The 50,787-nt window shown below is 60.8% G+C and carries 47 protein-coding genes; 27 read left to right on the top strand and 20 right to left on the bottom strand.

What is annotated here, in order from left to right:
• The first annotated feature begins 376 nt into the window (after positions 1-376).
• The 3 genes from ABD842_RS15690 (at position 377) to ABD842_RS15700 (ending at position 5,171) form a co-directional block, all read left to right on the top strand.
• Positions 377-2,872, top strand: coding sequence for a bifunctional UDP-N-acetylmuramoyl-tripeptide:D-alanyl-D-alanine ligase/alanine racemase (locus ABD842_RS15690; RefSeq protein ID WP_345115956.1), 2,496 nt, complete (start codon positions 377-379; stop codon positions 2,870-2,872).
• Between the two features lie 241 nt (positions 2,873-3,113).
• On the top strand, positions 3,114-4,493 hold the full coding sequence (locus ABD842_RS15695; protein ID WP_345115959.1) for an alpha/beta hydrolase family protein: 1,380 nt from the start codon (positions 3,114-3,116) through the stop codon (positions 4,491-4,493).
• Between the two features lie 78 nt (positions 4,494-4,571).
• Positions 4,572-5,171 (top strand): OmpA family protein, encoded by a 600-nt coding sequence (locus ABD842_RS15700; protein ID WP_345115961.1) that lies wholly within the window; start codon positions 4,572-4,574, stop codon positions 5,169-5,171.
• Between the two features lie 75 nt (positions 5,172-5,246).
• Here ABD842_RS15700 and ABD842_RS15705 read toward each other — a convergent pair whose 3' ends face one another.
• Positions 5,247-5,693, bottom strand: a complete 447-nt coding sequence (locus tag ABD842_RS15705; RefSeq protein ID WP_345115964.1) for a CHRD domain-containing protein — start codon at positions 5,691-5,693, stop codon at positions 5,247-5,249.
• Between the two features lie 508 nt (positions 5,694-6,201).
• Here ABD842_RS15705 and ABD842_RS15710 point away from each other — a divergent pair.
• Both ABD842_RS15710 and ABD842_RS15715 read left to right on the top strand, forming a co-directional pair.
• On the top strand, positions 6,202-8,964 hold the full coding sequence (locus ABD842_RS15710) for a TonB-dependent receptor (protein WP_345115966.1): 2,763 nt from the start codon (positions 6,202-6,204) through the stop codon (positions 8,962-8,964).
• A gap of 212 nt (positions 8,965-9,176) precedes the next feature.
• Positions 9,177-10,571: an alpha/beta hydrolase family protein gene (locus ABD842_RS15715; protein WP_345115969.1), complete on the top strand. Its 1,395-nt coding sequence runs from the start codon at positions 9,177-9,179 to the stop codon at positions 10,569-10,571.
• Between the two features lie 327 nt (positions 10,572-10,898).
• Here the strand turns inward: ABD842_RS15715 and ABD842_RS15720 are convergent, their stop codons facing one another.
• Positions 10,899-11,801 carry a carboxypeptidase-like regulatory domain-containing protein gene (locus tag ABD842_RS15720; RefSeq protein ID WP_345115972.1) on the bottom strand — a complete coding sequence of 301 codons (903 nt, stop codon included), beginning with the start codon at positions 11,799-11,801 and terminating at the stop codon, positions 10,899-10,901.
• A gap of 217 nt (positions 11,802-12,018) precedes the next feature.
• Between ABD842_RS15720 and ABD842_RS15725 the strand changes: the two genes are divergently transcribed.
• Together ABD842_RS15725 and feoB are read left to right on the top strand one after the other, a co-directional pair.
• On the top strand, positions 12,019-12,282 hold the full coding sequence (locus ABD842_RS15725; RefSeq protein WP_345115975.1) for a FeoA family protein: 264 nt from the start codon (positions 12,019-12,021) through the stop codon (positions 12,280-12,282).
• 13 nt (positions 12,283-12,295) lie between these two features.
• Positions 12,296-14,488, top strand: coding sequence for a ferrous iron transport protein B (gene feoB, locus ABD842_RS15730; RefSeq protein ID WP_345115978.1), 2,193 nt, complete (start codon positions 12,296-12,298; stop codon positions 14,486-14,488).
• Between the two features lie 90 nt (positions 14,489-14,578).
• Here the strand turns inward: feoB and ABD842_RS15735 are convergent, their stop codons facing one another.
• The 6 genes from ABD842_RS15735 to ABD842_RS15760 all read right to left on the bottom strand — a co-directional run bounded on the left by ABD842_RS15735 (position 14,579) and on the right by ABD842_RS15760 (position 20,586).
• Complete coding sequence (locus ABD842_RS15735; protein ID WP_345115981.1) at positions 14,579-15,283, bottom strand: SAM-dependent methyltransferase; 705 nt, start codon at positions 15,281-15,283, stop codon at positions 14,579-14,581.
• A gap of 82 nt (positions 15,284-15,365) precedes the next feature.
• Complete coding sequence (locus tag ABD842_RS15740; RefSeq protein WP_345115983.1) at positions 15,366-16,139, bottom strand: alpha/beta fold hydrolase; 774 nt, start codon at positions 16,137-16,139, stop codon at positions 15,366-15,368.
• A gap of 101 nt (positions 16,140-16,240) precedes the next feature.
• Entirely contained in the window at positions 16,241-18,127 is a 1,887-nt protein-coding gene (locus ABD842_RS15745) for a tetratricopeptide repeat-containing sensor histidine kinase (RefSeq protein ID WP_345115986.1), read from the bottom strand.
• A gap of 156 nt (positions 18,128-18,283) precedes the next feature.
• A complete protein-coding gene (locus ABD842_RS15750) occupies positions 18,284-18,877 on the bottom strand; it encodes a PH domain-containing protein (RefSeq protein ID WP_345115989.1) in 594 nt (197 codons plus the stop codon).
• Positions 18,878-19,942 (bottom strand): selenide, water dikinase SelD, encoded by a 1,065-nt coding sequence (gene selD / locus ABD842_RS15755; protein WP_345115992.1) that lies wholly within the window; start codon positions 19,940-19,942, stop codon positions 18,878-18,880.
• Positions 19,943-20,214: 272 nt separating this feature from the next.
• The gene (locus ABD842_RS15760; protein WP_345115994.1) at positions 20,215-20,586 is read right to left on the bottom strand and encodes a hypothetical protein; all 372 of its coding nucleotides are present in this window, start codon (positions 20,584-20,586) and stop codon (positions 20,215-20,217) included.
• A 162-nt stretch (positions 20,587-20,748) separates the two neighbouring features.
• Here ABD842_RS15760 and ABD842_RS15765 point away from each other — a divergent pair, with 162 nt between their 5' ends.
• Positions 20,749-21,135, top strand: a complete 387-nt coding sequence (locus tag ABD842_RS15765) for a hypothetical protein (protein WP_345115996.1) — start codon at positions 20,749-20,751, stop codon at positions 21,133-21,135.
• 81 nt (positions 21,136-21,216) lie between these two features.
• On the opposite strand, the gene ABD842_RS15770 is transcribed toward ABD842_RS15765, so the two are convergent.
• From ABD842_RS15770 to ABD842_RS15780, 3 genes are all read right to left on the bottom strand, one after another.
• Positions 21,217-21,609, bottom strand: coding sequence for a VOC family protein (locus ABD842_RS15770; RefSeq protein ID WP_345115999.1), 393 nt, complete (start codon positions 21,607-21,609; stop codon positions 21,217-21,219).
• A complete protein-coding gene (gene mnmH / locus ABD842_RS15775; protein WP_345116002.1) occupies positions 21,596-22,663 on the bottom strand; it encodes a tRNA 2-selenouridine(34) synthase MnmH in 1,068 nt (355 codons plus the stop codon). Before mnmH ends, ABD842_RS15770 begins: the two co-directional genes overlap by 14 nt.
• A 111-nt stretch (positions 22,664-22,774) precedes the next feature.
• Complete coding sequence (locus ABD842_RS15780; protein WP_345116004.1) at positions 22,775-23,488, bottom strand: pyridoxine 5'-phosphate synthase; 714 nt, start codon at positions 23,486-23,488, stop codon at positions 22,775-22,777.
• 129 nt (positions 23,489-23,617) lie between these two features.
• Here ABD842_RS15780 and ABD842_RS15785 point away from each other — a divergent pair, with 129 nt between their 5' ends.
• From ABD842_RS15785 to ABD842_RS15850, 14 genes are all read left to right on the top strand, one after another.
• Complete coding sequence (locus tag ABD842_RS15785; RefSeq protein ID WP_345116007.1) at positions 23,618-24,082, top strand: GatB/YqeY domain-containing protein; 465 nt, start codon at positions 23,618-23,620, stop codon at positions 24,080-24,082.
• A gap of 115 nt (positions 24,083-24,197) precedes the next feature.
• On the top strand, positions 24,198-24,719 hold the full coding sequence (locus tag ABD842_RS15790; RefSeq protein ID WP_345116010.1) for a CvpA family protein: 522 nt from the start codon (positions 24,198-24,200) through the stop codon (positions 24,717-24,719).
• A 79-nt stretch (positions 24,720-24,798) separates the two neighbouring features.
• Entirely contained in the window at positions 24,799-25,401 is a 603-nt protein-coding gene (locus ABD842_RS15795; RefSeq protein ID WP_345116013.1) for an anthranilate synthase component II, read from the top strand.
• Between the two features lie 18 nt (positions 25,402-25,419).
• Entirely contained in the window at positions 25,420-26,205 is a 786-nt protein-coding gene (locus tag ABD842_RS15800; protein ID WP_345116016.1) for an alpha/beta fold hydrolase, read from the top strand.
• A gap of 98 nt (positions 26,206-26,303) precedes the next feature.
• The gene (locus tag ABD842_RS15805) at positions 26,304-26,981 is read left to right on the top strand and encodes a CBS domain-containing protein (RefSeq protein ID WP_345116017.1); all 678 of its coding nucleotides are present in this window, start codon (positions 26,304-26,306) and stop codon (positions 26,979-26,981) included.
• Positions 26,982-27,101: 120 nt separating this feature from the next.
• Positions 27,102-28,541, top strand: coding sequence for a POTRA domain-containing protein (locus ABD842_RS15810; protein WP_345116018.1), 1,440 nt, complete (start codon positions 27,102-27,104; stop codon positions 28,539-28,541).
• 34 nt (positions 28,542-28,575) lie between these two features.
• Positions 28,576-29,469, top strand: a complete 894-nt coding sequence (locus tag ABD842_RS15815; protein ID WP_345116021.1) for an NAD kinase — start codon at positions 28,576-28,578, stop codon at positions 29,467-29,469.
• Between the two features lie 128 nt (positions 29,470-29,597).
• Complete coding sequence (locus ABD842_RS15820) at positions 29,598-30,509, top strand: DUF6089 family protein (protein ID WP_345116024.1); 912 nt, start codon at positions 29,598-29,600, stop codon at positions 30,507-30,509.
• 45 nt (positions 30,510-30,554) lie between these two features.
• On the top strand, positions 30,555-31,310 hold the full coding sequence (gene porG / locus ABD842_RS15825; RefSeq protein WP_345116027.1) for a type IX secretion system protein PorG: 756 nt from the start codon (positions 30,555-30,557) through the stop codon (positions 31,308-31,310).
• A gap of 70 nt (positions 31,311-31,380) precedes the next feature.
• Positions 31,381-32,127 (top strand): undecaprenyl pyrophosphate synthase, encoded by a 747-nt coding sequence (gene uppS, locus ABD842_RS15830; protein ID WP_345116030.1) that lies wholly within the window; start codon positions 31,381-31,383, stop codon positions 32,125-32,127.
• 7 nt (positions 32,128-32,134) lie between these two features.
• Complete coding sequence (gene bamA, locus ABD842_RS15835; RefSeq protein ID WP_345116033.1) at positions 32,135-34,654, top strand: outer membrane protein assembly factor BamA; 2,520 nt, start codon at positions 32,135-32,137, stop codon at positions 34,652-34,654.
• A 45-nt stretch (positions 34,655-34,699) separates the two neighbouring features.
• The gene (locus ABD842_RS15840; RefSeq protein WP_345116036.1) at positions 34,700-35,377 is read left to right on the top strand and encodes an OmpH/Skp family outer membrane protein; all 678 of its coding nucleotides are present in this window, start codon (positions 34,700-34,702) and stop codon (positions 35,375-35,377) included.
• 50 nt (positions 35,378-35,427) lie between these two features.
• Positions 35,428-36,048, top strand: coding sequence for an OmpH/Skp family outer membrane protein (locus ABD842_RS15845; RefSeq protein ID WP_345116038.1), 621 nt, complete (start codon positions 35,428-35,430; stop codon positions 36,046-36,048).
• Between the two features lie 85 nt (positions 36,049-36,133).
• Positions 36,134-37,204 (top strand): RluA family pseudouridine synthase, encoded by a 1,071-nt coding sequence (locus ABD842_RS15850; RefSeq protein ID WP_425553198.1) that lies wholly within the window; start codon positions 36,134-36,136, stop codon positions 37,202-37,204.
• Between the two features lie 72 nt (positions 37,205-37,276).
• Here ABD842_RS15850 and ABD842_RS15855 read toward each other — a convergent pair whose 3' ends face one another.
• From ABD842_RS15855 to mazG, 9 genes are all read right to left on the bottom strand, one after another.
• The gene (locus ABD842_RS15855) at positions 37,277-38,806 is read right to left on the bottom strand and encodes a tetratricopeptide repeat protein (RefSeq protein WP_345116041.1); all 1,530 of its coding nucleotides are present in this window, start codon (positions 38,804-38,806) and stop codon (positions 37,277-37,279) included.
• Positions 38,807-38,957: 151 nt separating this feature from the next.
• Positions 38,958-39,920 (bottom strand): PstS family phosphate ABC transporter substrate-binding protein, encoded by a 963-nt coding sequence (locus ABD842_RS15860; protein WP_345116044.1) that lies wholly within the window; start codon positions 39,918-39,920, stop codon positions 38,958-38,960.
• The gene (locus tag ABD842_RS15865; RefSeq protein ID WP_345116046.1) at positions 39,910-40,164 is read right to left on the bottom strand and encodes a hypothetical protein; all 255 of its coding nucleotides are present in this window, start codon (positions 40,162-40,164) and stop codon (positions 39,910-39,912) included. The genes ABD842_RS15860 and ABD842_RS15865 overlap by 11 nt, the downstream gene beginning before the upstream one ends.
• A gap of 216 nt (positions 40,165-40,380) precedes the next feature.
• Positions 40,381-41,196: an energy transducer TonB gene (locus tag ABD842_RS15870; protein WP_345116049.1), complete on the bottom strand. Its 816-nt coding sequence runs from the start codon at positions 41,194-41,196 to the stop codon at positions 40,381-40,383.
• A 243-nt stretch (positions 41,197-41,439) separates the two neighbouring features.
• Positions 41,440-42,267, bottom strand: a complete 828-nt coding sequence (locus ABD842_RS15875) for an energy transducer TonB (protein WP_345116052.1) — start codon at positions 42,265-42,267, stop codon at positions 41,440-41,442.
• Positions 42,264-42,791, bottom strand: coding sequence for an ExbD/TolR family protein (locus ABD842_RS15880; RefSeq protein WP_345116055.1), 528 nt, complete (start codon positions 42,789-42,791; stop codon positions 42,264-42,266). The genes ABD842_RS15875 and ABD842_RS15880 overlap by 4 nt, the downstream gene beginning before the upstream one ends.
• Positions 42,792-42,803: 12 nt before the next feature.
• Entirely contained in the window at positions 42,804-43,427 is a 624-nt protein-coding gene (locus ABD842_RS15885; protein ID WP_345116058.1) for an ExbD/TolR family protein, read from the bottom strand.
• Positions 43,428-43,496: 69 nt separating this feature from the next.
• Positions 43,497-44,351: a MotA/TolQ/ExbB proton channel family protein gene (locus tag ABD842_RS15890; RefSeq protein ID WP_425553199.1), complete on the bottom strand. Its 855-nt coding sequence runs from the start codon at positions 44,349-44,351 to the stop codon at positions 43,497-43,499.
• A gap of 283 nt (positions 44,352-44,634) precedes the next feature.
• Positions 44,635-45,474, bottom strand: coding sequence for a nucleoside triphosphate pyrophosphohydrolase (mazG, locus tag ABD842_RS15895; protein ID WP_345116062.1), 840 nt, complete (start codon positions 45,472-45,474; stop codon positions 44,635-44,637).
• Positions 45,475-45,640: 166 nt separating this feature from the next.
• On the opposite strand from mazG, the gene glmM reads away from it, so the two are divergent.
• The 5 genes from glmM (at position 45,641) to ABD842_RS15920 (ending at position 50,689) form a co-directional block, all read left to right on the top strand.
• On the top strand, positions 45,641-47,029 hold the full coding sequence (glmM, locus tag ABD842_RS15900) for a phosphoglucosamine mutase (protein WP_345116065.1): 1,389 nt from the start codon (positions 45,641-45,643) through the stop codon (positions 47,027-47,029).
• Positions 47,030-47,192: 163 nt separating this feature from the next.
• Complete coding sequence (locus ABD842_RS15905; RefSeq protein WP_345116068.1) at positions 47,193-48,377, top strand: cysteine desulfurase family protein; 1,185 nt, start codon at positions 47,193-47,195, stop codon at positions 48,375-48,377.
• A gap of 173 nt (positions 48,378-48,550) precedes the next feature.
• Complete coding sequence (locus tag ABD842_RS15910) at positions 48,551-49,219, top strand: hypothetical protein (RefSeq protein ID WP_345116070.1); 669 nt, start codon at positions 48,551-48,553, stop codon at positions 49,217-49,219.
• Positions 49,220-49,256: 37 nt separating this feature from the next.
• Complete coding sequence (locus tag ABD842_RS15915) at positions 49,257-49,790, top strand: PRC-barrel domain-containing protein (RefSeq protein ID WP_345116073.1); 534 nt, start codon at positions 49,257-49,259, stop codon at positions 49,788-49,790.
• Positions 49,791-50,005: 215 nt separating this feature from the next.
• Positions 50,006-50,689 carry a hypothetical protein gene (locus tag ABD842_RS15920; protein WP_345116076.1) on the top strand — a complete coding sequence of 228 codons (684 nt, stop codon included), beginning with the start codon at positions 50,006-50,008 and terminating at the stop codon, positions 50,687-50,689.
• Positions 50,690-50,787: the final 98 nt, after the last annotated feature.

The following is a 50,787-nucleotide window of genomic DNA, read 5'->3' on the forward strand; positions in this document are numbered from 1 at the left end:
AAAACGCTTCCAAATCCAAGCCCGTCAACGCCCGCATTTGGCGGTCGTCTGTAATCGTATTCACATCTAGCATGCCCAAAAATACTATTTGGGAACAACTCTACCAGCTTCGCTAGTTAAAAAAGCCGGTCCGATTGCCAACAGCAGCGGAAATTTTCGGACAGTTTTTATTCGGGAACAAGTCTATTTCCTACACAGTGCTTCTACACTGCCTCTACACTGCCTCTAGACTTTACCTGCTGAAGCGCCGCAGGAGCCCCGGCATCCGGATTGGATGAAACCAAGGCCGCCCCGGCAATAGCCCCGGGCCGCCGGGCGGCGGGAGCCGGCTTCGAACCTAAAGCCGAGTACCTTTACCCTGGTTATCCTCCTTGCCATGCTGCTCTTCCCCGACCTGCCCGCTCTGCTCGGCGGCACCCTGCTTCAGCTGCCCGCCGCCCCGGCCCCCGTGCACCACCTGCTGCTCGACAGCCGCCGGGTGGGGCAGCCCGCCGGCTCGCTGTTTTTTGCCCTGCGCGGCCCCCAACACAACGGCCACCGCTACCTGCCCGAGCTGTATGCCAAGGGCGTGCGGCTGTTCGTAGTGGAAGCCGAGGCGGAAATACCCGGCGGTGTGGTGGCCTTTCCTGACGCGGGCTTCCTGCTCGTCGATAACAGCCTGGCCGCCCTGCAGGCCCTGGCCGCCCAGCACCGCCGGCAGTTCCGTATCCCGGTGTTCGGCATCACCGGATCGAATGGCAAAACCATCGTCAAGGAGTGGCTGGCCCAGCTGCTGAGTCCCGATGAGTTGGTGTGCAAAAGTCCGCGCAGCTTCAACTCCCAGGTGGGCGTGCCGCTGAGCGTGTGGGAGCTGAACGCGACCCACACGCTGGGCATCTTCGAGGCCGGCATTTCGGAGCGGGGTGAAATGGCCCGGCTGGCCCGCGTGATTCAGCCCACGCTGGGCCTCTTCACCACGCTGGGCACCGCCCACGACGCGGGCTTTGCCTCGCCCGAAGAGAAAGTAGGCGAGAAGCTGCAGCTGTTTGCCGACGTCGACACGCTCTTCTACTGCCTCGACCAGCCCGCCGTGCACGCCGCGGCCGAAAAGCTGCTGCCCGCCCACCGCCGCTTTACCTGGAGCCGGCAGCACCCGCCCGCCGCCAACGTGGCCGTGACGGTGCTCGAAGCCCTGGCCGACCGCACCCTGGTGCGCATCGGGCTCGACAAGCCCTTGCCGCAGGAGCATACCTTCACCATTCCTTTCGCCGATGAGCCCTCGGTGGAAAATGCCCTGCACTGCCTCACGGTGCTGCTGTGGCGGCAGGTGGCGGCCCCCGAAATCCAGCGCCGCCTCGACCGGCTCCAGCCCGTGGCCATGCGCCTGGAAATGAAGCAGGCCCTCAACGACTGCTACGTGCTCGACGACACCTACAACAACGACCTGGCCGGCCTCACCCTGGCCCTCGACGCCCTGGCCCGCCAGCCCCGCCGCGGCCGCCGCACCCTTATTTTGTCCGACGTGCTCGAATCCGGGCTGCCCGCCGCCGAGCTGTACGCCCGGGTGGCGGCGCTGCTGCCCGCCCACGGCGTGGAGCGCCTCGTCGGCATCGGCCCCGAAATCAGCCAGTTTGAAACAGCGTTTGGCGGGGCTGCCAAGGCGTTCTTCCCTACCACCGAAGCGTTCCTGGGCGAGTTCCGGGCCGACCAGTATCAGCACGAGACCATCCTGGTGAAAGGCGCCCGCCGCTACGGCTTCGAGCGAATCGTGACGGCCTTCCAGCAGAAAATCCACGGCACGGTGCTGGAGGTAAACCTCGACGCGCTGGTCCACAACCTGAACTACTACCGCGCCCGCCTCCAGCCCGGCACCCGGCTGATGGTGATGGTGAAGGCTTTTGCCTACGGCAGCGGCTCCTACGAAGTGGCCAACCTGCTTCAGTTTCACCGCGCCGACTACCTCGCCGTGGCCTACGCCGACGAGGGCGTGGACCTGCGCCAGCACGGCATCAGCCTGCCCATTATGGTCATGAACCCGTCGCCGGACTCCTTTCAGAAGCTGCGGCAGTACCACCTGGAGCCCGAAATCTACTCCTTCGAGCGGCTGCGCGACTACCTGCGCGCCGCCGGGGAGCAGCCCCTGCCCGCCATCCACCTCAAGCTCGACACCGGCATGCGCCGCCTGGGCTTTACCGAGGAAGACCTGCCCGAGCTCTGCGCGCTGCTGCGCGAAAACGCCGCCCACCTGCGCGTGGCCAGCGCTCTGACCCACCTGGCCGGCGCCGACGAAGCGCAGCACAACGACTTCAGCCGCCGCCAGCTGGCCGCTTTCCGGCGCATGACGCCGCTGCTGGAAGAAACCCTGGGCTACTCCATTCTCAAGCATGCGCTCAACTCGGCCGGTATCGTGCGCTTTCCCGAGGCGCACTACGATATGGTTCGTCTGGGCATTGGGCTCTACGGCGTGGAGGCCAGCGGCCAGCACCCCGCCGCGCTCCGGCCCGTGAGCAGCCTGCACACCACTATTTCCCAGGTCAAGACTCTGGCTCCCGGCGAAACCGTGGGCTACGGTCGCCGCGGCGTGGCCACAGACTACGAGCGGCGTATTGCCACGCTGGCCATTGGCTACGCCGACGGCTACGACCGGCGCTTCGGCAACGGCGGCGGCGAAGTCGTCATTCGCGGGCAGCGGGCTCCCATCGTCGGCAACGTGTGCATGGACATGTGCATGGCCGACGTAACCCACCTGCCCGCCGCCCGGGCCGGCGACCCGGTGGTAGTGTTCGGCGAAGCCGTGCCGCTGGTCGAGCTGGCGGGCCGCATCGGCACCATTCCCTACGAGCTGCTGACCAACGTGAGCGAGCGGGTGAAGCGGGTGTTTTTTGCGGAATAAGTAACGCCGCCGGCCGCCGCCGCCGGCTGGGGCAAGTTGCTGATGGCAAGGACGGTGAGTGATAAATGGGGCGATGAAACGGCCGGAGGCGGTAATATTATAATAAGAAATTATACTGTTCAGCTACCCGTGGGCGAAACGACGGAATAGGCGTATCTTTCGACAAAAGCAGCGGCGGCTTTCCGGTGGCTAGCCGCTTTTTGGCTGCTTTCTGCTCTGGTTACTTCCCGCTCATTGCAATATGAAAACGAAATTTCACGCCCTTATTCTACCGCTGCTGCTGGTGTTGCTGCTGCCTCTGGGCGCCACGGCGGCCAAGCTTGACGGCATCTGGAAAGGCCCGCTGAAAATGCCCGGCGGCGAGCTGGAAGTCATTTTCCGCCTGGTCAGCCTCGCCGACGGCTCCTACTTTGCCATGATGGACGTGCCCCTGCAGAAGGTGAGCCGCATGGCCGTAAAAGCGGAGCAGCGCGGCGACACAGTGACGCTGGCCGCCGCCGAAGCCGGCAGCCGCTTTACGGGGCAGCTGAGCGCTGATGGCAAGCAGATCATCGGCACCTGGCACCAGCCCGGCCTCGATGCTCCCCTCACGCTCACCTTCACCCCGGTGCCGGTAGCGCCGGCCAACGCCAAGGTGCGGCTCACCCCGCCCTACCGCGAAGAGGAAGTCAACTACACCAACGTGGCCGTAAACCAGCGCCTGAGCGGCATGCTGACCATTCCGGCCGGGCCGGGCCCCTTCCCGGCAGTGGTGCTGGTATCGGATGCCGGGGCGCACGACCGCGAAGGAACCGTGGGCGACTACCGCCTGCTGGGCAACCTGGCCGACTACCTGACCCGCCGCGGCATTGCCGTGCTGCGCTTTGATGACCGGGGTATTGCCGGCTCCGCCGGCGACTTCAGCCAGACCAAGATCGAAGATCTGATAACCGACGTGCAGGCCGGGATTAACTTCCTGCGGGCCCGCCCCGAAATTGATTTCTCCCACATTGGCCTGATCGGGCACGGCGAAGGCGGCAACGTAGCGTTGCTGACCGCAGCGCAGCCTTTGCCCCCCGCCTTCGTCGTGGCGCTGGCCGCGGCCGGGCAGCCCGGGACGGTAATGGCCATGCAGCAGCAGGCGGCCGTGCTCAAGGCGGCGGGTAGCACTCCGGCTCAGGTGGAAGCCGCCATCAAGCAGCAGACCGCGCTGCTCGAAGTTATTCGACAAACGCCGGATGTGGCCCAGGCCCGGGCTATTGTGGCTAATATGCTCCAGCAGAACAACCCGACCCTGGAAGCGGCCGCGGCCCAGGCCAAAGCCATTGAAATGACTTCGGCCCGATACCGCCTTTCCTTGCAGAGCAACCCCCTGGAACGCCTGGGAGAGGTGAAATGCCCCGTGCTGCTGCTCAATGGTACGGCCGACCTGGATGTGCAGGCGGACCCCAATCTGGCTTCGCTCACCAAGGCGCTGCGCAACTCCCGCGACGTGACCAGCAAGAAGCTGCCGGGGGTGAATCACCTGTTTCAGCCCGCTCCGGCCGAGTGGCCCCTGGTGGGCGGGGAGCCCCGGCCGACGTTTTCGCCGGCTGCTGAGGAAGCTATCCGGGCCTGGGTGGTGGCCCGCTCCCTGAAATAAGCGGGCCGGCACCACTAACTTCTGCGGGCCCTGTGCGTAAGGGGGGCTTACTTATCTCCCGCTCCCCTTTCCACAACCATGAAAAAACAACTGCTTTCCCTCGTCGCCCTCGTGGCGCTGCTCTCCGCCTGCGACAACCTGAAGAATCCGGAAACCAAAGACCAGCCCCAGGAAGCTACCCAGGACACGGCCGTCGTGTACCGCGAAGGGGAGGGACCCGCTGATGCCATTGATACCAGCTGGGATATGACCCGGGCCAAGCTGGCTGACGTGAAATATCCGGAGGTGAGCATGTCTGAGGTAAGTGTGCGCGGCAACGACGAGTACAGCGTGTACGGCATCGAGGAAACCGTGCTGTTTGATACCGACAAGGCCGAAATCAGGTCCGGGGCCGGCAAGGCGCTGGAGCAGATTGCGGCTTCCATTGGCCAGCGCTACGCTACGGGCCCGGTGCGGGTCATGGGCTTCGCCGATTCGCGCGGCGATAAAAGCTACAACAAGGAACTCAGCGCCCAGCGCGCCGAAGCCGTGAAAAACTGGCTGGTAGCCAATGGTAAAATCGATACCGGCCGCGTGAGCCTGGAGCCGATGGGCGAAAGTCAGCCTATAGCTACCAACGCCACTGCCGCAGGCCGGCAGCAGAACCGCCGCGTGGAAATAGCTGTGCGGACGAAGTAGTGACTAAAAAGCAAGTAGAACAAAAAGGGTCCTGGCATTATGCCAGGACCCTTTTTGTTCTTGGAGCAGCTCGGCCTACTTGATTTTAATATCACCGCGTAGCTCACCACCGCCGTACATGCCACTGTGCAGGTTGGCGTAGAAAGCGCCTTGCAACAGCTTCTCGCCATCCGCCTGCGACAGGGTCGCCGTGCCGGTGATGGGGGAAGTCAGCTGGGGAAATGGTACCGAAACCGGGCCGGTGGCACCCGGAGCGCCCTGGTGGAAGTGACCCAGCGTCGGATTGCCGGTCATGTCCTTGAAGGTAATGGTGTAGGTAATTACGCGCGTACTCTTGTCATAAGTGCCCGTAAGTGTGCCGGTACCGGGCGAAGGGTTGGCCGGTACCTGCTGTTTGCCGTCGAGGCTGGCGGTGAGGTTCACTACTCCGGACGTAGTGGCCGGTGGGGTTTCCTCCTCCTTATCGCAGGAAGCAGTAGCAAAGCCGGTAAGAAGCAGGAAGAGGTAGGCGTACTTTTTCATCAAGCAATGGTGTGTATTGTGGGGTTGTTAAAATGTGTGAGACCTAAAGCGGCCTATTTCTAAAAGGTTTCGGGTTTGTTGCTGATGGAACTATTTTTGATTTATTAAAATTGAATTAAATAAAGATAATTATTTAGTCTAGTGTCGAGCTTATATTCAGCTCATTTGAAGCAGGTTGCCGAAAAGAAAATTCTAGTTCGGCCTCATCTGGGCCTGGGGTGCAGGCATGCTTTATTTACTGCCGCCGTCTTACGGTCAGTTTATTGCAAAAATGAGCGAGCCAGATACGGTTTAGCTCAACTACATCCGCAGCTGGCTGAGCCCAAAGCCGGCATCCGTTGGAAACCTGCCCGGTAAGGCAGTACAAAACGAATTTTATCAAACCTGAATAGTTATATTTTTCCGCAAAAAAATAAATATATAAAACTTTTCAGGTGGTATGTTTTTTAACACATACTTCTACAAACCCAATTACACACCTGTGCAAATTCTTACTCGTTCCTGGCTGATGTTGTTCAGCCTATGTCTGCTGTGTGCCCAACTGGCACAGGCTCAAGCTACTACTGCCAGCATCAACGGCACCGCCCGCTCGGACAAAGACGAAGCCCTGTCGGGCGCCACCGTGGCGGCCATTCACCTGCCCACCGGCCTGCGGCGGTCTACCAGCAGCACCAGCACCGGCAGCTTTACCATGGCCGACCTGCTGGTGGGTGGGCCCTACACGCTGCAGGTAGTACAGCCGGGTTATCGCACGCTGCTGGTGACCAACGTGTTTCTGGCGGCCGGCAAAGAGGCCCAGTTCAGCTTTTCGCTGAACACCGAGATTGTAGCCGTCGGTACCCGCCGGGCCGACCGCACGGCCCTGGAATCAGCCGTACCGGTTGACGTTATCGACATGCGCACCCTGGCCGCGACGGCTCCGCAGACCGACATGACGCAGCTGCTCAACTACGTGGTGCCGTCGTTCAACTCGACCCGGCAGACTTCCGCGGGCGGCTCCGACCACGTGGACCCCGCCAACCTGCGCGGCCTGGGTACCGACCAGATGCTGGTGCTGGTGAACGGCAAGCGTCGCCACACCACGGCCCTGATCAACCTGCTCGGCAACCGCGGCGTGGGCAACGTTGGCACCGACCTGAACACGATAGCCGCCAACTCGGTGGACCGCGTGGAAATTCTGCGCGACGGAGCTGCGGCCCAGTACGGCTCCGACGCCATTGCCGGGGTAATGAACATTAACCTCAAATCAGACAACAAAGGTGGTAACGTCTTGGTGGGTACCGGCGTGACCACGCAGGGCGACGGCCTGACCACGCTGGCGAGCTTAAACAAAGGCTTCAAGCTGGGCCAAAAGGGCTTTTTCAACCTGACGCTCGACGCTGACCACCGCGGCTCCACCACCCGCGACTATTCCCGGGACGTATTCTCGCGGCCCGTTTTCTCCTCCGACCAAGCCCAGGAAAATGCGGCACTGGCCGCCAACGGCAAAGCCTACAAGGACTTTGAGCAGCGCAACGGCGACGCCCGCATTGACAACTACCGCGGTATCTTCAACGCCAGCGTAGCCGCCACCGACAAGGTGAAGCTGTACGCTTTCGGGGGCTACAACTACCGCCGGGGCAATTCGGTGGCGCCCTGGGTGCTGCCCGCTACCCAGTCGCTGGACATCATCGAGTCTATCTTCCCGCTGGGTTATCAGCCGAACATCAACACGCGCATCCACGACGCTTCGGGCGCCGTAGGCACCGTGATAAGCCTGGGGCCGTGGAGCCTCGACGTGAGCCACGTGCTGGGCCACAACCGGATGCGCTACAACGTGGACAACACGGTTAATGCGTCCATCGGCGTCAAGTCGCCGACTTCCTTCGATGCGGGCGGCTTCCGGTTTACGCAGAACGTAACCAACGCTACCATCAGCCGCCTGTTCCCGAAAGTGCTGGCCGGCACCAACGTCGCCTTCGGGGCCGAGTACCGCAATGACCACTACCAGATTGAAGAAGGCGAGCAGAATGCCTGGGGCGAGTTTGACGAAGGAAGAATCGGCGCCGGCGCCGGCTCCCAGGGTTTTCTGGGCTTCGCCCCGGCTTCGGCCGTAATCGGTTCCCGTAGCAACGTAGGCGGCTTCTTTGACCTGGAAGCTGATATCACCAAGAAGTGGTCGGTGAGTACGGCTTTGCGCTTTGAGAACTACAGCGACTTTGGCTCCGCGCTCATCTACAAGGTGACTTCCCGCTACCAGATGCTGAAGCCGCTGGCCGTCCGGGCCGCCTTCAACACGGGCTTCCGCGCCCCATCGCTGCAGCAGGTACTCTACCGGCAGCTCACGCTGGAGTCGTCGGCTTCGGGCGTGCGCTATTCGGGCATCTTCAACAACCAGGATGAGGTAACCCGGGCGGCCGGTATTCCGGCCCTGGGGCCGGAGAAATCCCGCAGCTTCAGCGCTGGTCTGGTGCTCACGCCGCTGCCCAGCCTGTCGTTTACCGCCGACGCCTACCGCATCGACATCAATGACCGCATTATTTTGTCGGGTCTGTTTGGCCCCGGCATCAACGCCAACCTCGACGCGGCGCTGTTCCGCTACAGTATCGACCGGGCCCAGTTCTTTACCAACTCGGTGGATACCCGCACCACGGGCCTGGACCTGATAGCCAACTACCAGCACGAATTAGGCCGGGGCTCGTTCACGGCCAGCGCCGCCGCCAACTTCAACCGCACCACCATTCAGGCGCTGAATGTGCCCGCCAACTTCCAGACGCTGCAATCGGACGATAACCCCAACACGAACTACGTGGACCCGCGCCAGTTGTCGCTGATTGAAACCGGCAGCCCCAAGAGCAAGCTGCTGCTGAGCCTGGGCTACGAACTGGGCAAGCTCAACGTGCTGGTGCGCAACACCTACTTCGGGCAGGTGAGCTACTTCGATACCAACACCGACGCCGCCAACGACTTTGGCAGCTACTACCTGCAGTTCAACCCACGCACCGTTACCGACCTGATGGTCGGCTACAAGCCGCTTAAATCTCTGGGCCTGACGGCGGGCGTAAACAACCTTTTCAACGTTTTTCCGAATACGGTGTCCGAAGCGGCCCGCAACGGCCGGCCTCCGGGGGGCTTCGCCTCTGTCGAAGTGTTCAATGCTTACTACCAGGCCCGCTTTGGCAAGCCTTCCAACCTGCCCGAAGGCCGGGACATCTTTCCCTACAACCCGGTGCAGATGGGCTTCAACGGCACCTTCGTGTATCTGAAAGCCGCCTACACGCTGGGTCTTTAGGGTAAGCCACTGCCACCTACCGGCGCTCCTTCCTGGCTGATCAGGACGGGGCGCCGGTATCCTGTTGAAAAGCTGGTGGGTACCGGACCCCAAAGGCTGTCTTTGCCTTTCGTAGGGAATGTATCCCCGGTACTGCAACCTTGCGCTACTCCCGGGCTTCAACTGAAAAAAGCGGCCCTCCTTCCTTATCCCACCTCTGCATCCTCTTGTTTATGAAATTTTTGAACCGCTATCTGGGTAGCTGGTGGCTGGCCGTGCTGCTGCTACCCCTGGCCAGCCGGGGGCAATCGGCCGCTCCGGGTCTGGCCGGACAATGGAAAGGTCCCCTGAAAATGCCGGGCGGCAGCCTGGACGTAGTTGTCAGCGTCACGGAGCTGGCCACGGGCAAGCGTTTTGCCGTACTCGACGTGCCACTGCAGAAAGTGAACCGCATGCCCATGACGCTAGAGGCCAAGGGCGACACCGTCATCCTGTACGCCGCGGCCGCCGACAGCCGCTTCACCGGGCAGCTGGACGGTACGGGCAAAGTGCTGCAGGGCACCTGGCAGCAGCCCGGCTACAAGGCGCCCATGGCGCTGACGCTGCTGCCCCCGCCCGCGGCACTCGACAAGAACTTCAAGTTTCCACCGCCCTACCGCGTGGAGGAAGTGGCGTTTTCCAACCAAGCAGCCAATATCCGGCTGGCGGGCACCCTGACGGTACCGGCGGGCACCGGTCCTTTTCCGGCGGTGCTGCTGCTCTCCGATACCGGCGCGCAGGACCGCGACGGCACGCTGGGCCAATACCACATGTTCGGGGCCCTGGCCGATTACCTGACCCGCCGCGGCATTGCCGTGCTGCGCTTTGATGACCGGGGCGTTGGGCAGTCGCAGGGCAGTACTGCCGCCACTACCACCGCCGACCTGGTAAAAGACGCGCAGGCGGGCCTGAACTTTTTGCGTATCCGTCCCGAAATTGACGTGGCCCACATCGGTCTGATCGGGCATGGTGAAGGCGGCAACGTGGCCACGCTGGCCGCTGCCGAGCCGCTGCCGCCGGCCTTCGTGGTGCTGCTGGCAGCCTACGGCATGCCGGGCCAGCAGGTGCTGGTGCAGCAGCAGGCCAACATTATGCGTTCCGTAGGCATGGAAACGGCGCAGGTGGACGAGTTCACCAAGCGCCAGAACGCCATGCTGGACATCATCCGGCAGACGGCCGATAATGCCCAGGCCCAGGCCATCGTGGCCAACATGCTCAAGCAGAGCAACTCCTCGATTGACAACGCCACGGCCATGGCCAGCGCCGCCGAGCTTACGACGCCCTGGTACCGCTACTTCTTGGGGTTCAGCCCGCAGGCCACGCTGGCCAAGGTACGCTGCCCGGTGCTGCTGCTCAACGGCACCAGCGACCTGCAAGCGGCCCCCGAAACCAACCTGGCGGCGCTGGAAAAAGGGCTGAAAGGCAACAAGGACGTGACTGTGCGCAAGCTGGCAGGCGTCAATCACCTGTTTCAGGCCGACCCCGCCGAATGGCCGCTGTTGAATGGTCAGCAGCAGCCCACGTTCTCGCCCGCCGCCCAGGACGCCATGCGCGACTGGATAGTGAAGCAGGTCAAGCCGGCGAAATAAGGTGCTTGTGGACCCGATTCATGGTCAGCAGGTTAGCTGCCTAAGGCCGTGCCAGACGATGTAGGCGTAGCAAAGCATGGGCAGGGCGAAGCCCTGGTGCCGGTCGGAAATGGGGGAGGTTGAGGTGATGCAGTTTCGTAGCTAACCCCAATACGCCATATTTTGACAAGCCCCGGTACCCGTAAGCCCGGCTGCCCTCATCCGGGCTGCGCGGCCCTGCCCCGTTGCCGCGCGCTACCACAAAGCCATAGACCCCAAAAAGCCCGTGCAACGAAGGGCACGGGCTTTTTGGGGTCTATGGCTTTTACTTGGCCTACGCCGGGGAAGTTAGTCTTTGATCATGTCAACTTCAGCCTTGATCATGGCGTTGTAGCGCATGCCGTTGTTGGCCAGGGTGATCAGGCTCCAGCCTTTGCCCAGCGAGTACGACCAGGTACGGCTTTCCTTGAACTCGAAGGTGGGACGCATGATCTGACCGTAGGGCGTGTAGGTGTCCATGAAGTTGGTGGTGTAGAACTTGTCGCCGCTCACAATCCACTCCATGGCTACGTAAAAGCCTTCGCCCGGCGCCTCAATGTTGTAGGGCGTCAGGTCGACGGTGTACCACTGTCCGCCGCCGGGAGCCGAAACCACCACGTTTTCGGTGAGCAGGTCGGTGTTAGGCGAGTTGTAGTTGCCGTCGGCCTTGTAAATCCGCACGCGGAACGGTTCCCGCGGGAAGCCATTCTCGCCGATGTAAAACGAGGCCGAGCGGATGTTGCCGAGCTTCTTGCCTTTCTCGTTTTTCACGTAGAAGGCGTACTGCTGGCCCGGCATCCCCTGAATCATGCCTTCGCCGGGCGTGTTGCCCTTCGAGCCCAGCGACAGGTCTTTCACCTTGCCGCCCTTCACGGTTACGTTGCCCAGCTCTACGACGCGCTTGGGTACTTCCACAATCAGGTCGGTCATGTTGCCGCCCTTTTTGATGACTACGGCCTTGCGGAAATAGCCCAGCGCCAGCACCAGCAGGGAGTCCTGGGCGTTCTTCTCGGGCATGGCCATCTGAAAGAAGCCGTACTCGTTGGTAAGCGCCCCGGTTTGCTCCTCTTTTAGCTGAATAGAAGCAAAGGGAATCGGCTCTTTGGTTTTAGAGTCTACAACACGCCCGGAAAGTTTGTTGTTTTCCTGAGCAAAGCTCAGAGTCGGGAACACCATCACAAAGGTGAACAGGGCAAGTACGCGTTTGAGCATAGTTAGGCAGATTATTCTACCCCAAAATTACAATCAAATCAGGTGATTTTTGCAAGTCCTCCCTGAATATTTATAAATGTGCAATTGCAAGGGGGAATAATTCAAGATCAGCACGTTGGCCCGCGTTCCGACCAGCAACCAGAGGGTGGGGATTTTGGCTGAAAACTAAATCGGTTGTACCTTTGTTTGAACAGAATCTAAATAACCACCCCCGCCCGTGTCCAATCGTTCCGCCCGTACCACGCCCGATGCGCCCCGCAGCGTGAAAGACCTTCGCCTCGGCGAAAGCGGAACCATATGCTGCCTCCAGGACCCGGAAATGGCCTTGAAGCTGCTGGAAATGGGCTGCATTCCCGGCACCCAGGTGCGGCTCAACAGCCGCGCGCCGCTGGGCTGCCCCATCACGCTGGTGCTGGGCGATGATGCTTACACGTTGTCGTTGCGCGTGAGTGAGGCGGCCACTATTCTCCTGAAGGCTTAGCCGCTGCCTCGTTATGGCCCGCGCCGCTCTGATTACCGACCCTGCTGGTACGGCTGCTTCCGCAGTAGCCCTCGAAACGCTCGGTGACTTCCCGCCCCGCAGTCCCCGCGCGCTTACTCGTATTGCCCTGATCGGCAACCCCAACTCGGGCAAGTCGTCGCTGTTCAACCAGCTCACGGGCCTCAACCAGAAGGTGGGCAACTTCCCCGGCGTGACGGTCGACCGCAAAACCGGCATCAGCCAGCTTACTTCCCAGCACCGGGCCGAAATCATTGACCTGCCCGGCACCTACTCGCTCTATCCCAAGAGCCTGGACGAAAAGGTAATTACCGACCTGCTCTACGACCGGGCCTCCGAGCAGTTTCCCGACTTTGTGGTGGTGACGGTGGACTCGTCGAACCTGCGCCGCAACCTGCTGCTGTTCACCCAATTGGCCGATCTGGGGCTGCCCATCGTGCTGGCCCTGAATATGATGGACGTGGCCGAGCAGCACGGCGTCAAGATTGACGTGGCCGCGCTGCAGCAGGAGCTGGGCGTGCCGGTCATTCCGATGAATGCCCGCAAGGGCATCGGCGTGGCGGCCCTCAAGATTGTGATGGCCCAGCAGATGAGTGCCTCCACCGAGCACTTCTACGAGCCTGAAGAGGCGCTGCTGCCCATGATTCGGCAGATCCGCTACTACTTCAACCTGCACAACGACTACCTCGCGCTGCACTACGCCCACCAGTTCCGGCAGATCAATTTTCTAACGGCCGATGAGCGAACCTACATCGGGGAGCTGGCGGCGCAGTACGGCTTTCAGCCTACGCCGCAGCAGGCCCAGGAAACCATTGCCCGCTACGCCCGCATCAACGACATGCTGCTGAATGCCGTGAGCGTGACGCGCACCGAGCAAAACGAGCCCTACAGCAACAAGCTCGACAAAGTGCTGACCCACAAAGTCTGGGGCTACCTGATTTTCTTCGGGGTGCTGTTCCTGATGTTTCAGGCCGTGTTTGCCTGGGCCAGCTACCCCATGGAGCTGATTGACCAGGGCGTGGCCTGGATCAACAGCCTTATTCAAACCAACTTCGACGGCCCGCTCATCAGCCTGCTGACCGAGGGAATTCTGGCCGGGCTGGGCGGGGTGCTGATTTTCATCCCGCAGATTGCCCTGCTCTTCGCCTTCATTGCGGTGCTGGAGGAAACCGGCTACATGGCCCGCGTCACGTTCATGATGGACCGCATCATGCGCAAGTTCGGGCTCAACGGCAAAAGTGTGGTGCCCCTGATTTCGGGCGTAGCCTGCGCCGTGCCGGCCATCATGAGCGCGCGTACCATCGAAAACTGGAAGGACCGCATCATCACCATCTTCGTCACCCCGCTGATGAGCTGTTCGGCCCGGATTCCGGTCTACACCGTGCTTATCGGGCTCGTGGTGCCCGACGAGCCGGTGCTGGGTATTTTCAACCTGCGCGGCATTGCCCTGATGGGGCTGTACCTGCTGGGCTTCTTCGCGGCTATTTTCTCGGCCCTGGCCCTGAAGCTGCTGCTGCGCACCCGGGAGCGGAGCTATTTCATCATGGAGTTTCCGGTGTACCGCTGGCCGCGCTGGAAAAACGTGGGCATCACCATCGTGGAGAAGGTAAAGACCTTCGTTTTCCAGGCTGGCAAGGTCATCGTGGCCATTTCCGTGATTCTGTGGGTGCTGGCCTCGTACGGGCCGGGGCAGGCGCTGGAGCAGGCGGAAGTCCGGGCCCGGGCCACGGCCGCCCGGCAGCAGCTCAGCAAGGCCGAAACCGAAACCCGGGTGGCTTCCCAGAAGCTGGAGAATTCCTACGCCGGCCTGTTCGGCCGCACGCTGGAGCCCGCCATCCGCCCGCTGGGCTTCGACTGGAAAATCGGCATTGCGCTGATTACCTCGTTTGCCGCCCGGGAAGTGTTTGTGGGCACCATCTCCACCATCTACAGCGTGGGGCAGGATGCCGACATGCGGACGGTGCAGCAGAAGCTGGCCGCCGAAAAGGATGAATTCGGGCAGCCGTTTTTCACCCCCGCCCGCGCCTTCTCCCTGCTGGTGTTCTACGTATTTGCCATGCAGTGCATGAGCACCCTGGCCGTGGTCTACCGCGAAACCAAAGGCTGGAAGTGGCCCATTCTGCAGCTGGTGTACATGACCGGCCTGGCCTACGTGTCGTCGCTGATCGTGTATCAGGTGTTTAAATAGGGGCTTGGGAGCTTGGATTTTCCTTCGGCAATCTGGCCCGGGCCCGCGTTGTTGAAATTTCCAGTAGCCAAGACCCCAACAACCAAGACCCTACCGTCCTATCAAAAACACGGCCGGCTGCTTGTGCAGCTCGGGCAGCTTGCCCTTCCAGCCGGCTACCGTGTCGGTGCGTACAAATTCGTCGGGGGCGGTGAGGTTGGCGGCGATGCACAGCCGGGTGGCGGGCTGCAGGTGGGTGAGCATGTCTTCCAGCAGCTGCATGTTGCGGTAGGGCGTCTCAATAAACAGCTGGGTCTGGTGCTGGGTCAGGGCCAGCCGCTCCAGGTTCTTGAGGGCCCCGGCCCGCTGGGTCCGCTCGATGGGCAGGTAGCCGTGGAAGGCAAAGCTCTGCCCGTTCATGCCCGAGGCCATCAGGGCCAGCAGCAGCGACGACGGCCCCACCAGCGGCACTACCTTGATACCCAGCTGATGCGCCAGGCGGACTATTTCCGCGCCGGGGTCGGCCACGCCGGGGCAGCCGGCTTCGGAGATGACACCCGCGTCCTGCCCGGCCGTCACCAGCTTCAGCGCGGCGGTGATTTCGGCTTCCGTCGAGTCTTTGTCGATGACGGTGATGGCTAATTCCTCAATTACCTGCTGGGGGGCCACGCTCTTGATAAACCGGCGGGCCGTGCGGGCATTTTCGACCAGAAAGCAGGCGAGAACCGCTACCCGGGCCGCTACCTGCGCCGGTAGCACCTGCGCGCCGGTGGCTTCGGCCAGCACCGTGGGAATAAGATAGAGCGTGCCCTTCATTCGGAGATGGTAAAATAGGGGTGAGGAGTTCAGAAGAGCCCGGCCGCCCGGGGCCGGCTGCCGGTTGCGGAATCTGCCCGGCTCAGCTTCGGGCAAATGCGGCTATCAGCGCGTACACCTCGTCGGGCTTCTCGGCGTGCAGCCAGTGGCCGGCATCCACCACCGTTTCGACCTGGGAGTTGGGAAACAGCGCGGGAATGCCGTAAAGCTTGTCTTCGGTGCTGATGTAACCGGATTTGCCCCCGCGCACGAACAGCGCCGGCTTCAAAAAAGGCTGGGGGGCAGTTATTTCGGCCCCGATGGCGGGCATGTGGGCCGTCAGCGCCGCCAGGTTTTGCCGCCAGGCGAAAGTGTTATCGTCCTGCCGGTAGAGGTTTTTGAGCAGAAACTGCCGGACGCCCAGGTTGGAAATGTGCTGGGCCAGCGCGGTATCCGCCTCCTGCCGGGTTTGCAGGGTGGCCAGGTTCACCGCATTCAGCCCCGCCAGAATATCGTCCTGGTGGCCCATGTCGGAGAGGCGGGGCGCAATGTCCATGACCACCAGCCGGGCCAGGCGCGCGGGGTGGTCGAGGGCGAAGCGCATGGCCACCTTGCCGCCCATGCTGTGGCCCAGCAGCGTCACGTCGGGCCCCAGGCTGAGCTGGTCGAACAGCCCCAGCACATCCTGGCTCATCAGCTCGTAGGAATGCTCGGGCGTGTGCGGGGAGCGGCCGTGGTTGCGCAGGTCCACCACGATGACGCGGTGCGTTGTGCTCCAGCGCTTAGCCAGGGTCTGCCAGTTGTCGGAAGTGCCGAAGAGGCCGTGGAGAATAACCAGCGGCGTGCCCTGGCCCAGTTCGCGGAAGTGTAGCTGCATAGCGGGCAAAGGTCGCAAGAATGCGCCACATGCCCCGGCCGGCTCGCGGGAAGGCGGCGGCGCCTTCAAAAGCAGCGGTCAGCATCCGCGGCCAGGGCCCCTCAGGATTTGCGCCCCGGCAGCTGCACGTGCACCGTGGTGCCGGCGCCCACGGTGCTGTGGATGCTGAGCAGGCCGCCTTGCCGCTGCACAAAGGCCCGGCACAGCAGCAGCCCGAGTCCGGTGCCCGCCCGCGGCCCGTGGATAGGGCCCACGGCCTGGGGCAGCTCCTGGGAGTAAAGAACTTCTTTGACCAGCTCGGCGGGCATGCCGCGGCCCGAGTCGGCAACGGTGAGCGTGACGGTGCCGGTTTCGGGGTTGGCCGCGGCGTGAAACCGGATGTGACCGCCGGGCGGGGTAAACTTCAGCGCGTTGCCAACCAGGTTGCGCAGGATGGTGCGGGTCATGTTGTGGTCGGCCCACAGGCGCAGGTCAGGGGCGTGCGTGGTTTCGAAGCTGATCTGCTTGGCTTCGGCCGTGGTCTGGTAGAGCTGGGCGTTTTCGGCAAACAGTTCGGCCACATTCAGCTGCTCGGGCCGGAACGCCAGCTCCCCGGTCTGGCTCACGGCCCAGTTCAGCAGGTTGTCGAGCAGGCCGTTGAGGCTGTGGGCCGACTGCCGCACCAGCTCGGGCAGGCGGCGCAGGCCGTCCTCGTCGCGGCGCGCCAGATAAAAGCCAATCAGCTCGGTGACGCCGACGAAGGACGTGACGGGGCCGCGCAGGTCATGGGCCACAATGGCGTACAGCCGGTCTTTGGAAGCCGCCACGCGGCGCAGCTCGGCCGTGGTTTCCTGCAGGGCCTGGTTGTTGGCGCGCAGGGCGGCGCGGTTGCGGCGCAGCTGCCAGTACAGCAACCCTACACCCGCCACCACCACCACCAGAAACGCCACCACGGCCCACAGACTCCGGTTGCGCAGCTCCTCCAGCTGGGTGCGCTCCGTCAGCCGGCGGATCTGGTTCTCCTTGTCGCGCAGGTCGTAGCGGGTTTGCAGGGCCATGAGCGTATTCAGGCGCTGGCGGTTGTTGAGCGTGTCGTTGAGGGCCAGGAACCGCTCCTGCCACTGGTAGGCCTGCTTGTAGTTGGCCTGCTGGGTGTTCACCTGGGCCAGCGCGCTGTAGGCATCCAGTACCCGCTCCAGGTAGTGGCTTTGGCGGGCTTTGACCAGCGCCTGTTCGGCGTACCCGGCTGCTTCCTCCGTGCGCCGGCTTTGCAGCAGCACCAGGCACAGCAGCTCCAGGTTGCCCGCTTCATACCGGGCTTCCCGCAGCTCCTGGCTGATTTGCAGGGCCCGCCGGATCAGCCCTTCGGCCACTTCCAGCCGGCCTTTCTGCCAGTAGTAGGTGCCCAGGTTGGCCATGTACAGCGCCTCGCCCGACCGGTCGTGGTTGCGGCGGGCCAGATACAGGGCTTTGTGCATGTAGCGCAGGGCCTGAGGGTGACGCTCGAGGTAGAAGTAGAAGCTGGAAAGGTTGCCGTACAGAATAGTCTGGGTGTGCTCACTGACGCCCGGCCGGTTTGCCAGGGTCAGGGCTTCCTTGTAGTTGCGCCAGGCAATGGTCGTGTCGCCCCGCTCGTGGTGGATGCCGGCCATGGAGGAGTAGCTGCGCACCAGCCCATCAGCGCTGTTGAGGCGGCGGGCCAGGGCGTGGGCCTCATTGTAGAGGGCCAGGGCGTGGGGCCCATCGGAGGAGGAAGCGTAGCAGCTGCCCAGGCTAAGCAGGCAGTTCATCAGCCCCTGCTGGTCGTGGAGGCGGCGGGCCAGCGCCACGCCTTGCTCCCCGTAGGCCAGGGCCGAGGGAATAGCGGTTTCGTGCAGGGCGTAGCACAGCGAGTCAAGCACCTGCACGCGGCGGACGGACTGGGGCAGCGTGCGCAGCAGCAGGCGCTGCCGGTGCAATACGGTCGTATCCTGGGCCCAAACGGTTGGGGACAGGAGCTGTAGGGTCAAAAAGAAGACAACAAACAGAGGCCGCATCAGAATTAAGGAGAAGACGCTTTCATAAAAGTAATACTTATAAACTTATGATGTTTTTGGCAGCGACATGGTATAAGCCAGTTTTAAGGAACGAAAATAAGCGAAAAAAAGCGGTTGGGAATGGAATGTTTACAAAAAGCAAAACCAGCGCTGCCGGGGCTCGACATTGGAATTGCGCAAAAACTCGGCTACGGGCTCCAGATTGGTCAGCAGCGCCGTCAGGGTGAGTACCTGCCCAGTACGCAGGTGCAGGCGCAGGTAGTGGTAGTTGGTCCAGAATACCTGCTTGGAAGCGCACGTCACCCACTCCACCCGGACCAGGTCGCTCTGGGCAAACGGGACGCGCACCTGGTTCTCGTACACCTCCAGTATGTTTTGTTTAGGCTCAAACGCCAGAGTGGTGTGCAGGTTGCGCAGGTAGTACTGGGCGTGCAGCACCAGGGCCGGCACCGAGAAGCCCAGGATTACGGCGGCCAGCGCCGTGAGCAGCACCAGCTCGTAGCCCGAGAGCGTGCCAAGGAAAAAGAAGGAAGCCAGAAACGGCAGCCCCACCCCCAAACACAGCAGGGGCCAGAACAGCAGCCGAAACTGCCGCTCAAACGTGGGCTGGTACACCCGGCTGCGCTTGGTGAAGAAGCCCGTGAGCAGCCGCAGCCCGAAGATGAGCACCAGCACGGCCCCACTGACTTCCAGCAGGGGCCGCAGAAACGGAAACAGCTTCACCTAGCGGACCTGAATCCAGGCCTCGCCGGACGTGTGGGCGCGCAGCGTGCCGAATGGCTCCAGGGCCAGGCCATACTGCCCGAACACAGCCCGCACCGCCTCGCGGCCGGCAGGGTCCACGCACACCAGCAGGCCCCCGGAAGTCTGCGGGTCGCAGAGCCAGGTGCGCTGCTCGTCGGTCACCGAGCCGATTTTATGGCCGTAGCTGTCCCAGTTGCGCACCGTGCCGCCGGGAATGGAGCCCTGGGCGCGGTACTGCTCGGCTTCGGCCAGCAGAGGCACTTTGGCGAAGTCCACGTCGGCGGTGAGGTTGCTGCCCTCGCACACTTCGGAGAGGTGACCCAGCAGGCCGAAGCCCGTCACGTCGGTCATGGCGCGCACGGCTTCCAGCTGGCCCAGGTCGTAGCCGATTTTGTTGAGCTGCATCATGCTCTGCGGGGCCAGCTGCTCGTGCTCGGGCAGCAGAATACCGCGTTTCTGGGCCGTGGTGAGCATGCCCACGCCCAGGGGCTTGGTCAGGTACAGCTCGCAGCCGGCGGTGGCGGTGTCGTTCTGCTTGAGGTTCTTGATGTCGAGCATGCCCGTCACGGCCAGGCCGAAGATGGGCTCGGGCGAGTCGATGCTGTGGCCGCCGGCCAGCGGAATGCCGGCCTCGGCGCAGATGCTGCGGCTGCCTTCGAGCACCCGGCGGGCCACCTCCGGCGGCAGCTTGTCGATGGGCCAGCCCAGCACGGCAATGGCCATCAGCGGCCGGCCGCCCATGGCGTACACGTCCGAAATAGCATTAGCCGAGGCAATGCGGCCGAAGTCGTAGGCATCGTCGACGATGGGCATGAAGAAGTCGGTGGTGCTGATCAGGCCCTGCCCGCCGCCGATGTCGTACACGGCCGCGTCGTCGCGGCTGCCGTTGCCGACCAGCAGCTTCTCGTCGTGGATCTGGGGGATGGTAGTGTGCAGGATCTGGTCGAGCACCTTGGGCGCGATTTTGCAGCCGCAGCCCGCCCCGTGGCTGTACTGGGTGAGGCGGTAAGTGGTGGCGGCGGGGGCAGTCAGGTCGGGTTGCATGAGGCGGCAGGTCAGGAGTTGACGAAGATAACCAGTGGAGTACGCAAAGCTCCCGGAAAAAATCCGAACGGCACCCCGGCTACGCCAAATAGCCTGGCCTCAGGCTGAGCGGCGGGCCGCCCCGGCGGCTCCCGGTTGTCGGGTAGGCGCCTGGGGACCTTACTGTACTGCCGAAAAAGGCCCATCCGCCCAAAGCACCGCGCAAGCCCAGCCCCCGAAACGGGAAAAGGCCGCGGCTCCTACCCCCTCCGCTACGGCCCACCATCATGCAGCTACACCGCATTGCCGAATTCGTGCATTGAATTCACGAATCCGTGCACCGGGTTCACAAATCCCCATACCGGATTCACGAATCCGTGCACCGGATTCACAAATCCGTGCACCGGATTCACGAATCCGTGCACCGGATTCACAAATTCGTGCACCGGATTCACAAATCCGTGCACCGGATTCACAAATCCGTGCACCAAATTCACAAATCCGTGCACCGAATTCACAAATCCGTGCACCGAATTCACAAATCCGTGCACCGGATTCACGAATCCCCATACCGGATTCACGAATCCCCATACTGGATTCACGAATCCCCATACCGGATTCACGAATCCGTGCACCGGATTCACAAATCCGTGCATTGAATTCACGAATCCGTGCACCGGAAGCACTCCGGCGACACCAGATTGGTAATCCGGCATAACCGGAGAAGCGCCGGCGTCGGCTACGATTTTTTATTGCTGTGAAGTATTGATAAATAGTGAATTATGATTTATGTTTCCTTCTCAGTTTCACCCTTTATCCTTCATCCTATGCCCCGCAAACCGCGCATTATTATCCCCGACAACCCGGCTGAGCTTTTCAAGCTGGCCGGACTTATCTATGCTCAGCACCAGAAGCTGGGAACCAAGTCGCCGCTCCACGCCCTGGAGGAGCTGCCCAGTTGGGACGAGGCAGGCCCCAAGGTGGTGGAGGCCCAGGAAATCCAGGCCGAAATCGACAAGCAGGAGAAGAACCTGAAAATCCTCTACGGCAAGCGCCAGCAGCACGATGACGTGGTGCGGCCCCAGACCCGCGGCACCCGCGACCTGCTCACGGGCGTGTACAGCCAGAACCTGCGCCGCCTGGGTGAGTTCGGCTTCGAAGTGATTGAGGAGCCCGAACACAAGAAGCCTGGCCCAGGCCCGGCCAAGCCCTGACGCCTGCTCCGGCAGCTGCCTGACCACAAAAAGCCGCCCGCCTAGCCAGGCCGGGCGGCTTTTTACGTCCTGAAATCTGCCTTACAGCTGCCACTCTGCCTGCTCCAGCACCACGCGGTAGCCGTCGGGGTCTTCGAAGGTGAGGCCCCGCTCGTCCCAGTAGGGGTTGTAGGCGGGCACGGGCGCGTAGCCGTAGGCCCGGAGGCGCTGCCCGGCTGCTTCCCACTCGGCCGCGTCGGGGAGGTAGAAGACCAGCAGGTTGTCGGGGGTGGGCGCGTGGCCCACGCGGTGGCCGGGCTGGTGGGTGAATTCGAGGTGGTAGGGCGCCTGCGGGTGGCCCAGCAGCACGCCGTCGAAACCGGCGTGGCCGCCGAAGGCGTACAGCTCCGTCAGGCCCAGCCCGTCGCGGTAGAAGCGCAAGACGGCGGCCAAGTCGTCGGTAGGCCGGGCCACGCGCAGCCTAGGAACCGGCATGCTGGGCGGGACTTTGGGCCAGTTCCACCAGGCCTTCGCGCCGCACGGCCTCGCGCACCAGCCCGGCATTTACTACCGGGTCGCAGGTGTCGGACGGCACCCGGACGATGCGGCTGTTGACTTTGTTGTCGAGCCCGAAGCCGTAGGTTTTGTCGTAGTAGGTGAGGGCAATATCGACCATCTGCTCCATGTCGCCGGATTCGATGGCGGCCAGCGCGTCTTTGGTGGCCAGGCCGCCCAGCCGCTTGCTGATGCGCTGAATGGCTTCGGCCAGCTGCTGCGGGTCTTCCTTGCCGTACTCGGCCGCCAGCTTGCGGGTGCGCACGGCCCGCGGAATGTCGAGCACCACCAGCGGGGCGTGGCGCATGGTTTCGAAGAACGGCTTGGGAATGGTAATGCGCCCGATGGTCAGGCTTTCATCTTCCAGCCACGGCACTACAGTCGTCGGCAGCGCGTCCAGCTCCAGGGCCAGGTTATTCTCAAACTGCTCCGGCGTGGGCTGGGGCGGCAGGCCGATGGCCCCGAACGAGGAGCCCTTGTGGCTGGCCAGCCCTTCCAGGTCCACGATGGTTTCGCCCTGCCGGGCCAGCTCGTGCAGCACGTCGGTTTTGCCCGAGCCGGTCAGGCCGCCCAGAATCAGCATGGGCCGGGGCTCGGTGAACTGCGCCAGGGCCCAGCGCCGGTAGTCTTTGTAGCCCTTGTCGAGCAGATGCACCCGGAAGCCGGCCAGCTCCAGCAGCCAGAGCACCGCCCCGCTGCGCATGCCGCCCCGCCAGCAGTGCAGGCGCACCTCCTTGTCGGGCGCCATCTTCTGGGCCCGCTTCACCACCCGGCTCATCTTGGGCCCGAAAAACTCCAGCCCGATATGCACGGCGCGGTCCTGGCTGACCTGCTTGTAGGCCGTGCCGATGCGGGCCCGCTCCTCATCCGTGAACAGCGGCAGGCTCAGCGCCCCCGGAATGTGCCCCTGCTCATACTCGATGGGTGCCCGCACGTCCAGGATGGGCGCGGTGGCGGGGCCTTGCAGAAATTCGGAAAGGGGCAGACGGGGCATGGAGTTCAAGTAGGAATAAGAGGTCGTAACGCGAAGTTCCACTTCGCGAGGCGTGGGCGCCGTCAGCACAACCATCGTTCAACGCCTCGCGAAGTGGAACTTCGCGTTACGCTACCGCAGCTGCCGCTTATACAGCTGCACGGTGTTTTCGAGGCCCAGATACAGCGCGTCGCACACCAGCGCATGGCCAATGCTAACCTCGGCCAGACCGGGTAAGTTCTGTTTCAGGTGGGCCAGGTTTTCCAGGTCGAGGTCGTGCCCGGCGTTCAGGCCCAGGCCCAGCTGCCCGGCCAGAATGGCGGCGGCGCGGTAGGGAGCCAGGGCGGCGGCGGGGTCGGTGGGGTAAAGGCGGGCGTACTCCTCGGTGTAGAGCTCAATCCGGTCGGTGCCGGTGCCCACGGCGGCCTTTACCATGGCCAGGTCGGGGTCGAGGAAGATGCTGACGCGGCAGCCCAGGCTTTTCAGCTCCGTCACGATGCCGGTCAGGTAGGTCTGGTGCTCGATGGTGTCCCAGCCGGCGCTGGAGGTAATGGCGTCGGGGGCGTCGGGCACCAGCGTCACCTGCCCGGGGCGCACTTCGCGCACCAGGGCCAGGAAGTCGGGCGTCGGGTTGCCCTCCACGTTCAGCTCCGTGCTGATGGCTTGGCGCAGGTCGCGCACGTCCTGAAAGCGGATGTGGCGCTCGTCGGGGCGGGGGTGAACGGTGATGCCTTCGGCGCCAAACCGCTCACAGTCAAGCGCCGTCTGCACGACGTTGGGGCGGTTGTGGCCGCGCGCATTCCGCAGCGTGGCTATTTTATTTATGTTTACGCTGAGTTTCGTCATGGTATAGGGCGAACTTTAGGGCCTCAACCGGCCGTACCGGGTCAAAGTTACGTTCCTGTGACTTACCGGGGCCGGTGGCGCCGGCTGCCCTTCCGGCATTCATTTACTCCTTTACTTACGCTCCCTGCTATGGCTCTGAAAGAAACCATCGACGCCGACATCAAAAAAGCCATGCTGGCCAAGGACAAAGTGCGCCTGCTCACGTTGCGCAGCATCAAGTCCCAGATTCTGCTGGCCGAGACGGCCGAAGGCGCCCACGGAGCCGCGCTTTCCTCCGACGCCGAAATGAAGCTGCTCACCAAAGCCGCCAAGCAGCGCCGCGAAGCCGCCGACACCTACCAGAAGCAGTTCCGCTCCGACCTGGAGGAAACCGAGCTGGCCGAGCTGGCCATCATCGAGGAATACCTGCCCCAGCAGATGGAGGAAGCCGACATTGTGGAGCACATCGTCGGAATCATCCAGCGCGTGGGCGCTACCGGTCCTTCGGATCTGGGTAAGGTAATGGGCGTGGCCGCCCGCGAGCTGGCCGGGCAGGCCGATGGCCGCGTCATTTCTCAGGTCGTCAGCAACCTGCTCAACAACACGAATGTGTAGCAGGGTCTTGGGATCCTAGGGACTTAGGGTCTTGGTAGTCGTTCAGCGACCACTCAGTAGTGAGTTAAACCAAAATCCAAGTTCCCAAGACCCTAAGTCCCCAAGACTCCAACCCATGTCCGGCTTCGATATTCTGCTTTTGCTGCCTTTGGGGGTCGGTGCCGTGAAAGGCTTCCGTCGGGGGCTGGTAGTAGAAGTAGCGTCGCTGCTGGCATTTGTGCTGGGCGCGGTGGGTGGGCTGGCCCTGCTCAACGACGCCATTCCGCTGGTGCGGCACTACGTCGGCGACGCCTTCGGGGCACTGCCGTTCGTGTCTTTCCTACTGGTGTTCGTAGCCATTACCTGGGGCGTACACCTGCTGGGCGGGGTCATCAAGAGCGCCGTGCACCTTACCCCGCTGGGCATGCTCGACCACCTGCTGGGCGGCGCGGCCGGCGTGCTGAAGTGGGTGCTGGGCCTCAGCCTGCTGCTGCACGGCGTGGGGCTGGCGGGCCTGCAGTTGCTGTCGCCCCAGCTGGTGGCCGGTTCGCTGGTGCTGCCGCTGGTGCAGCAGGCTACGCCGGTGGCGCTGGAGGTAGTAGGGTTCGTGCTGCCTTTTGCCGGCACGCTGCTGGAGCGGCTGCGCGGGGTATTTTAAGGCTGTAGCCAACTTTTTTGCGACGCCGGCCGAGTTGCTACCAACCAATTGCCGCCCACCGGTGTCTGGTAAGTAGCCTATGCAAGTACTGCTGCTCGACAACTTTGACTCGTTTACCTACAACCTGCTCGATTATCTCGGGCAGCTGGGGGTACGTGCCCACGTCGTGCGCAACGACGTGCCGCTGGTGGAGCTGGAGCAACTGCAGTTCGACGCGGTGGTTTTGTCGCCCGGGCCCGGTACGCCGGCCGCCGCGGGCCACCTGCTGACCGTGATTGAGGCCTACCACGCGCGGCTGCCCATGCTGGGCGTGTGCCTGGGCCACCAGGCGTTGGGCGAGTTTTTCGGGGCCCGGCTTGCCCGGGCGGCGCGGCCCATGCACGGCAAGGTGTCCACTATCAGCTGCGCCATCGAAGACCCGCTGTTTGCCGGCCTGCCGCCCCGCATGCCGGTCACGCGCTACCATTCGCTGGTGCTCAACGACTTGCCGCCGGTGTTGGAGCCGCTGGCGTTTACCGTCGACGAGCCCGGGGAACTGATGGCCTTCCGGCACCGTACGCTCCCCCTGTACGGGGTGCAGTTTCACCCGGAAGCCCTGCTAACGACCCACGGCCTGGCCCTGCTAGGCAATTGGGTCAAGTGTTGTATCATTGCAAAGGCCGGTCAGCCGATACGGGTCTGAGCCGTCCGCCCCGAGAAGATGGAATTGCAGATCAAGGAAAAAAACGGATTCAACTACGTCGACGAAGGCGCCGGCGAGGTGCTGCTGCTGCTGCACGGCCTGTTTGGCGCCCTCAGCAACTGGGAAGACGTAGTGCGCGAGTTCAGCTCCGACTACCGCGTTATCATCCCGCTGCTGCCCATCTACGAGATGCCGCTGAGCAAGGCCGGCGTGCCGGGCCTGATGAATTACGTCGAGGACTTTCTGGCCGCGTTGTCCCTGACCGAGCCTGCCACGGTGCTGGGCAACTCGCTGGGGGGGCACGTAGCGCTGGTGTACACGCTGCGCAACCCAGGTCGGGTGAAGCGCTTGGTGCTCACCGGCAGCAGCGGCCTGTTCGAAGATTCGATGGGCGGCTCCTTTCCCAAGCGCGGCAACTACGCCTTCGTGCAGGAGCGGGTGGGCTACACCTTCTACGACCCCACGCTGGCCACCAAAGAGCTGGTCGATGAGGTGTTCAACGTCACCAACTCCAACGCCAAGTGCCTGCGCATCATCAGCATTGCCCGCTCGGCCCAGCGCCACAACCTGAGCAAGGACCTCAGCGGCATTAAAGTGCCCACACTGCTGGTCTGGGGCCTGAACGACACCATCACGCCCCCACCCGTGGCCCACGAGTTCAACCGCCTGATTGCCGGCTCCGAGCTGCGCTTCCTCGACCACTGCGGCCACGCCCCCATGATGGAGCGGCCCCGCGAATTCAATGCTTACCTGCGCCAGTTTCTGCGCCACCCCGTGCCCCAGCCCGCCGTGGCGGGGGCCTAGCGCGGGTGGCCGGGGCCTTTCTGAACAAAGCATACGCCTGCCCGCTTATTCATCGTTTCGTAAGCAGTATCCATTCGCCTCCCGCTTCCTTCTTGCCGATGCATTCGATGATTGCCGAAGACCTGCTCAACCAGATGATTCCACCGCTTAAGGTCTCCGACTCGGCTGCCAAGGCCGCGAAGTGGCTGGAAGAGTTTCATGTGGGCCAGCTTCCCGTGCTCGAAAACCGGCAGTACCGCGGGCTTATCACCGAAGCTGACCTGCTCGACTACGAAAACTCCGATATCCCCCTGACCAGTGTACCCTTCGGCTTCGCCAACGTGCACGTGCAGCACGACCAGCACTTCTACAGCATCATGGAAATGGCCATCCAGAACAAGCTGCAGCTGGTGCCCGTGCTCGACGAGCGGCGCGAGTACCTGGGCGTGGTTACCGTTGGCGACACGCTGGCCGCCTTCGGCCAGCTTCCCATTGCTGCCGGCCAGGGCGGCATCATCGTGCTGTCGATGGCCGAGCGGGACTATACCCTGACCCAGATCAGCCGCTACGTTGAGGAAAACAACGCCAAGATCCTGAGTGCGCACGTAGCCCAGGATGAGCACGACCCGTACAAGATTCGCCTGACCCTAAAGCTCAACACGCCCGATCTGGCCCGTATTGCGGCCACGCTGGAACGGTTTGGCTACGTCATTACGGCCCAGTTCAGCGGCGCCGGCGAGGTGAGCGAGGGGGAGCAGGACCGCTTCGATGCGCTGCTCAAATACCTGAGTCTGTAGGCAGCTGGACCGGCGCGGGGGTGGGCCAGCTGGTGCGCGGCCGCACCGCGGCCTGCGTCAGCGCTACAGGCCCTCAGTCAATTCGACACTCATACCCCAACAGCCATAAGTTCGTCCCGCTTGCTTGCCTGTCTGCTTTTGTTGCTGCTGGGCTGGCTGCCATCTACTCCCGCACTTGCCGCGCCTCCCGATACGGTGCGCGGCGCGGCGCCCGACAGCCTGGTGCGGGTGCAGTGCCCCGGGTACGCCGCTCTGCGCGTGGCTACCGTGCTGTTCGTGGGCAATGACGTAACCAAAGAGCGGATTCTGCGGGCCGAGCTGGACTTCCGCGAAGGCGACACCATTGCGGCCGCTGCGCTGCCCACGCGCCTCGAGGCCAACCGCCGCCGCCTCTTCAACCTGCAGCTCTTTCACCAGGTGCTGACCGAGGCAGTGTGCCGCAACGGCGAAATCACGGTGCTGTTTAGCGTGCAGGAGCGCTGGTACACCTTTCCAGTGCCCATCTTCTCCCTGGCCGACCGTAATTTCCGCTCCTGGCTTGACCGGCCCGACCGGTGGAAGCGCGTCGATTATGGCCTGCACATAGTACGCCGCAACTTCCGCGGGCGCAACGAAGACCTGACCGGCAACCTGCAGCTGGGCTTCAACCGCAAATACGAGCTGTTCTATGAAGCGCCTGGCTACGGCCGCCGCCGCCGGGTGGGCTTCGGCTTCGGCGTCTCCTACTACCGCAGCCACGCTCTCGACTATGCCACTGTGCAGGATCGGCTGGTGGCCTTCCGCGACGACGCCGGCTTTCCCATTGAGCGCCGCTACGCTACGGCCGGGCTGCGCTGGCGCCATACCGTGCAGCGTCGCACGGCGCTGGACGTAAGTTACCACCGGGAGCAGATTTCCGATTCCATCCTGCGCCGCAACCCCGACTATTACCTCGGCCGCACCCGCCGCGAGTTTCTGGACGTTATCTTAAGCTCGACGCTCAACCAGCGCAATACCTTCGCCTATCCGCTCACCGGCCGCTTTGCCCAGGCAAGCCTGGCCCACCGTACCTTTCTCACGCCCGGCACTCCTGGTATTACCACCCTGCGCGGGCAGATTGCCCAGTATGCTGCCCTGGGCCGCGGATTCTACTACAACGTCAGCCTGCAGGGGCAGGCCCGGCTGGCCAAGCGCGTGGCCTACGTCGACAACCGCGCCCTGGGCTACAGCACCTTCGTGCGGGGCTATGACCCTTACGTAGTGGACGGCCGGCACTACGGGCTGGTGCAGCAAAGCGTCACGTGCCGTCTCTTCGACCTGGGGCAGCTGAGACTGAAGGCTATCGACAATCCCAAAATCAACCGCATCCCGCTGGTGCTTTATTTAAATACCTTTGTCGATGCCGGTTATGTGGCAGCCCGCACCGTGGCCGCTACCAACCGGCTTCCTAACCAGCTGCTGAGCGCAGCGGGCCTGGGGCTGCATCTGGTTACCTTCTACGACCGGGTGCTGACCCTGGAGTACACCCGCAATGCCCGGGGGCAGGGCGGGCTTTTCTTTCGCAGTGAGTTTCCCATCTGACGCTTTCACCCGGGGTTCGGATTATGTTTTTGTTATGAAAATCGCCATTCTGGGGAAGCCCTTCGACGAAGAAACCCTGCCCTTTGTACAGGCCCTGCTCAACGACTTGGTTGGCCGTCGCACCGAGATTTTGATTGTCGAAGCTTTCCGCACCTACCTCGACAACCGCCTGACGCTGCCCGAAGGAGTCAGCACCTTCCGCCGGGGCGACTCGCTACGGGGCGTGCAGTTCGTGTTCAGCATCGGCGGCGACGGCACCCTGCTCGATACGGTGACCTACGTCGGAGCCCTGCAGATTCCCATTCTGGGCATCAACACCGGCCGTCTGGGGTTTCTGGCCACCATCACCCCCGACCGCATCCCCCAGGCCATTGATGCGCTGTTTAAAGGGCACTTCGTCATTGAGGAGCGCAGCCTTATCCGCGTCGATACGGACCCCGAAGTTTTTGAAGGTATCAACTTCGGCCTCAACGAGTTTTCAATTTTGAAGCGCGATACGTCGTCCATGATTGTCGTGCACACGTATATCGACGGCGAATACCTGAATTCCTACTGGGCCGACGGGCTGATTGTGGCAACGCCAACAGGTTCGACCGGCTACTCGTTGAGCTGCGGCGGACCAGTAATGTTGCCCCAAACCAACAATTTTATCATCGCTCCCGTATGTCCGCACAATCTGAATGTCCGTCCGCTGATTGTCTCTGACCGCAGCGTTATTTCCTTCGAGATTGAGGGTCGCAGCAATAACTTCCTGCTCTCCCTCGACTCGCGGGCAGTACCGGTAGATGCGGGAATTCAGATTGCCGTGCGGCGCGAAACCTTCGCCGCCCGGCTCGTCAAACTAAACCACGTTAACTTTCTGAGTACCTTGCGCAGCAAATTGAATTGGGGGCTTGACCGGCGTAACCCGGCCGGAATCCCCTTATAAAGAATTGAGAATTTGCACGATTAGTTTTTTAAGTTCCGGGCAAACCCTACTTTTGTTGCCGACTGCGACCATGTCCTGACGGATGTAACTCGTTCTTCCACTTTGCATATCCATAAACTTCGCTCCATATGAAGCAATTCTTCACCTACACCCTGACTCTGGCGCTGGCGCTGGCGCTGGTCTCTACGGAGGCGAATGCGCAGCAATTCAGCAAGCGGAAGCAGTACAACTCAGTTGGCATCAGTCTGAATGCCATGAACTACTTCGGCGACATCGTACCGAAAGCCAGCATTCCAAGCCTGCGCTTCGCCGCTACCCGTCCCAACATCGGCCTTAGTGCCACCCACCGTTTCACGCCCCGGATTTCGGCCCGGGTAGCCCTGTCCTATGGTCGCATCACGGGTGATGATAACAAGGCTGCGGATCGGAACGACGGCGATGCTCGTTTCCGTTACCACCGGAACATGAACTTCCGCAATGATATTTTTGAAGGGTCTGCCGTCGGTATTTTCGACCTGATAGCCAACCGCAACAACTACATCAAGCGTCCGGACTTCGTACCGTATGTATTTGCTGGCGTTGCCGTGTTCCACCACAACCCTAAGGGGTATGCCGGAGAACTCAAGGGCGTTGAGAATGCCGCCGGCGTTTCGTCGGGTACGTACTACAATCTGCAGCCCCTGCAGACTGAAGGCGTATCGTATAGCCTGACGCAGGTATCGATTCCCTTCGGTGGCGGTGTTCGCTACAAGCTGAACAAGAGCTTTGACATCGGTCTGGAAATCGGCTGGCGCAAAACGTTCACCGACTACTTGGACGACGTGAGCGGTGTTTACTTGAGCGACGCGCAGTTGGGCACTTCCGGTCCGAAGGCTTTCTTTGGCAAAGGCATCACCCGCAACGATGATGGTACTTACGTCAACTTCAACAGCGCCGGCGAAATGCGTGGCAAGGGCAATGAAGACGACTGGTACATCGTTACCGGTTTGCACCTCAACTACATTTTGGCGCCCCGCATCAAGAGCCCCAAATTCCGCTAGTCAGCAGCTTGCGCTGGCTGTCTGGTTTCACTCTCAGCTAGTCTAATGACGAATTCGTTTCTTTCCAAAACACTCCTTGTTTGCCTTGCGCAAGCAGGGAGTGTTTTTTTTGTCCTCACCTCAGCCAGCGCCCAGTCTACGAGCGAAGTAGGCATTGGCATTGGTGGACTGGTCTACAAAGGCGACCTGGCTCCCAGCTACCAGTTCAAAAACAACCGCCCCGCCCTGACGGCCTTTTACCGGCGGGATATTTCGGCCCCCATCACCTTGCGCGGGGCCCTGATGGGTGGCCTGCTCCGGGCTGATGATGCCAATGTGCAGGGCGTGAATGGCAGCACCGCGCCTCTACCGGCACTTCGGCAAGCCAACATGAAGGGAAGGCTATTTGAAATTTCCGGCGCCCTGGAGTACAACTTTTTTGACTATCATAACCGCAAGGATAAGATTCACCTCACTCCCTACGTAATGGTAGGGCTGGCCGGGTTTTATGCCAACACGACCACCCAGGGCAATGGCCCCGACGCGCAGGCCTTCACCAAGAGCGGCAGTATGCTGGGGCTGGCAGTGCCGGCGGGTTTCGGCATTAAGCTGGCATTATCGCGGCACTGGAATCTGGGCGTGGAAGCGGGAGCCCGCAAAACTTTCACCGACGAGCTGGATCATGCCAGCACCCAGAGCCCGGTCCTGGTGAACGTTCACGACCAGGATTGGTATTTCTACAACGGGGTAAGCATATCTTATACTTTCTATAAGATTCACTGCCCTGATTCGTACAAAGAAAATAAGCAGCTGCTAAGGTAGAAGCCGTTGGCAGCAGGGCTTAATGCAACCATTTGCGTACCTTGCGGCCTCTTTTACGCAAAAAGCACCGATGGCCGCCCGGTCCGAAATAGACTCTCACAATTTACCTGCCCACGTGGCCGTCATCATGGACGGCAATGGCCGCTGGGCCAAGCAGAAAGGCGGCCTACGCATCTTTGGGCACCAAAACGCCATTACGGCGGTTCGGGACACGGTAGAGGCCGCGGCGGAAGTGGGCGTCCAGTACCTGACGCTCTATGCCTTCTCCACCGAGAACTGGGCGCGGCCCAAGCACGAGGTTATGGCCCTGATGCAACTGCTGGTGCATACCATCCGGCAGGAAACGCCCACGCTGCTCAAAAACAGCATCCGCCTGGAGGCCATTGGGGATATCAGCAGCCTGCCCGACTCCTGTCAGCGGGAATTGGCCGAATCGATGGAGCTCACCAAGGCAGGCACCCGCATGACGCTGGTGCTGGCCCTGAGCTACAGTGGCCGCTGGGACCTGACGCAGGCGGCAAAACGGCTGGCGCAGGAAGTAGCCAGTGGCCGCCTGCAGCCCGAGGCGGTGACCGAGCAGACACTTGCGGGGTATCTGTCGACGGCCGGTATTCCCGATCCGGCCCTGCTGATCCGGACCAGTGGGGAGCAGCGCATCAGCAACTTTTTGCTGTGGCAGCTGGCCTACACCGAGCTTTATATTACGGAACTGCTGTGGCCGGATTTTCGGCGGGAGCATTTCTACGACGCTATTCAGGCGTATCAGCGCCGGGAGCGGCGTTTTGGCAAAACCAGTGAGCAGCTAACCGTTTCGTAAGTTTTCAATGATTTCTTTCTCAAATAAGCTTTCCCGGTTTCTGACCGTACTGCTCCTGGTGCTAAGTGTGGCTACAAAGGCTGCCTGGGCGCAATCTGCCGCAGCCGGTGCGCCGGGCCTCCCCGAGCCGGAGCACTACACGCTGGGCGGCATCACGGTCAGCGGAGCCCGCTACCTCGATACCAACACGCTGATCGGGCTGACGGGCCTGCGCATCGGCGACCCAATCAACGTGCCGGGCGAAGAAATCGGCAAAGCTATCCGGCGGCTGTGGGAGCAGGGCATCCTGGGCGACGTAAGCGTTTCCATTGCCCGCACCGAAGGCAGCAAGATTTTCCTGGACTTCAACCTGAAGGAGCGGCCGCGGCTGTCCAAGTTCGTCTTCACCGGTATCAGCAAAACCCAGGGCGACGACCTGAAAAACAAGATCAAGCTGATCCGGGGCAAAGTGGTGACGGACGCGCTGCTCAACAACACCCGTACCCAGGTTCGGAAGTTTTATACCAATAAGGGCTACCTCGATACCAAAGTCAATATCACCCAAACGCCGGACTCTAGTCTGTCGAACAGCGTGGTGCTGAACATCAACGTGGACAAGGGCGACAAAATCCGCATCCGCAACATCGACTTCACGGGCAACACGGCCGTTTCGGACCGTAAGCTCAAGGGGAAGATGAAAAAGACCAAGGAGCGGAAGAGCTACAACTTCCTGACGGCGGGCAAGTTTCAGAAGTCGGAATTTGACGAGGATAAGGAGAAAATAATCGAGTTTTATAATTCCCAGGGCTACCGCGACGCGACAATCGTCTCTGACACAGTGGTACGCACCGAAGATGGGCTGGCGCTGACCATCAACGTGGACGAAGGTCCGAAATACTATTTCCGCCGCATTACCTGGGCCGGCAACTACCTCTACGACAACAAGACGCTGTCGTCGGTGCTGGGCATCAAGGAAGGCAGCGTGTATAGCAAGGAGACGCTGGACAAGCGCCTGAACTACAACCCCACGGGCCAGGACGTCACGTCGCTGTATATGAACGACGGCTACCTGTTCTTCAGCATTGAGCCGGTAGAAACCAAGGTGGAAGGCGACTCTATTGACATTGAGATGCGCGTGACGGAAGGCGTGCAGGCCCGCATCAAGGAAATTAACATTGCCGGCAACACCAAAACCAGTGACCATGTGCTGCGGCGGGAGCTGCAAACCCTGCCCGGCGACAAGTTCAACCGGGAGCTGCTGATTCGCTCCCAGCGTCAGATTGCGACCCTGGGCTACTTCGACCCCGAGAAAATCGGGATGGTGCCGGTTCCGAATCAGGCCGATGGCACCGTGGACATCAACTACAGCGTGGTGGAAAAGCCCTCGGACCAGATTACGCTTTCGGGCGGCTGGGGTGGCTATGCCGGCTTTATCGGTACGGTGGGCTTGGTGTTCAACAACTTCTCGCTGCGCAAAGCCAGCAACTTCCGCAACTGGACCCCGGTGCCGGCCGGCGACGGGCAGCGCCTGGCGCTGAACGTGCAGGCCAACGGCACGCAGTACCAGGCGTACTCCTTCTCCTTCACCGAGCCCTGGCTGGGTGGCCGCAAGCCCAACTCGCTGTCGTTTAGTCTGAACCGCAGCATCCAGCGCGTAGGTACCAACTTCGACGCCCGGAACGACCAGTCGATCAAGGTAAACAGCGCCACGCTGGGCCTGGGCCGTCGCCTGCGGGTGCCCGATGACTACTTTACGCTGAGCAACTCTTTGTCCATCAGCCGATACGAGCTCAATAACTACCCGGGCTTTACCAACTTCAGCAACGGCAACGCCAACAACATCACGTTCAACACGACCCTGTCGCGCAACAGCATCGACAACCCGACATACACCCGTCGGGGCTCGTCGCTGGCGCTGAGCGTGAACCTGACACCGCCGTACTCCATCTTCAAAGGCTCGCACCCGAACGTGAACGAGTGGATCGAATTCCACAAGTGGATGTTTGATGCTTCCTGGTTTACGCCCGTCGTGGGCAAGCTGGTGCTGAACACCCGGGCGCACTTCGGCTTCATCGGCTCGTATAACTCGGCCCGACCCATCGGCCCGTTCGAGCGCTTCAAGCTCGGCGGCTCCGGCCTGGGCTACGGCGGCTCGTCAAACTTCCTGGTTGGTACCGAATACATCGGCCTGCGCGGCTACGAAGACCCGAATACGGCAACTTCTATCCAGAACCCAAATTCGAGCGGCGGCGTTGTCTACAATAAGTACGTACTGGAAATGCGTTATCCGATTTCCCTGAATCCGGCGGCCACGGTATACGTACTCAGCTTTGCCGAAGCAGGCAATGCCTTTGATCAGTACACCCAGTACAATCCCTATAAGCTGTACCGCTCGGCGGGCGTCGGCGCCCGGATTTTCATGTCGGCATTCGGTCTGCTGGGCTTCGACTACGGCTACGGCTTCGACAAAATCGACCAGTACACGCCGGGGCAGGCCTCCCAGCAGAAGGGCCATTTCCACTTCATCATTGGGCAGCAGATCCGCTAGTATTGCGGCGGGCTGCCGCCGAACTACACGTCTCACGCAGGTGCTATGAAAAAAATGTTTTGCCTGCTGTCCGTAGCCCTCGGGGTGCTGCTGACAGCTCCCGCCGCCCTGGCCCAGAAGTTTGGCTACGTCGACTCGGAGTTCATTATGAGCAAAATGCCGGCCTACGCCCAGGCCCAGCAGGAGCTCAATACGCTGTCGGGCAACTGGCAGAAGGAAATCGAGAGCCAGAAAAAGGACCTTGACAAGCTCTACCGCACCTACCAGTCGGAAGAGGTGCTGCTGACCGAGCCCATGAAGAAAAAGCGGCAGGACGAAATCCTGAAGAAGGAGCAGGAAGTCAAAGCCTACCAGAACAAGATTTTCGGGTACGAAGGCCAGCTGTTTAAAAAACGGCAGGAGCTGACCAAGCCCGTGCAGGACCAGGTGTTTGAGGCGGTGGAGAAGGTGGCCAAGAAAAAGCAGCTGGGCATTATCTTCGATAAAGCCGGCGACCTGACCATGCTCTACACCAATCCGATCCACGATTACACGGAATTTGTAATGGAAGAATTGGGTTTGGCTTCTGAAGACAGCAACCAGCCCGCCCAGAAGGGCGCCGTGCGGACCGTAACCAAACCCGCCACGCCCGCTGGCGACACGGACACGGACGACGCCCCGGCGCCGGCGCCGCGCAAGCCCGCTACCCGCGCCGGACAGCGCCCAGCTGCCGGAAAAAATTAACTTTGCCTCCGCACCTTCAACTCACTGACCGTTTTCCCTTAATGATTACCATGAACAAATTCCGTCTTGCCCTGCTAGCGGCCGTTTTTACCCTTACTACCTCTTCCGCTGCCCTGGCGCAAGCTCCGTTGAAGATTGGCTACACCAGCGTGGAATACGTGCTGAGCCAGATGCCGGAAAGCAAGCAGATTGAATCCGACCTGAAGGCTTACAGCTCCCAGCTCGAAGCCCAGCTGAAAAGCAAATACAGCGACTACCAGGCGAAAGCCGAAGCTTACCAGAAAGGCGCTGGCAGCATGGCCGAGCCCGTGCGGGCCGATAAGGAAAAAGAGCTGACGGGCCTGCAGAGCTCCATCCAGGAGTTTCAGCGCAGCGCCGACCAGAGCCTGCAGCAGAAGCAGCAGACGCTGCTGAAGCCGGCCCTGGACAAGCTGCAGAAGACCATTGACGCCGTAGCTGATGAGAACGGCTACACCTACGTACTCAACTCGGATGGCGCCAGCCCGGTGCTGCTGCACGGTCCGAAAGAAGGCGACATCTCGGACCTGGTGCTGAAGAAAATGGGCATCACGCCGGGCGCTGCCCCGGTAGCTGCCGCCCCGAAAGCGGCTGCCACGCCGGCCCCGGCCGTACCGGCTTCGACCAAGACCAAGACGAAAACCAAGAAGTAAGCGTCAGGCGCTGTTTTTGGCAAGCAAAGCCGGAGCCTGGGGCTCCGGCTTTCTTATTTTATTCAATTACCCCAACGCCGCCACAATGACGGAAATGGAAGAAGAAGAAGAACAGGATCTGCCGAACCTGAACCTCCCCGAGGAAGAAGGCGAGGGCGACGAGCTGTATGAGCACCACCGGATCAGGGTGGACCGCAAGCAGGAAATGCTGCGCATCGATAAGTTTCTGATGCGCCGGTTGTCGCACACCTCCCGCACCAAGATTCAGCATGCCATTGAGGCTGAAGCAGTGCAGGTGAACGAGAAGCCCGTAAAGGCCAACTACCGCGTCAAGCCCCTCGACGTCATCACCATCACGCTGCCCGAGCCACCCATCGACTTCCGGGTGCTGCCCGAGCCGATGGATCTGGACATCCGCTACGAAGACGAGTCTTTGCTGCTGGTCAACAAGCCGGCTGGGCTGGTTGTGCATCCGGCCTTCGGCAACTGGCACGGGACGCTGGTCAATGGCCTCACGCATCATCTGAACAGCCTGCCCACCGGCCGTAATGGCGAAATCCGGCCTGGCCTGGTGCACCGCATCGACAAGGATACGTCGGGACTGCTGGTGATTGGCAAAACCGAATGGGCCATGACTCACCTGTCGCAGCAGTTTTTTCACCATACCATCGAGCGGACTTATCTAGCCTTGGTGTGGGGCATTCCGAAAGAGGCGGCCGGCACCATCACCGGCAACATCGGGCGCAGCATCAAGGACCGCAAGGTGCAGGCTGTGTTTCCCGAAGGCGACCAGGGCAAGCATGCCGTGACGCATTACAAGGTGCTCAAAACTTTCCAGCACGTCTCGCTGCTGCAGTGCAACCTCGAAACCGGCCGTACCCACCAGATTCGGGTCCACATGAAGCATATCGGCCACCCCTTGTTCTCCGATACCACCTACGGCGGCAACAAGGTGCTCTACGGGCAGCGTACCGGGGCTTACAAGGCTTTCGTCGATCATGCCTTTGAGGTGATGCCCCGGCAGGCGCTGCATGCCAAGTCACTGGGCTTCGTCCATCCGCAAACCGGTGAGCAAAGGCAGTTTGAGGTTGAGCTGCCCGCCGACTTTGCCGGAGTGCTGGAGCTCTGGGAAAAATACGCCACGGAAGCAGAGTAGCCCGCCCCAGTCAGCAAAAAAAAGCCCCGCTACGTTTGTAGCGGGGCTTTTTACAGCGATTAAGAACCGGAGTTACTTTCTAGCCGGAGCCTTCTTGGCCGGAGCCTTCGGAGCCACTTTGTTCTTGCCGGTTATTTCATTCACGGCAATGGTAGCGTCTTTGTTGCCCGGGTCGAGAGCCAATACCTGCTGGTAGTAGGGCAGCGCAGCAGCCTTGTCGCTCTTGGTAAAGAGGTAGTAGGAGCCCAGGTAGTTGTTAGCTTCAATCAAACCATCCTTGTACTTGGACGGGTCGTTGGCCGAAGCTACCTCGATATACTTCTCGTAGAACGGCTTGGCCGTACCCAGCTTGGAAGTCGGGTCCAGGTTAGAGTTTACCCGGGCCCGCATCTGGTAGCCGGGCACGTAGGTCGGACGGGCTACGATAACTACGTTGTAGAGGCTGTCAGCCTGGCTGAACTGCTTGTTGGACTCGTAAGCACGGGCCAGCAATACGTTGTCGGCCAAATCGCCTTTGCCATCCTTCATGCGGATCTGGAACTGCTTGATGGCATTAGGATAGTCCTTCTTGCTCATATAGGCGTTAGCCAGGTCCTTGCGCAGGTCAACATTGGTAGGGTCAGCGGCAACTGCCTTTTCCAGCAGCGCAATGCCTTGCTCACCCTTACCCGACTTCGACAGCATCTTGGCGTAGTACACGTTGTCCTCTTTCAGGACCTTGCCCGCCGGCGCCATCTTCATGAACTTGTCCATGGCCACAATAGCCTCGTCATTCTTGCCGGTTTCGTACAGCGAGTACGCCCGCAGACGATTCATCGTCAGGTTGTCGGCGTCCCGGGCCAGCACCTTGTCTATTTCGACCAGAGCTTCCGGATACTTCTTCGTCAGAAACAGGAACGAAGCATACTTAGCATCGGTATCGGGAGTCTTCTCCGCGGTAGTCATGTATTTCTGGAAGCCGGACAGCGCCTCGTCGTATTTGCCGGCATAGAAGTACATTTCCGCCAAGTCGCGCTGGGCCGGGGCGTAGCTAGGGTCGAGGCTCAGCGCCTTCTCGAACGAAGTGCGGGCCTCATTGTAGTTGCGCGAACGAACGTTCAACTGCCCTTTGCGATAGTACGACAAAGCGTCATTCGGATTGGCCAGCGAAGCCCGCTCGTAGCTCGACATAGCCTCGCCGCCCCCGGTTTCCTGCTTCAGGTAAACGTCACCCCGGGCAATCATCAGCGCGGCGTCATCCTTGCCCTTATTGGCCTTCTGAGCAGCATCGATGTAGCTAAGGGCCTTGGTAACGTCCTTCACGTCGGACTCAGCGTAGGCCTGGGCAATCATGGTCAGCACTTTGGCATCTTTACCCTTGCTGATCTTAACGGCATTGTCGAACTGAATTTCGGCTTCTGCCATCTTGCCTTGCGCCAAAGCGGCCCGGCCGGCGGCTACCAGGCTGGTAGCATCCTTAGGATTCAACGGAACCCGGTTGAAGTAATATGCGGCCGAATCCGGCATGGCGCGCATCTGGTACAAACGACCTAATTGGAACGAGGCGTCAGCTGCCTGGCCTTGCTTGAGCAAAGCCGCCCGGGCTTCGTTATAGCGTTCCAATTCAATTGATTTTTGAGCACTCGTGGTGTTCTGAGCGAAAGCGGCAGAGCCGGAAACAGACAAGGCAACGAGGAGCGAGAGCTTCCAGGGCTTGAACTTCATGAGCAAAAGGTTTGGTGAAAAAGCTTGTGGAAAGGGGAGAGAAAGAAGCCTAAAGCTTATTGGTATTGATGATCCGCGTTTGGCCGACCGCCGGCACCAGCCCCGATTTGAGAATGATAAGCTGGCCTTTGTTGCCTGCCGCAAAGGATGCAAAACCGGTGCCAAGACCAGCACGTGCCTCCCGACTGATTAGGTATACCTCCCGGCGCAGCGGGTACGTTTTGAGCGCCATGTAGGCCTGGTAGGGCTGCACATAGTCGTCGGCCTTCTGCGGATTGGGGTTTGAGCTGATGCCCACAACCCGAACCCGCTTCAGGAAGCTTTGTACGGCGGCATCATCCCGGTCACTGATCCAGTTGGCACCTACTATACCGATTGCACTGGGATGTGTAGCAACGTAATCGAGCAAAGCAGGGTTCGATTTGGCAGCAAATACCCGTTGAGTAAGCGGAACGCCCCGCGTCACCGAGTCCTGCACGTAACGGGCCGTGCTGGAGCGGTTGGCATCAAATACGACGTTGATGGCTCCCAGCTTCTTCTTGCCGCTCACCTGGCTCCATTCGGCGGTTTTGCCCGTGAAAATGTCGCGCAGCTGGGCCGTGGTCAGCAACGAATCCGCGTTGCTAGGATGCACAATAATGGCCAAGCCATCGGTTGCCAGCTTGATAGTCCGCGGCACCAGCTTGAGCTGATCAAACACGGCCTGCTCACTCGGCGTCAGCTGCCGGGCCACCACGATTACGCGGGCCTTGTTGTCGAGCAGATCCTGAATAACGGCCTGCTCAGGCTTGTAGGCCGCCTGAATCTTGGCTGCCTGGTACAGCTTCTGGAAGGTATCGACCTGCGACGTCAGAATCGGCGCAAACGTCTCGTCCACGCTGATGCTGATTTTGCCGCTGGTGGTGGTGTCCGTTTCAGCGGCATCAGCCGAAGTGCCGCCCGTATTGCAGCCAATCAGCAGCAAGCCGGTGGCGGCCAGCGCAATGCTCTTGATCCACAAATTACTGCTCATCATCATAGGTGGGTTTGCGTTTGAAATGCTGGCCATAGGTGCGGACAAATCTAATGATTCCATATATCAGGAAAACAGTGCCCAGAATCCGGCGGGTACCTACCGGCAGAACAACCAGCCCGTTGGCCACCCATAAGAAGACGCCCAGGCCCATGTAAATGACAGCCATTACCAGTAGGAAGTAAGGCACCAAACGCTGGGGAGATTTACCCAGGCGCTCATCCGTAGTAGGACGATCAAGCATACAATGAAGAAGAAATAAGTCAGTGAACTACCGCTACAACGTAAAAACGCGCCCCGATTGTTCGTTCAGGAGCAGGTTGGCAGGTCATTGGGCCCTATTGGTAGCTATGAAAAAGTCAGAAATCAGCCGGTCTGGAGTCGACCGGCTGATTTCTGACTGGCAAAAAACCATCTTCAGCAAATATACTGCTGTCAAATTATTTCAGGCTATCCACCACTATTCGTAGTGAAAAGTAATGGGCAACGTGTAGCGCACGGCTACTGCGTGGCTGTTCTGCCGACCGGGCGTCCAGGTGGGCATGGCTTTGATTACCCGGGCGGCTTCCTCATCGGTACCGTAGCCGAGTCCCTTCAACACTTGCACGTCGGAAATGGCGCCGCTGGCCTGTACGGTAAAAGACACGAAAACTTTGCCCGAAACACCCGCCGCCAGCGCCTGCCGCGGGTAGTGCAGGTTGCGCTGCATATACTGCCGCAGGGCTTCCAGGCCCCCGGCAAACTCCGGCATTACTTCCGCGTGAATAAATGGCTGGGCAGGGGGCGGTGTTACCGCCACGTTAGAGTCGATGCCCGGCGCCGTACCCGGGCCATTGACAACGGCCGGGCCGGCTACGCCCGCTATGGCTACTGGTCCAGTCACCGCATCCGGATCAACAGTGCTGATCTGTTCCACTTCGTCCTTGGGCTTGACAAGCGGATCCTTCACTACGGTGGTAGGAACAGCCACCTTGGGTGGGGCAACTACCACGGCGTGCTGCTCAGCCGGTGGTGCTACCTCTTTGGGCAGGTCGTAGCGCTCCAGAACTATATCGCCAAGCACGGGAATCGGGGGCACTACCACGACGGCCGGCCACAAGCGCTGGATCAGTACCGGAAGGCTGACCAGCAACAGGCAGAGCACAACCGAAAAAGTGAGGCCCGCGACCAGGTGGCGGCTGTAAACCCGGCGCAACACATAGGCGCCGTAAGATTGGTTGCGGCCCTCGAAGACGATATCGTCCAGAGAAGCGGTACTCAGTTGCATGGTGTTCATGGGATAGGGGCTAAAGGTGAAAAGATGATTGTGAACTGCTGATTACCCAAGCCATTCCCCAACCTGCCGCGGGTTCCGGATGGCTTTCAGGTAGGCAACGGAACCCTTGTAGCTCCTAGTGCAGCCCCTAAGCCGCTTTTCGACCAGACCTGCTTTTTTTTCGACAAAAAAAAGACCCAAACCAGCTCGTAAGCTGATTTGGGTCTTTCATAGATACCCCAAGGTAGGGGAGGTAAAGGAAGCTTAGCGGATGGCGAACGTTACGGGGACAGTGTACGAAACACTTACGGCCCGGCCGTTCTGCTTGCCCGGAGCGAATTTCGGCAGGTTCTTGATAACCCGGGATGCTTCTTCGTCGCAGCCGGCACCAATGCCTTTTTGAATCTTCACATCCGAAACCTGCCCATCAGGGCCAACCACGAAGGCAATAAATACCTTGCCTTCTACCTGGTTGCGCAGGGCCAGAGCGGGGTATTTGATGTTCTGAGCAATGTACTTGAGCAATGCTTCCTGTCCGCCGGGGAATACCGGCATCTGCTCCACATAGGTGTATACCTTGTTCTCAACAACCTCCGCTACTACCTCGTTGCCTTTACCTTCCAGGCCGCTGAGGTCAGCAGCGTTGTCGGTATTGCCTTTCACAGTCACGGTAGCTACGGTTTTATCCTTCAGCTCTTCCTGATCCGGGATTTCCTCCACCTTCTTGATTTCCTCATCCTTCTTCACCACCGGAGGGGTAAACTTGATGGTGGAAAGCTTCGGTGGCGGCGGTGGCGGCGCCTCGGGGGGCGGCGGCGGGGGCGGGGGCTTGGTTTCGTCCAGCGGTGGAGCCTCCATGAGCTCGTTCACCTTCAGCATCTTGTCGTCCTGCTTAATTTCGTTGTCAGAGAACATCCGCGCGATGAGCGGGAAGCTGACAAGAATGGCAAAAATGGCGACTGCAATGAGAAGGGCCCGCGTAACGTGGCTGCCGTACAAACGCCGCAGAACATACGCTCCGTAGGCCTTGTTGCGGCCTTCAAAAACGATGTCGTCGAACGATGCACGCGCCAGTTGCGTGTTATCCATCATTTGCCAGAAGTTTTAATGAGGTCCTCATCCGCTTTCGAGATATCCACCAGCGCGTACTTTTTCTGGTCGGTGATGTTCATCTCGTCGAGGATATCAACCATGTTCTTGTAATTGGATTTGTCGGTCGGCTTGATCAGCACCACCGTTTTGGGGTTCCGACGCTTGCGCTCCAGCAAAACCTTCCGAATCCCATCAGCGGCGTAGCTGGTCGAAACCAGTTCGGGCTTTGGCTCGCCTTCCTTCAGGAGGCCTTCGTAGTAGTAGATCTTGTTGCCTTCGTCCATCACGATGGTAAAAGCATTGGAAGCGGGAAGTTCCTGGGGCGGATCCTCCGGTTTCGGCTTCACCGGCATCGTCATCTGCATGATGGTCGGCTTGGCGAACGTAGTGGTCAGCATGAAGAAGGTGAGAAGCAGGAAGGCCAAGTCCACCATGGGTGTCATGTCGATTTTGGTCGACATTTTTTTGGCTCTCTTTTTTCCGCCTTTTCCGCCTCCTTTGTCTTGTTGTTGTACTTCTGACATGGCTCTGCGGGGTTATCGACCGGCTACTGGCTTGGCTTCCAAGTCAGTAATCAGGTTGAAACGGTTGATGTTCTTATCCTGCAGCAGCTTGATGATTCTTTTCACCGTGGGTACGTCCGCGTCGCCGTCGCCTTTGATGGCGATGTAGGCGGGCTTGTTGAACTCCTTACGGCTGGCGGCCTGGGCCTCTACCACCCAATCGATAAACTGATTGTTGAGCGAGTCGGCGGGGATGCCGGGCTGCTTGATGGTTTTACGCTGCTCATTGTCGCGGCTCAGAAAATCGGGCAGCTGCTGCACCGGTACTCCGAAGCTGGACAGGTTGGAGAAAGTCTTTGCCTGGGCGGCCGTGAAGGTGACCCCGTATTTGGCTCCGACCCGCGACAACATTGCCAGCTTGGGTTTGGTATCATCGAGCCCGAAGAATACGCGCTTGTCCTTGTCCACAGAAATGGTGATGATGTGGGAATCGGGCAGGCGTATTTCGGACGTTGACGACGGCGTGTCCACCACCACTGCTTCCTCGGGAGCAAACTTGGTGGTGAGCATAAAGAACGTCACCAGCAGGAATGCCAGGTCCACCATCGGAGTCATATCCAACGAAGGGGACGTTCTATGGGGCTTTACTTTGGGCATTTCTGGTGGGGTTAATTAGCGATGATTCAGAAACGTAGAACGACTAGCTTTTAGTGCCTTAGGCACTACTTAAGCCGAGTGGTGCTCCGTTTCGCCGTGCTGAGCGGCGAAGGTCTGAATGATGCTGAAACCAGCCTCGTCGATGCTGTACGTCAGCTCGTCAATTTTGCTGGTGAAGAAGTTGTAGGCTACGATGGCCAGAGCCGACGTACCGATACCCAGAGCCGTGTTGATCAGAGCTTCCGAAATACCGTTGGCCAGGCCAACTGCGTCGGGAGCACCACCTTGGGCCAGAGCGGCGAAGGCCTTGATCATACCGAATACCGTACCCAACAGACCCACCAGCGTGGCGATAGAAGCCAAAGTGGAGAGGATAACGAGGTTTTTCTCGAGCATTGGCAGCTCCAGAGCCGTCGATTCCTCGATTTCTTTCTGGATGGCCAATACTTTCTGTTCTTTCTCCATGTTACGCTCACGGGCCATCTCCTGGTACTTGCCCAGGCCGGCTTTCACCACGTTGGCTACCGAGCCTTTCTGCTGGTCGCAGGCGGCAATGGCACCGGTGATGTCGTTTACGTTCAGCTTCTGACGGATGGTACGTACAAAAGACTCGATGCTTTTGGTGCCTTTGGCCCGGCCGATGGTCAGGAAACGCTCAATCGAGAACGTGAATACCAGCAGGAACATGGTGAGCAGCAGGGGTACGATCGGACCACCTTTGAACACGATACCGAGCCAGTTACCGGGCAATGGGTTGTTTGCGTTGTCGCCACCCTGGAAGTTGCTGCCGTTACCAAACACGAAGAGGTAAACTATAACTGAGACAACAAATGCGAGGGGAATCACGATGGCAGCAAACGCTGACCCACCTTTTGCTTCACCTTGGGGTGCTGCAGGAGCGGCGGGCCGCACGTTTTTGTTCATTGCATTCTTTTGTTCCATTGTTCCGGAGAATTAGTGGGTTGGTGGTGAAAGGTTGAATTAAGTAGGTAAAAGTGAGCAACTGGGGTAGATATGCTTAAAGACGACGGCGGCCCCGCTCACCCGCACGCTCCGCTCCCGAAAGGGGCAGAAATCGTGGGTCTGCTCGTGCGCGGGGCCCCTTGCGAATTCAGTCTATCCTTGGCAAACCTAAATAAAAAGCAACGCGCTGCCAAATGAAAAATGCGTTTAAACGCTTTAAAGCGGTTTGCAACTAAAAAAAAGGCTATTCCGGCGGCTGGTTTGGTAATGCCGAAGAAGGTAGTTTTTTGGCCTGCTCCCAATAAACATCCATCTGTGCGAGGCTCAGGTCGGCAAGGCGGTGCCCCTCCCGGGCTGCTTCGGTTTCCAGAAATTGAAAACGCCGGATGAATTTTCGGTTTGTACGTTCCAAAGCCTCTTCAGGATTAATATTGGCAAACCGGGCAAAGTTGACCAGGGAGAAAAGCAGGTCACCAAACTCGGCCGTAGCGCGCTCCTGGTTCCGGCGGGCCGGGTCGGCATGGGCAAACTCATCCCCGAACTCGGCCAGCTCCTCCTGCACTTTCTCCCACACCTGCTCCTGCCGCTCCCAGTCGAAGCCCGCGCCCCGGGCCTTTTCCTGGATGCGCATGGCCTTGACCAAAGCCGGTAAGGATACCGGAACTCCGCCCAGGACGGAAGAATTCCCTTTTTCTTGGAGCTTCAGCTGTTCCCAGTTGCGCTTTACGTCTTCCTCGTCCTGCACCGTTACGTCGCCGTAGATGTGCGGGTGCCGGAAAATCAGCTTCTCGCACTGGGCGTTGAGCACGTCGGCAATGTCGAACTGGTTGGTTTCAGCAGCGATTTTGGCGTAGAACGTCAGGTGCAGCATTACGTCGCCCAGCTCCTTTTTCACGTCCGGCAGGTCGTCGCGCAGGATAGCGTCGGAGAGTTCGTAGGTTTCCTCGATCGTGAGGTGGCGCAGGCTCTGCATCGTTTGCTTACGGTCCCAGGGACATTCGGCCCGGAGGCGGTCAAGCACGTCGAGCAGGCGGCCGAAAGCGGCCAGCTGCTCCGCGCGGCGGTCGGGTAGAGAAGGGGACATTTCCATTAGCCAAATATACGGCCCTGGGTTTGGCCGGGGCTCGTTTGTCGGCCAGTGACGCTCTGAGCGCAGCAGAATTGACCGGCCGCCGGGTGTTGCCAACACTATATCGTAGGGAAAGCAGGCGGGTTTCTCTACTTTTGTCACGACAAAATAGACCTGACCTGTGGCACTGATTAAATCGATTTCCGGCATCCGAGGCACTATTGGCGGCGTAGCCGGCGAAGGCCTGACCCCACTTGACGTGGTAAAATATGCCGCGGCCTTTGGTACCTGGGTACTGGACAAAACGCAAAACAATACCATCGTCATCGGGCGCGATGCGCGCATCTCCGGCGAGATGGTGAGCAAGCTGGTGGCCGCTACCCTGCAAGGACTCGGCATCGACGTTATCGACCTGGGGCTGAGCACCACGCCCACGGTAGAAATGGCCGTGCCGGCTAAAAAGGCCGGGGGCGGCATCATCCTGACGGCTTCGCACAACCCCAAGCAATGGAACGCGCTGAAGCTGCTCAACGATAAGGGCGAATTCATTTCCGACGAGGACGGCAAGCTGGTGCTGCAGCTCGGCGACACGGAAGCGTTCAATTTTGCGCCCGTGACCAAGCTGGGGCGGTATTCGACCGACGACACGTTTCTGCAGCAGCACATCGACGCCATTCTGCGGCTGCCGCTGGTCGATGTGGCCGCCATCAAGGCCAAGAAATTTCGGGTAGTCGTGGACGCCGTCAACTCCTGCGGGGGCTTTGCCGTGCCGCTGCTGCTGGAGGCGCTGGGCGTGGAAAGCATCGAAAAACTGTTTTGCGAGCCGACCGGCGACTTTGCCCACAACCCCGAGCCGCTGCCCGAGAACCTGCGCGAAATTGCCAAGACCATGGAGAAAGGCTCTTTCGACGTGGGCATCGTGGTGGATCCCGACGTGGACCGCCTGGCGCTGGTGAATGAGGACGGCACCATGTTCGGCGAGGAATACACGCTGGTGGCCGTGGCCGACTACGTGCTGCAGCAGAACGGCGGGGGCAACACCGTGAGCAACCTGAGCAGCACCCGGGCCCTGCGCGACGTGACTGAAAAGGCCGGTGGCAGCTACGCCGCCGCCGCCGTGGGCGAGGTGAATGTGGTAACCAAGATGAAGGAAACCAACGCCATTATCGGGGGTGAGGGCAACGGCGGCATTATCTACCCCGAGCTGCACTACGGCCGCGACTCGCTCGTGGGTATTGCGCTGTTTTTGAGTCATCTGGCCAAGACGGGTCTGACCATGACCCGGCTGCGGGCCTCGTACCCGAGCTACTTTATTTCGAAGAACAAGATCGAGCTGACGCCGGAAATCGATACCGATCTGGTACTGCGCCAAATGGAAGCTCGCTACGCCAAGCAGCCGGTAAACACCATCGACGGCGTAAAAATCGAGTTCGATAAGGAGTGGGTTCACCTGCGCAAGTCGAACACGGAGCCCATCATCCGGATTTATGCCGAGTCGGACTCGAATGCCACTGCCGACCATCTGGCCAACAAAATCATTGCCGACATCAAGGAAATTATTTCGGCCTAAGCGCGGAGCTAGCCTGGCCGAAGGTCAGGTTCGGCAAACCACCGCCGGCTTTTTGCGGCGCTTTTCCAGTCCCTACACTAAAGGATTCCGGCGGGCCCGCCGGAATCCTTTATTTTTGTGCCGTGCCGTCCGCGGTACTCCACCCTCCTAACTGCCGCCCGGTATGTTTTCCACCCCCGACTCGTCCGCACCGGCCGCCGCCCCCACGGCTGCTTACTTCGACAACGCTGCCACCACGCCCCTGGACCCGGAAGTGCTGGAAACGATGCTGCCTTTTATGCGGGAGCATTTTGGCAACCCCAGCAGCATCCACGGGCACGGGCGCAAAGTGCGGGCGGCCATTGAGAATGCGCGCAAAACCATTGCCCACCTGATCAATGCCTCCCCGGCCGAAATCACGTTCACCTCGGGGGGCACGGAAGGCGACAACTACGCCGCTTTTGGCAGCGTCCGGCAGCTGGGCGTGCAGCACGCTATAACGTCGCCGCTGGAGCACCATGCCGTGCTGCACACGCTGCAGGCGCTGGAAAAAAACGGGTACGTGCAGCTCAGCTACGTGCGCCACGACGAGCGGGGCCGCCTGGACCTGGAGCATCTGGATCAGCTGCTGGCCGCGCAGCCGCGCACGTTTGTGAGCCTGATGCACGCCAACAACGAAATCGGCAACCTGAACGACATTCAGACCATCGGCGACATCTGCGCCCGGCATGAGGCCGTGTTTCACACCGATACGGTGCAGACCATGGGCCACTACCGAATCGATGTGCAGCAGCTGAAAAATCACTTTCTGGTGGGGTCCGCCCACAAGTTTCACGGGCCCAAAGGCGTGGGCTTCCTGTACCGCCGCTCGGGCGTGCAGGCCAGCCCGCTCATCCACGGCGGGGCCCAGGAGCGCAACGTGCGCGCCGGCACCGAGAATGTGTACGGCATCGTGGGGCTGGCCAAGGCGCTGGAAATTGCCTGTAGCCAGATGGCCGACCACCAGCGCTACATCCAGGGGCTCAAAGACCGGTTTATTGCGCGGCTGACGGCCGAAATCGACGACGTGGATTTCAACGGCCACTCCGCCGTGACCGACCAAAGCCTGTACACCGTGCTGAACGTGAGCCTGCCGCCGTCGGAAATGAATGAGATGCTGCTCTTCAACCTCGACATCAACCACGTCTCGGTATCGGGGGGCTCGGCGTGCAGCAGCGGCGCCAACACCGGCTCCCACGTGCTGACGGCGCTGGGCTGCGACCCCGGCCGGGGCGCCATCCGCTTTTCGATGAGCAAGTACAACACCGAAGCCGAGGTGGACTTTGCCGTGGAGCAGCTGGCGAAAATGTACCGCAAGGTTTCGGCGTAAGCGGCTCTTACGCCGCCAAGAGCTGTCAGTCGAAGCGCCGGATTACCCGGCTTTGCGCCACCGCCGCCGCTGGCCGCCGGGGCAGCCGGTCTACCAACTGTGGCGGAATGCGTATTATTCGGCAATAACGGGCTGCCGACGGTGGCAGCCCTCTGCTTAACCTGTTTGCTCGCATGGCCGAAATCAACATTCAACGAAAGAAATCTTCCCCGAGCCCCTGGCTGCTCGTGCTATTGGCGCTGGCCGTACTGGGCCTGATTGCGTATTTTTTCCTCCGCTCCGATACCGGCGCGGCGCCGGCTGCCCCGGCAACGGCTCCCACCAGTGCCAGCACGCCCGTAACGGATGCGGAGGCAGAAGCCATTGCCCGCGCCACGCCTCCGCCCGCTGATGGCTCCGGCAATGCCGCAGTAGCCGATATGGCCGCCGAAGAAGCCCCGGTTTCGGCCGATGAGCTGGCCAGCTTTGCCACCACCGAAGCGGCCGCCCCCGACTACGGCCGCCGGGGGCTGCGCATGCTCAGCGCCACCCTCTCCGACCTGGCCGACCGCGCCGACCTGCGTGACCCGGCCGTGAGTGAAAAGCGCAACGACCTGACCAGCGCCACCAGCCGCCTCAGTGAGGCCAACGCCAGCCTGAAGCCGGGCCTGGTAGCCGCTACGGCCTTGCTGCAGGCCATGCAGCAGAAAGCCTACCCCGACCTGGAAGGACCCGTAGGCGAGCTGAACGAGCAGGCCCGCCAGCTGTCGGGCCGGCAGACGACGGAGGACCAGGCTCAGCTGCAGAGCTTTTTCACCAAGGCCGCCGAAATTGTGCGCACCCTGAGTCAGCCGGCCGCGTAAGCCCGGCCGCCCGTATCCAATCCGCTACTGCTTCTGTATGGAAACCACTGCTATTCCCGCGGCCGACGGCCTGCACCTGCGCCGCCTGCGCGACCTGTCCGAGTTTGAAGTAGCCGATGGCAGCCCCGACGTGCGGGGCTGGTCGGTACGCGGCGGCGACGGCAAAAAATTTGGGGAGGTCTTCGAGCTCATTGTCGACGTAGACGCTTTGCAAGCGCGCTACCTCGATGTGGAGCTGGATTCGGCGCTGCAGCTGAATGAGCGGGAGCGGCACATCCTGCTGCCCATCGGCGTGGCCGCCCTCGACGAAGATGGCGACAATGTCTTCGTCACCTCCCTGACCACCGACTCAGTGCTGGACTACCCGCCCTACGTCGAAATTCAGATTACCCGGGAGTATGAGGAAGCCATGCTTCGCTCCCTGCAGCTGCCGCTGCCCGCCGTGGGTACGGCCAACTTCTACGACCAGGATTCCTACAACGAGCAGCGCTTCTATCAGCGCCGCCGCCCGGGCTCGGCTGAAACCCGGCCCCACGACGACCAGCCTGGGCAAGGGGCTTTGCATCAGTAATACCGCCACCGATTTGCCGGCTGCCCGAATCACAAAATCAGCTCAAGGTGAGCTGCCTCCGGCTCTCATACCGCGTTGCAAACCAGGTCGAATCCGGGAGTTTATGGCGGGTTTTTCTATGCGCAATACCTCTTTGCTGCCCCGGCTGCTGCCCGTACTGGCCGGGCTCAGCAGCGGCTGTGCGCCAACGCTGGCGCCCTTTACCCCGCATGCATATGCCAACGCTGGGCCATCGGGGTGACGTGAGCAGTCTGCTGCACGCGAGTACAACCGGGGCTGCGCTGCAAACGGCCTACGCCCTGACTGAGAGCTGGACGCTGACGGCTCACCTGCTCGCCGATATCCGACCCCTGAAGGAGCGGCGGCTGTTTGCGGCCGAAGCCGGGGCGGGCTACGGCTGGCGGCTGGCTCCGCAAACCAGGTTCACCCTGCACGCCGGTGCCGGCGCCGGCGGAGGACGCTCGGGCTTCACCTCCGTCAACCTGGCCTTTATCGACTCGGACGGCCGCCGGTTTCAGTCACGCTACGCGCAGGCTTATGTGCAGCCTACCATCAGCCGCTATCTGCAACCCGTCACGGTGAGCTTCGCGGTGCGGGTCAACGGGGCTTACTTCTCCCGGCTGCGGGAAGGACCTTATCCGGCAGTGCCAAACGGCTACAGCCCCGTAAATCTGGACGGCCAGCAGGTATATTATCTGCAGCCAGCCGGCCAGTTCGGCTTCGACGTCGGCCAGCACGGCCAGATGATGGTCAGCGGCGGAGCCAACCTGCTGCTCAACCGCCCGGATGCGGCCAACGTCAGCCGGTTTGTGGTCGGGCTGGGGCTGCAGTGGCAGCTTTCCCGGCCGGCCGGCGCCCAGCAGTCTCTGGCCGCGCCGCTTACCCCAAAAGTGGGCTAGGGCGTGTTCTCAAGAACGTTCGGCATGGCAAAGTCGTAATAGGCTTATTTTCAAGATGAATGCTGACCGTACGTTGCTCACCGATAATCATTGGGCAC

It is taken from the genome of Hymenobacter algoricola (genome assembly GCF_039539525.1).
Lineage (GTDB): Bacteria > Bacteroidota > Bacteroidia > Cytophagales > Hymenobacteraceae > Hymenobacter > Hymenobacter algoricola.

Coding starts and splice junctions, on each gene's coding strand:
- ABD842_RS15905 (WP_345116068.1), top strand. CDS start 47,193: ATGTTTTCCACCCCCGACTCGTCCGCACCGGCCGCCGCCCCCACGGCT.
- ABD842_RS15800 (WP_345116016.1), top strand. CDS start 25,420: ATGGAATTGCAGATCAAGGAAAAAAACGGATTCAACTACGTCGACGAA.
- ABD842_RS15705 (WP_345115964.1), bottom strand. CDS start 5,693: ATGAAAAAGTACGCCTACCTCTTCCTGCTTCTTACCGGCTTTGCTACT.
- ABD842_RS15870 (WP_345116049.1), bottom strand. CDS start 41,196: ATGAACACCATGCAACTGAGTACCGCTTCTCTGGACGATATCGTCTTC.
- selD (WP_345115992.1), bottom strand. CDS start 19,942: ATGCAACCCGACCTGACTGCCCCCGCCGCCACCACTTACCGCCTCACC.
- ABD842_RS15795 (WP_345116013.1), top strand. CDS start 24,799: ATGCAAGTACTGCTGCTCGACAACTTTGACTCGTTTACCTACAACCTG.
- feoB (WP_345115978.1), top strand. CDS start 12,296: ATGGCCCGCGCCGCTCTGATTACCGACCCTGCTGGTACGGCTGCTTCC.
- ABD842_RS15780 (WP_345116004.1), bottom strand. CDS start 23,488: ATGACGAAACTCAGCGTAAACATAAATAAAATAGCCACGCTGCGGAAT.
- ABD842_RS15785 (WP_345116007.1), top strand. CDS start 23,618: ATGGCTCTGAAAGAAACCATCGACGCCGACATCAAAAAAGCCATGCTG.
- ABD842_RS15840 (WP_345116036.1), top strand. CDS start 34,700: ATGAAAAAAATGTTTTGCCTGCTGTCCGTAGCCCTCGGGGTGCTGCTG.
- ABD842_RS15740 (WP_345115983.1), bottom strand. CDS start 16,139: ATGCAGCTACACTTCCGCGAACTGGGCCAGGGCACGCCGCTGGTTATT.
- ABD842_RS15790 (WP_345116010.1), top strand. CDS start 24,198: ATGTCCGGCTTCGATATTCTGCTTTTGCTGCCTTTGGGGGTCGGTGCC.
- ABD842_RS15765 (WP_345115996.1), top strand. CDS start 20,749: ATGCCCCGCAAACCGCGCATTATTATCCCCGACAACCCGGCTGAGCTT.
- ABD842_RS15885 (WP_345116058.1), bottom strand. CDS start 43,427: ATGCCCAAAGTAAAGCCCCATAGAACGTCCCCTTCGTTGGATATGACT.
- ABD842_RS15915 (WP_345116073.1), top strand. CDS start 49,257: ATGGAAACCACTGCTATTCCCGCGGCCGACGGCCTGCACCTGCGCCGC.
- ABD842_RS15770 (WP_345115999.1), bottom strand. CDS start 21,609: ATGCCGGTTCCTAGGCTGCGCGTGGCCCGGCCTACCGACGACTTGGCC.
- mnmH (WP_345116002.1), bottom strand. CDS start 22,663: ATGCCCCGTCTGCCCCTTTCCGAATTTCTGCAAGGCCCCGCCACCGCG.
- bamA (WP_345116033.1), top strand. CDS start 32,135: ATGATTTCTTTCTCAAATAAGCTTTCCCGGTTTCTGACCGTACTGCTC.
- ABD842_RS15865 (WP_345116046.1), bottom strand. CDS start 40,164: ATGCTTGATCGTCCTACTACGGATGAGCGCCTGGGTAAATCTCCCCAG.
- ABD842_RS15815 (WP_345116021.1), top strand. CDS start 28,576: ATGAAAATCGCCATTCTGGGGAAGCCCTTCGACGAAGAAACCCTGCCC.
- ABD842_RS15860 (WP_345116044.1), bottom strand. CDS start 39,920: ATGAGCAGTAATTTGTGGATCAAGAGCATTGCGCTGGCCGCCACCGGC.
- ABD842_RS15820 (WP_345116024.1), top strand. CDS start 29,598: ATGAAGCAATTCTTCACCTACACCCTGACTCTGGCGCTGGCGCTGGCG.
- ABD842_RS15805 (WP_345116017.1), top strand. CDS start 26,304: ATGCATTCGATGATTGCCGAAGACCTGCTCAACCAGATGATTCCACCG.
- ABD842_RS15875 (WP_345116052.1), bottom strand. CDS start 42,267: ATGATGGATAACACGCAACTGGCGCGTGCATCGTTCGACGACATCGTT.
- ABD842_RS15910 (WP_345116070.1), top strand. CDS start 48,551: ATGGCCGAAATCAACATTCAACGAAAGAAATCTTCCCCGAGCCCCTGG.
- ABD842_RS15710 (WP_345115966.1), top strand. CDS start 6,202: ATGTTGTTCAGCCTATGTCTGCTGTGTGCCCAACTGGCACAGGCTCAA.
- uppS (WP_345116030.1), top strand. CDS start 31,381: ATGGCCGCCCGGTCCGAAATAGACTCTCACAATTTACCTGCCCACGTG.
- ABD842_RS15690 (WP_345115956.1), top strand. CDS start 377: ATGCTGCTCTTCCCCGACCTGCCCGCTCTGCTCGGCGGCACCCTGCTT.
- mazG (WP_345116062.1), bottom strand. CDS start 45,474: ATGTCCCCTTCTCTACCCGACCGCCGCGCGGAGCAGCTGGCCGCTTTC.
- ABD842_RS15720 (WP_345115972.1), bottom strand. CDS start 11,801: ATGCTCAAACGCGTACTTGCCCTGTTCACCTTTGTGATGGTGTTCCCG.
- ABD842_RS15890 (WP_425553199.1), bottom strand. CDS start 44,351: ATGAACAAAAACGTGCGGCCCGCCGCTCCTGCAGCACCCCAAGGTGAA.
- ABD842_RS15850 (WP_425553198.1), top strand. CDS start 36,134: ATGACGGAAATGGAAGAAGAAGAAGAACAGGATCTGCCGAACCTGAAC.
- ABD842_RS15700 (WP_345115961.1), top strand. CDS start 4,572: ATGAAAAAACAACTGCTTTCCCTCGTCGCCCTCGTGGCGCTGCTCTCC.
- ABD842_RS15845 (WP_345116038.1), top strand. CDS start 35,428: ATGAACAAATTCCGTCTTGCCCTGCTAGCGGCCGTTTTTACCCTTACT.
- ABD842_RS15735 (WP_345115981.1), bottom strand. CDS start 15,283: ATGAAGGGCACGCTCTATCTTATTCCCACGGTGCTGGCCGAAGCCACC.
- ABD842_RS15920 (WP_345116076.1), top strand. CDS start 50,006: ATGCCAACGCTGGGCCATCGGGGTGACGTGAGCAGTCTGCTGCACGCG.
- ABD842_RS15695 (WP_345115959.1), top strand. CDS start 3,114: ATGAAAACGAAATTTCACGCCCTTATTCTACCGCTGCTGCTGGTGTTG.
- ABD842_RS15880 (WP_345116055.1), bottom strand. CDS start 42,791: ATGTCAGAAGTACAACAACAAGACAAAGGAGGCGGAAAAGGCGGAAAA.
- ABD842_RS15715 (WP_345115969.1), top strand. CDS start 9,177: ATGAAATTTTTGAACCGCTATCTGGGTAGCTGGTGGCTGGCCGTGCTG.
- porG (WP_345116027.1), top strand. CDS start 30,555: ATGACGAATTCGTTTCTTTCCAAAACACTCCTTGTTTGCCTTGCGCAA.